Annotated in this window: 56 protein-coding genes and 3 tRNA genes (2 of these 59 running past the window's edge); 20 read left to right on the top strand and 39 right to left on the bottom strand. The window is 74.0% G+C overall.

The window, feature by feature from the left end; genetic code table 11:
• The 4 genes in view from BGO37_RS10045 to galE are tightly spaced (at most 19 nt apart) and all read left to right on the top strand, a layout consistent with a single transcriptional unit that may run on beyond the window.
• Positions 1 to 878, top strand: the 3' portion of a protein-coding gene (locus BGO37_RS10045) for an ABC transporter permease (RefSeq protein ID WP_291754571.1). 202 nt of this gene lie to the left of the window's left edge; the window shows 878 of its 1,080 coding nt (coding positions 203–1,080); its start codon lies off the left edge, out of view; the stop codon is at positions 876 to 878.
• Entirely contained in the window at positions 878 to 1,927 is a 1,050-nt protein-coding gene (locus tag BGO37_RS10040) for an ABC transporter permease (RefSeq protein ID WP_291754461.1), read from the top strand. Before BGO37_RS10045 ends, BGO37_RS10040 begins: the two co-directional genes overlap by 1 nt.
• Positions 1,924 to 3,624 carry an ABC transporter ATP-binding protein gene (locus BGO37_RS10035; protein WP_291754459.1) on the top strand — a complete coding sequence of 567 codons (1,701 nt, stop codon included), beginning with the start codon at positions 1,924 to 1,926 and terminating at the stop codon, positions 3,622 to 3,624. The genes BGO37_RS10040 and BGO37_RS10035 overlap by 4 nt, the downstream gene beginning before the upstream one ends.
• Before the next feature lie 19 nt (positions 3,625 to 3,643).
• Positions 3,644 to 4,603 (top strand): UDP-glucose 4-epimerase GalE, encoded by a 960-nt coding sequence (gene galE, locus BGO37_RS10030; RefSeq protein WP_291754458.1) that lies wholly within the window; start codon positions 3,644 to 3,646, stop codon positions 4,601 to 4,603.
• On the opposite strand, the gene BGO37_RS10025 is transcribed toward galE, so the two are convergent.
• The 3 genes from BGO37_RS10025 to BGO37_RS10015 all read right to left on the bottom strand — a co-directional run bounded on the left by BGO37_RS10025 (position 4,592) and on the right by BGO37_RS10015 (position 6,866).
• Positions 4,592 to 5,482, bottom strand: coding sequence for an LLM class flavin-dependent oxidoreductase (locus tag BGO37_RS10025; RefSeq protein WP_291754457.1), 891 nt, complete (start codon positions 5,480 to 5,482; stop codon positions 4,592 to 4,594). The two genes, galE and BGO37_RS10025, sit on opposite strands and share 12 nt — an antisense overlap.
• Positions 5,483 to 5,579: 97 nt before the next feature.
• A complete protein-coding gene (locus BGO37_RS10020; RefSeq protein WP_291754456.1) occupies positions 5,580 to 6,494 on the bottom strand; it encodes a cation diffusion facilitator family transporter in 915 nt (304 codons plus the stop codon).
• A gap of 27 nt (positions 6,495 to 6,521) precedes the next feature.
• Positions 6,522 to 6,866 (bottom strand): metallopeptidase family protein, encoded by a 345-nt coding sequence (locus BGO37_RS10015; RefSeq protein WP_291754455.1) that lies wholly within the window; start codon positions 6,864 to 6,866, stop codon positions 6,522 to 6,524.
• A 98-nt stretch (positions 6,867 to 6,964) separates the two neighbouring features.
• Between BGO37_RS10015 and BGO37_RS10010 the strand changes: the two genes are divergently transcribed.
• The 3 genes from BGO37_RS10010 (at position 6,965) to BGO37_RS10000 (ending at position 7,251) form a co-directional block, all read left to right on the top strand.
• A tRNA-Glu gene (locus tag BGO37_RS10010) sits at positions 6,965 to 7,037 on the top strand.
• Between the two features lie 28 nt (positions 7,038 to 7,065).
• A tRNA-Asp gene (locus BGO37_RS10005) sits at positions 7,066 to 7,139 on the top strand.
• 39 nt (positions 7,140 to 7,178) lie between these two features.
• Positions 7,179 to 7,251 (top strand) — tRNA-Phe (locus BGO37_RS10000).
• 39 nt (positions 7,252 to 7,290) lie between these two features.
• Here the strand turns inward: BGO37_RS10000 and BGO37_RS09995 are convergent.
• Together BGO37_RS09995 and fabI are read right to left on the bottom strand one after the other, a co-directional pair.
• Positions 7,291 to 8,757, bottom strand: coding sequence for a nitronate monooxygenase (locus tag BGO37_RS09995; protein ID WP_291754454.1), 1,467 nt, complete (start codon positions 8,755 to 8,757; stop codon positions 7,291 to 7,293).
• 111 nt (positions 8,758 to 8,868) lie between these two features.
• Entirely contained in the window at positions 8,869 to 9,633 is a 765-nt protein-coding gene (gene fabI, locus BGO37_RS09990; protein ID WP_291754452.1) for an enoyl-ACP reductase FabI, read from the bottom strand.
• Between the two features lie 525 nt (positions 9,634 to 10,158).
• On the opposite strand from fabI, the gene BGO37_RS09985 reads away from it, so the two are divergent.
• A complete protein-coding gene (locus BGO37_RS09985) occupies positions 10,159 to 10,569 on the top strand; it encodes a phage holin family protein (RefSeq protein WP_291754451.1) in 411 nt (136 codons plus the stop codon).
• On the top strand, positions 10,566 to 10,847 hold the full coding sequence (locus tag BGO37_RS09980; RefSeq protein WP_291754450.1) for a DUF3618 domain-containing protein: 282 nt from the start codon (positions 10,566 to 10,568) through the stop codon (positions 10,845 to 10,847). The genes BGO37_RS09985 and BGO37_RS09980 overlap by 4 nt, the downstream gene beginning before the upstream one ends.
• A 16-nt stretch (positions 10,848 to 10,863) precedes the next feature.
• Here the strand turns inward: BGO37_RS09980 and BGO37_RS09975 are convergent, their stop codons facing one another.
• Positions 10,864 to 11,070 carry a BldC family transcriptional regulator gene (locus tag BGO37_RS09975; protein ID WP_291754449.1) on the bottom strand — a complete coding sequence of 69 codons (207 nt, stop codon included), beginning with the start codon at positions 11,068 to 11,070 and terminating at the stop codon, positions 10,864 to 10,866.
• Positions 11,071 to 11,505: 435 nt separating this feature from the next.
• Between BGO37_RS09975 and BGO37_RS09970 the strand changes: the two genes are divergently transcribed.
• Positions 11,506 to 11,715, top strand: coding sequence for a DUF3073 domain-containing protein (locus tag BGO37_RS09970; RefSeq protein ID WP_291754448.1), 210 nt, complete (start codon positions 11,506 to 11,508; stop codon positions 11,713 to 11,715).
• Between the two features lie 3 nt (positions 11,716 to 11,718).
• Here the strand turns inward: BGO37_RS09970 and purM are convergent, their stop codons facing one another.
• From purM to BGO37_RS09945, 5 genes are all read right to left on the bottom strand, one after another.
• A complete protein-coding gene (gene purM, locus BGO37_RS09965) occupies positions 11,719 to 12,846 on the bottom strand; it encodes a phosphoribosylformylglycinamidine cyclo-ligase (protein ID WP_291754446.1) in 1,128 nt (375 codons plus the stop codon).
• On the bottom strand, positions 12,843 to 14,390 hold the full coding sequence (gene purF, locus BGO37_RS09960) for an amidophosphoribosyltransferase (protein WP_291754444.1): 1,548 nt from the start codon (positions 14,388 to 14,390) through the stop codon (positions 12,843 to 12,845). Before purF ends, purM begins: the two co-directional genes overlap by 4 nt.
• A gap of 102 nt (positions 14,391 to 14,492) precedes the next feature.
• Positions 14,493 to 16,154 carry an HNH endonuclease signature motif containing protein gene (locus BGO37_RS09955; RefSeq protein ID WP_291754441.1) on the bottom strand — a complete coding sequence of 554 codons (1,662 nt, stop codon included), beginning with the start codon at positions 16,152 to 16,154 and terminating at the stop codon, positions 14,493 to 14,495.
• A 335-nt stretch (positions 16,155 to 16,489) separates the two neighbouring features.
• Positions 16,490 to 17,362 carry an LLM class F420-dependent oxidoreductase gene (locus BGO37_RS09950; RefSeq protein WP_291754439.1) on the bottom strand — a complete coding sequence of 291 codons (873 nt, stop codon included), beginning with the start codon at positions 17,360 to 17,362 and terminating at the stop codon, positions 16,490 to 16,492.
• The gene (locus BGO37_RS09945; RefSeq protein WP_291754436.1) at positions 17,359 to 18,195 is read right to left on the bottom strand and encodes an SDR family oxidoreductase; all 837 of its coding nucleotides are present in this window, start codon (positions 18,193 to 18,195) and stop codon (positions 17,359 to 17,361) included. Before BGO37_RS09945 ends, BGO37_RS09950 begins: the two co-directional genes overlap by 4 nt.
• A 116-nt stretch (positions 18,196 to 18,311) precedes the next feature.
• Here BGO37_RS09945 and BGO37_RS09940 point away from each other — a divergent pair, with 116 nt between their 5' ends.
• Complete coding sequence (locus BGO37_RS09940; RefSeq protein WP_291754433.1) at positions 18,312 to 18,917, top strand: TetR/AcrR family transcriptional regulator; 606 nt, start codon at positions 18,312 to 18,314, stop codon at positions 18,915 to 18,917.
• Between the two features lie 105 nt (positions 18,918 to 19,022).
• On the opposite strand, the gene BGO37_RS09935 is transcribed toward BGO37_RS09940, so the two are convergent.
• Genes BGO37_RS09935 through BGO37_RS09925 form a run of 3 tightly spaced genes read right to left on the bottom strand, consistent with a single transcriptional unit; the run spans position 19,023 to position 20,862 of the window.
• Positions 19,023 to 19,619 (bottom strand): hypothetical protein, encoded by a 597-nt coding sequence (locus BGO37_RS09935; RefSeq protein ID WP_291754432.1) that lies wholly within the window; start codon positions 19,617 to 19,619, stop codon positions 19,023 to 19,025.
• Between the two features lie 20 nt (positions 19,620 to 19,639).
• Positions 19,640 to 20,017, bottom strand: coding sequence for a sterol carrier family protein (locus BGO37_RS09930; protein ID WP_291754430.1), 378 nt, complete (start codon positions 20,015 to 20,017; stop codon positions 19,640 to 19,642).
• Positions 20,018 to 20,037: 20 nt separating this feature from the next.
• Positions 20,038 to 20,862 (bottom strand): M15 family metallopeptidase, encoded by an 825-nt coding sequence (locus BGO37_RS09925; protein ID WP_291754428.1) that lies wholly within the window; start codon positions 20,860 to 20,862, stop codon positions 20,038 to 20,040.
• A 171-nt stretch (positions 20,863 to 21,033) separates the two neighbouring features.
• Between BGO37_RS09925 and BGO37_RS09920 the strand changes: the two genes are divergently transcribed.
• Positions 21,034 to 21,987 carry a PHB depolymerase family esterase gene (locus BGO37_RS09920; RefSeq protein ID WP_291754425.1) on the top strand — a complete coding sequence of 318 codons (954 nt, stop codon included), beginning with the start codon at positions 21,034 to 21,036 and terminating at the stop codon, positions 21,985 to 21,987.
• On the opposite strand, the gene BGO37_RS09915 is transcribed toward BGO37_RS09920, so the two are convergent.
• The 5 genes from BGO37_RS09915 to BGO37_RS09895 form a co-directional block, all read right to left on the bottom strand.
• Positions 21,978 to 23,501, bottom strand: coding sequence for an RNB domain-containing ribonuclease (locus BGO37_RS09915; protein ID WP_291754423.1), 1,524 nt, complete (start codon positions 23,499 to 23,501; stop codon positions 21,978 to 21,980). The genes BGO37_RS09920 and BGO37_RS09915 overlap by 10 nt on opposite strands.
• The gene (gene purL, locus BGO37_RS09910) at positions 23,501 to 25,822 is read right to left on the bottom strand and encodes a phosphoribosylformylglycinamidine synthase subunit PurL (protein WP_291754421.1); all 2,322 of its coding nucleotides are present in this window, start codon (positions 25,820 to 25,822) and stop codon (positions 23,501 to 23,503) included. The genes BGO37_RS09915 and purL overlap by 1 nt, the downstream gene beginning before the upstream one ends.
• 93 nt (positions 25,823 to 25,915) lie before the next feature.
• Positions 25,916 to 27,133, bottom strand: a complete 1,218-nt coding sequence (locus BGO37_RS09905; RefSeq protein WP_291754420.1) for an AGE family epimerase/isomerase — start codon at positions 27,131 to 27,133, stop codon at positions 25,916 to 25,918.
• Between the two features lie 9 nt (positions 27,134 to 27,142).
• A complete protein-coding gene (locus BGO37_RS09900; RefSeq protein WP_291754418.1) occupies positions 27,143 to 29,203 on the bottom strand; it encodes an acyl-CoA dehydrogenase in 2,061 nt (686 codons plus the stop codon).
• On the bottom strand, positions 29,200 to 29,874 hold the full coding sequence (locus tag BGO37_RS09895) for a TetR/AcrR family transcriptional regulator (protein ID WP_291754416.1): 675 nt from the start codon (positions 29,872 to 29,874) through the stop codon (positions 29,200 to 29,202). The genes BGO37_RS09900 and BGO37_RS09895 overlap by 4 nt, the downstream gene beginning before the upstream one ends.
• Positions 29,875 to 29,976: 102 nt before the next feature.
• Here BGO37_RS09895 and BGO37_RS09890 point away from each other — a divergent pair, with 102 nt between their 5' ends.
• From BGO37_RS09890 to BGO37_RS09880, 3 genes are read left to right on the top strand one after another with little or no spacing between them, the layout of a single operon-like run.
• Complete coding sequence (locus BGO37_RS09890) at positions 29,977 to 31,284, top strand: acetyl-CoA C-acetyltransferase (RefSeq protein WP_291754414.1); 1,308 nt, start codon at positions 29,977 to 29,979, stop codon at positions 31,282 to 31,284.
• Between the two features lie 2 nt (positions 31,285 to 31,286).
• On the top strand, positions 31,287 to 32,660 hold the full coding sequence (locus tag BGO37_RS09885) for a 3-oxoacyl-ACP reductase (protein WP_291754412.1): 1,374 nt from the start codon (positions 31,287 to 31,289) through the stop codon (positions 32,658 to 32,660).
• Positions 32,657 to 33,610: a MaoC/PaaZ C-terminal domain-containing protein gene (locus BGO37_RS09880; protein WP_291754410.1), complete on the top strand. Its 954-nt coding sequence runs from the start codon at positions 32,657 to 32,659 to the stop codon at positions 33,608 to 33,610. The genes BGO37_RS09885 and BGO37_RS09880 overlap by 4 nt, the downstream gene beginning before the upstream one ends.
• 53 nt (positions 33,611 to 33,663) lie before the next feature.
• Here the strand turns inward: BGO37_RS09880 and BGO37_RS09875 are convergent, their stop codons facing one another.
• The 5 genes from BGO37_RS09875 to BGO37_RS09855 form a co-directional block, all read right to left on the bottom strand.
• On the bottom strand, positions 33,664 to 34,497 hold the full coding sequence (locus BGO37_RS09875) for an ABC transporter permease (RefSeq protein ID WP_291754408.1): 834 nt from the start codon (positions 34,495 to 34,497) through the stop codon (positions 33,664 to 33,666).
• Entirely contained in the window at positions 34,494 to 35,351 is an 858-nt protein-coding gene (locus BGO37_RS09870; protein ID WP_291754407.1) for an ABC transporter permease, read from the bottom strand. The genes BGO37_RS09875 and BGO37_RS09870 overlap by 4 nt, the downstream gene beginning before the upstream one ends.
• Positions 35,348 to 36,277 carry an ABC transporter ATP-binding protein gene (locus BGO37_RS09865; protein ID WP_291754405.1) on the bottom strand — a complete coding sequence of 310 codons (930 nt, stop codon included), beginning with the start codon at positions 36,275 to 36,277 and terminating at the stop codon, positions 35,348 to 35,350. The genes BGO37_RS09870 and BGO37_RS09865 overlap by 4 nt, the downstream gene beginning before the upstream one ends.
• Before the next feature lie 62 nt (positions 36,278 to 36,339).
• Entirely contained in the window at positions 36,340 to 36,909 is a 570-nt protein-coding gene (locus tag BGO37_RS09860) for a GNAT family protein (RefSeq protein WP_291754403.1), read from the bottom strand.
• 60 nt (positions 36,910 to 36,969) lie between these two features.
• On the bottom strand, positions 36,970 to 37,275 hold the full coding sequence (locus tag BGO37_RS09855) for a DUF5808 domain-containing protein (protein WP_291754401.1): 306 nt from the start codon (positions 37,273 to 37,275) through the stop codon (positions 36,970 to 36,972).
• Between the two features lie 81 nt (positions 37,276 to 37,356).
• Here BGO37_RS09855 and BGO37_RS09850 point away from each other — a divergent pair, with 81 nt between their 5' ends.
• Positions 37,357 to 38,004: a DUF1345 domain-containing protein gene (locus tag BGO37_RS09850; protein WP_291754399.1), complete on the top strand. Its 648-nt coding sequence runs from the start codon at positions 37,357 to 37,359 to the stop codon at positions 38,002 to 38,004.
• 6 nt (positions 38,005 to 38,010) lie between these two features.
• On the opposite strand, the gene BGO37_RS09845 is transcribed toward BGO37_RS09850, so the two are convergent.
• The 9 genes from BGO37_RS09845 to BGO37_RS09805 form a co-directional block, all read right to left on the bottom strand.
• Complete coding sequence (locus BGO37_RS09845) at positions 38,011 to 39,042, bottom strand: GNAT family N-acetyltransferase (protein ID WP_291754397.1); 1,032 nt, start codon at positions 39,040 to 39,042, stop codon at positions 38,011 to 38,013.
• Complete coding sequence (purQ, locus tag BGO37_RS09840) at positions 39,039 to 39,734, bottom strand: phosphoribosylformylglycinamidine synthase subunit PurQ (protein WP_291754396.1); 696 nt, start codon at positions 39,732 to 39,734, stop codon at positions 39,039 to 39,041. The genes BGO37_RS09845 and purQ overlap by 4 nt, the downstream gene beginning before the upstream one ends.
• A complete protein-coding gene (gene purS / locus BGO37_RS09835; RefSeq protein WP_291754394.1) occupies positions 39,734 to 39,985 on the bottom strand; it encodes a phosphoribosylformylglycinamidine synthase subunit PurS in 252 nt (83 codons plus the stop codon). Before purS ends, purQ begins: the two co-directional genes overlap by 1 nt.
• A 63-nt stretch (positions 39,986 to 40,048) precedes the next feature.
• Entirely contained in the window at positions 40,049 to 41,188 is a 1,140-nt protein-coding gene (locus tag BGO37_RS09830) for a hypothetical protein (protein WP_291754392.1), read from the bottom strand.
• Positions 41,189 to 41,265: 77 nt separating this feature from the next.
• Entirely contained in the window at positions 41,266 to 41,589 is a 324-nt protein-coding gene (locus BGO37_RS09825) for a PadR family transcriptional regulator (protein WP_291754391.1), read from the bottom strand.
• 217 nt (positions 41,590 to 41,806) lie between these two features.
• Positions 41,807 to 42,715, bottom strand: coding sequence for a phosphoribosylaminoimidazolesuccinocarboxamide synthase (locus tag BGO37_RS09820; RefSeq protein ID WP_291754389.1), 909 nt, complete (start codon positions 42,713 to 42,715; stop codon positions 41,807 to 41,809).
• Between the two features lie 61 nt (positions 42,716 to 42,776).
• Complete coding sequence (locus tag BGO37_RS09815) at positions 42,777 to 43,352, bottom strand: hypothetical protein (RefSeq protein WP_291754387.1); 576 nt, start codon at positions 43,350 to 43,352, stop codon at positions 42,777 to 42,779.
• 284 nt (positions 43,353 to 43,636) lie between these two features.
• The gene (gene purD / locus BGO37_RS09810; RefSeq protein WP_291754385.1) at positions 43,637 to 44,920 is read right to left on the bottom strand and encodes a phosphoribosylamine--glycine ligase; all 1,284 of its coding nucleotides are present in this window, start codon (positions 44,918 to 44,920) and stop codon (positions 43,637 to 43,639) included.
• A 109-nt stretch (positions 44,921 to 45,029) separates the two neighbouring features.
• Positions 45,030 to 45,701 carry a helix-turn-helix domain-containing protein gene (locus BGO37_RS09805; RefSeq protein ID WP_291754383.1) on the bottom strand — a complete coding sequence of 224 codons (672 nt, stop codon included), beginning with the start codon at positions 45,699 to 45,701 and terminating at the stop codon, positions 45,030 to 45,032.
• Positions 45,702 to 45,905: 204 nt separating this feature from the next.
• Here BGO37_RS09805 and BGO37_RS09800 point away from each other — a divergent pair, with 204 nt between their 5' ends.
• Entirely contained in the window at positions 45,906 to 47,387 is a 1,482-nt protein-coding gene (locus tag BGO37_RS09800) for an MFS transporter (RefSeq protein ID WP_291754381.1), read from the top strand.
• Here the strand turns inward: BGO37_RS09800 and BGO37_RS09795 are convergent.
• Positions 47,365 to 48,651 carry an adenylosuccinate synthase gene (locus tag BGO37_RS09795; protein WP_291754380.1) on the bottom strand — a complete coding sequence of 429 codons (1,287 nt, stop codon included), beginning with the start codon at positions 48,649 to 48,651 and terminating at the stop codon, positions 47,365 to 47,367. The two genes, BGO37_RS09800 and BGO37_RS09795, sit on opposite strands and share 23 nt — an antisense overlap.
• Positions 48,652 to 48,800: 149 nt before the next feature.
• Between BGO37_RS09795 and BGO37_RS09790 the strand changes: the two genes are divergently transcribed.
• On the top strand, positions 48,801 to 49,214 hold the full coding sequence (locus BGO37_RS09790; protein ID WP_291754379.1) for an STAS domain-containing protein: 414 nt from the start codon (positions 48,801 to 48,803) through the stop codon (positions 49,212 to 49,214).
• A 23-nt stretch (positions 49,215 to 49,237) separates the two neighbouring features.
• On the opposite strand, the gene fbaA is transcribed toward BGO37_RS09790, so the two are convergent.
• The gene (fbaA, locus tag BGO37_RS09785) at positions 49,238 to 50,263 is read right to left on the bottom strand and encodes a class II fructose-bisphosphate aldolase (protein WP_291754376.1); all 1,026 of its coding nucleotides are present in this window, start codon (positions 50,261 to 50,263) and stop codon (positions 49,238 to 49,240) included.
• 103 nt (positions 50,264 to 50,366) lie between these two features.
• On the opposite strand from fbaA, the gene BGO37_RS09780 reads away from it, so the two are divergent.
• Both BGO37_RS09780 and BGO37_RS09775 read left to right on the top strand, forming a co-directional pair.
• Entirely contained in the window at positions 50,367 to 51,029 is a 663-nt protein-coding gene (locus BGO37_RS09780) for a VTT domain-containing protein (protein WP_291754374.1), read from the top strand.
• A gap of 50 nt (positions 51,030 to 51,079) precedes the next feature.
• Positions 51,080 to 52,096 carry an AAA family ATPase gene (locus BGO37_RS09775; protein ID WP_291754373.1) on the top strand — a complete coding sequence of 339 codons (1,017 nt, stop codon included), beginning with the start codon at positions 51,080 to 51,082 and terminating at the stop codon, positions 52,094 to 52,096.
• On the opposite strand, the gene BGO37_RS09770 is transcribed toward BGO37_RS09775, so the two are convergent.
• The 4 genes in view from BGO37_RS09770 to BGO37_RS09755 are tightly spaced (at most 54 nt apart) and all read right to left on the bottom strand, a layout consistent with a single transcriptional unit that may run on beyond the window.
• Positions 52,097 to 52,666 (bottom strand): LemA family protein, encoded by a 570-nt coding sequence (locus tag BGO37_RS09770; protein ID WP_291754371.1) that lies wholly within the window; start codon positions 52,664 to 52,666, stop codon positions 52,097 to 52,099.
• 54 nt (positions 52,667 to 52,720) lie between these two features.
• Positions 52,721 to 53,545 (bottom strand): hypothetical protein, encoded by an 825-nt coding sequence (locus BGO37_RS09765; RefSeq protein ID WP_291754369.1) that lies wholly within the window; start codon positions 53,543 to 53,545, stop codon positions 52,721 to 52,723.
• A 42-nt stretch (positions 53,546 to 53,587) separates the two neighbouring features.
• Positions 53,588 to 54,148 (bottom strand): orotate phosphoribosyltransferase, encoded by a 561-nt coding sequence (gene pyrE, locus BGO37_RS09760; RefSeq protein WP_291754368.1) that lies wholly within the window; start codon positions 54,146 to 54,148, stop codon positions 53,588 to 53,590.
• A 19-nt stretch (positions 54,149 to 54,167) separates the two neighbouring features.
• Positions 54,168 to 54,776, bottom strand: partial view of an SDR family oxidoreductase gene (locus BGO37_RS09755; RefSeq protein WP_291754367.1) — the 3' portion only. Its footprint extends 210 nt past the window's final position; 609 of the gene's 819 nt are visible here — the last part of the coding sequence; its start codon lies beyond the right edge, outside the window — the gene reads right to left on this strand; it ends in the stop codon at positions 54,168 to 54,170.

Raw genomic sequence — 54,776 nt, 5'->3', positions numbered from 1 at the left:
AGCTCCACGAACGGATCCACCAGGCCGGCTACGACCGGCCGATCCTCGTGCAGTACCTCGACTACCTCGGTCGCATCGTGCGCGGCGACTTCGGCACCACCCTGTCCGACCACCTGCCCGTGACGAAGGTGCTGACGACGTACGGCGCCGCCACGCTCGAGCTCGCCCTCTACGCGCTGGTCGTCGCCTTCCTCGTCGGCATCCCCCTCGGCCGCATCGCCGCGGCCCGCCGCGACCGGCTCCCCGACGCCGGGCTGCGGATCGCCGCGATCCTCGGCTACGCGACGCCGGTGTTCTTCGCCGGACTGTTGCTCAAGCTGATCTTCTCGGTGTGGCTCGGCTGGCTGCCGCCGAACGGTCGCGCGTCGACCCGCGACCTCATCACCATGAAGACCCACGGCGCACGGACCGGCATCTACCTCATCGACGCCATCAGCACCGGCAAGTGGTCGGTCGTCGCCGACGTGCTGCAGCACGCGGTGATGCCCGCGCTGGCCCTCGGCCTGCTGACCGCCGGCGTGTTCCTCCGCCTGGTGCGCACCAACATGATCAGCACGCTGCAGACCGGCTACGTCGAGGCGGCCCGCTCGCGCGGCGTCGCCGAGCGGCGGCTGGTGCGGGCCCATGCGTGGCGCCCGGCGCTGGTGCCGATCATCACCGTCATCGGCCTGCAGATCGCCATGCTGCTCGGCGGCGCGGTGCTGACCGAGACGACGTTCGAGTGGAAGGGCCTCGGCTTCCAGCTGGTGCAGTACCTCAACGCCCGAGACTTCGTGGCCGTGCAGGGCATGGTCGCGCTGCTCGCCGTCATCGTGGCCGTGACGAACTTCATCGTCGACGTCATCGCCGCGCTCGTCGACCCCAGGATCCGGTACTGATGACCGCCGACATCGCCCACGCCGCCACCCCGCCCTCGCCGGAGGAGCTGGAGCCGGTCGTCACGCCCGACCACGGGCCGCGCTGGCACCGGCTGCCGATCGTGCACCAGCTGCGCTCCAGCGTCGGCCTGCAGCGCGCCATGCTCGTCACCGGCCTGGTGCTCACCGGGCTCTTCGTCCTCGGCGCGACCTTCGCGCCCCTCGTCGCCCCGTACTCGTGGGCCCAGCTGCGCGACGGGCACGGCCTCTTCGGTGCACAGCTCCCGCCCTCGTCGACCCACCTGCTGGGCACCACGGTCGGTGGCTACGACGTGCTGTCCCGCGTCGTCTGGGGCAGCCGGACGGCGCTGCTGACGATCGTCACCGCCGTCGTCCTGTCCCTGTTCATCGGTGTCTTCCTCGGCCTCGTCTCCGGCTACTTCGGCGGCTGGCTCGACCGGGTGCTCGTCGTCGTCGCCGACGCGATCTACGCCTTCCCGTCCCTGCTGCTGGCCATCGTCGCCGCGATCGTCATCAGCGGCGGCCAGTCGTCGATGTGGAACGGCATCCTCGCCGCCGCGATCTCGATCACGGTGGTGTTCGTGCCGCAGTACTTCCGGGTGGTGAGGTCGGAGGTCGTCCGGGTCAAGTCGGAGGCCTTCGTCGAGTCCGCCCGGGTGATCGGCTCGTCGAGCGCGCGGATCATGACGCGGCACGTGCTGCGCAACTCCGTGCGCACGTTGCCCCTGATCATGACGCTCAACTGCTCCGAGGCGATCCTCACGCTCGCCGGCCTCGGCTTCCTCGGCTTCGGCATCGAGCCGTCGTCGGCCGCCGAGTGGGGCTACGACCTCAACAAGGCCCTGGCCGACGTCACGGCAGGGATCTGGTGGACGGCCGTGTTCCCCGGCATCGCGATCGTGCTGACGGTGCTGGGCATCACGCTCGTCGGCGAGTCCCTCAACGACCTGGCCGACCCGCGGCTGCGCATCCGCCGCGCGGCCGGTGGCAAGCGCGCCAAGGGCCGGGTGCCCGACGAGCCGACGAACCAGCCGGAGGAGGCCCGATGACCGCCGAGGACCCCGTCGTCGACGTCCGCGACCTGCACGTCACCTTCGCCACCGACGGTGGTGACGTCCGCGCGGTGCGGGGCGTCTCGCTGCGCGTCGAGCCGGGCGAGGTGCTGGCGATCGTCGGCGAGTCCGGCTCCGGCAAGACCGTGACCGCCCGCTCCATCATCGGCCTGCTCCCGGAGACCGCGACGACCACGGGCGCCGTGGTGCTGCGGCGCAACACCGACACCGGTGCCTCCGACGTGCTGGCACTCTCGCCGAGCGCGCTGCGCCAGGTGCGCGGCCGGGACGCCGCGATGGTGTTCCAGGAGCCGTCGACCGCGCTCAACCCGGTGTTCCCGGTGGGCTGGCAGATCGCCGAGGGCCTGCGCGCCCACACCGGCCTGTCGCGCGCGGAGGCCCACCAGGCCGCCGTCGACGTGCTGCGCCGCGTGGGCATCCCCGACCCCGAGGCACGCGCCAAGTACTACCCGCACCAGTTCTCGGGCGGGCAGAAGCAGCGCATCGTCATCGCGCAGGCCCTGGTCCTCGACCCCGGGCTGGTCATCGCCGACGAGCCGACGACCGCCCTCGACGTCACCGTCCAGGCCGAGATCCTCGAGCTCCTGCGCCGCCTGCCGAACGAGTTCGGCACGTCGGTGGTGCTCATCACGCACAACATGGGCGTCGTCGCGGACCTGGCCGACACCGTGGCCGTCATGTACGACGGCGAGATCGTCGAGCAGGCGGACGTCCGCACGCTGTTCTCGGCGCCGAAGCACCCCTACACGCGCGCCCTGCTCGACGCGGTGCCGCGCGTGGGCGCCTCCCGCCGGGCCGCCCTGGCCACCCCGCGGGCCGCCGCGCCCGACGCCGCCCCGGTGGTCGAGGCGAAGGGCCTGACGATCACGTACCCCGGGCGGCTGCGCACGGCCGGGTTCACTGCGGTGGACCACGTCGACTTCGCGATCGCGCCCGGCGAGGTGCTGGGCCTGGTCGGCGAGTCGGGCAGCGGCAAGACGACGATCGGCCGGGCGATCGCCGGGCTGACGCCCGTCACCGGCGGCTCGCTGTCGGTGCTCGGCACCCAGGTGCGCGGCATCTCCGAGCGGAGGAAGCGCCCGATCCGCCGCCGGATCGGCTTCGTCTTCCAGGACCCGGCGACGAGCTTCAACCCGCTCCTGACGATCGCCCAGTGCGTCGCCGAGCCGCTCGTCGTGCACGGCGTGGCCGGCGACGCTCGGGAGGCCCGCGGCAAGGTCGACGAGCTGCTCAAGGCGGTCCAGCTGGACCGCACCTACGGCGACCGGTTCCCGCACGAGCTCTCCGGCGGCCAGCGCCAGCGGGCCAGCCTCGCCCGCGCGCTCGCGCTGGACCCGGAGCTGCTCATCGCCGACGAGCCGACGAGCGCGCTCGACGTGTCCGTCCAGGCCAAGGTCCTCGAGCTCTTCGTGCGGATGCAGGAGGAGCTGGGCTTCGCCTGCCTGTTCATCAGCCACGACCTGGCGGTGGTGGACCTGGTGGCCGACCGGATCGCGGTGCTGCACCACGGCAAGCTCGTCGAGGAGGGCGACCCCGCCCAGGTGCTGGACTCGCCGCGCGACCCGTACACGCAGCGGCTGCTGGCGTCCCTGCCCGTGCCGGATCCCGACGAGCAGGCCGAGCGCCGCGAGGCCTGGCGCACGCTGACGGGCGTCTCCGCGAACGTCTCCTGAGAACCGGTAGGGTCCCGCCGTGACGTGGCTCGTGACAGGCGGGGCGGGGTACATCGGGTCGCACGTGGTGCGGGCGTTCCGGCAGGTGGGGCTCGGCGTCGCCGTGCTCGACGACCTGTCGAGCGGGCACCGGGAGTTCGTGCCGGACGGCGTGCCGTTCGTCGAGGGGTCCGTGCTGGACGTCGACCTGGTGCGCAGCGCGATCGCCGAGCACGGCGTCGACGGCGTGGTGCACCTGGCGGGCTTCAAGTACGCCGGCGTGTCCGTCAGCCGGCCGCTGCACACGTACGAGCAGAACGTCACGGGCACCGTCCACCTCCTGGCGGCGATGGCGGCCGAGGGCGTCGAGCGGATCGTGTTCTCGTCGTCCGCCGGGGTCTACGGCACGCCGGACGTCGAGCGGGTCACGGAGGCGACGCCGACCACGCCGGAGTCGCCCTACGGCGAGTCGAAGCTCATCGGCGAGTGGCTGCTGGCCGACCAGGGCCGCGCCACCGGGCTGCGCCACACCTCGCTGCGGTACTTCAACGTCGTCGGCTCGGGCACCCCGGAGCTCTACGACACCAGCCCCCACAACCTGTTCCCGCTGATCTTCGAGGCCCTGCTGGCCGGCCGCACGCCGCGCATCAACGGCGCCGACTACCCGACGCCGGACGGCACCTGCGTGCGCGACTACGTGCACGTCGCCGACCTCGCCGACGCCCACGTCGCGGCGGCGCAGGCGCTGGCGGTCGGCGCGCCGCTCGAGAAGGTCTACAACCTGGGCTCGGGCGACGGCGTCTCCGTGCGCCAGATCATGGACGCCGTCGCCCAGGTCACCGGCATCGCGTTCGCGCCCGAGGTGGGGCCCCGGCGCCCCGGCGACCCCGCGCGGATCGTCGCCTCCGGCGAGCTCGCCGCCCGCGACCTCGGCTGGGCGATGCGCCACTCGCTCGAGGACATGGTCGGCTCGGCCTGGGAGGCTCGCTCAGCCCACTGAGCGCAGCCCCGCGAGGCGCTCGCCCAGGGCCGCGTAGGCGTCCAGCGAGCCGGCGTAGATGCCGGCCGCGCGCGGGCGGTGCACGACGACCTCGTCGAAGCCCAGCGCCGCGGCCCGCTCGATCCCCTCGGTCGCGGTCTCGACCGAGACGAGCGAGAAGACCGGCGCGCCGTCCAGCGACAGCCACCTGGTGACGGGTCGGCCCTCGGCGATCTCGTCGAACCGCGCCACCATCTCGGCCAGCCCGACCCACCATCGCTCCTGGTCGGCGGCCGTGCCGGCGCCCTCGAGGTCCAGCGACGGCCCGTACGTCGCCCAGCCCTGGCCGTGGCGCGCCGCCAGCGCCATCGCCTTGGGCCCGTTGGCGGCGACGACGAAGGGCGGCCGGGGACGGGCGATGGTGCCGGGCACCATGCGGGCCTGGTGGGCCGTGTAGGCCTCGCCCGCGACGTCCGTCACGGGGTGCGTGAGGAGCTCGTCGAGCAGCGCGAGGAACTCGGCGAACCGCCGGTGCCGCTCGCCGCGCGTCGGGGGCGGGCCCATCACGGCGGCGTCCCAGCCCTCGCCGCCGGCGCCCACGCCGAGCACGAACCGCCCGCCGGAGACGTCGTCGAGCCCCATGACGTCCTTGGCGAACGGCACCGGGTGCCGGAAGTTCGGCGAGGCGACCCACGTGCCCAGGCGGACCCGGCTCGTCACCGCCGCCGCGGCGGCCAGCAGCGGCACCGTGGCGAACCAGGGCTCGTCGGCCAGCGAGCGCCACGCGAGGTGGTCGTAGGTCCACGCGTGGTCGAAGCCCATGTCCTCGGCCTCGAGCCACTGCTCGCGCTGCACCGCCCACCGCTCCTGCGGCAGGATCACCACCCCGACCCCGACCATGCGCTCCCCGCTGTGCTTGTTCGTCGGTCTTGTCTGCGCTCCGCTCCCGGCGGGTGCCGCGGCGGCCCTCACCGTACGCTGCGCTACGCCTGCGACCTCACAGGTGCGTCGCGGACTCGTGCGCCGCGTGCGCCGCGGGCTCGATCTGGAACGTGCAGTGCTCCACGTCGAAGTGGCCGGCGAGGCACTCGCCGAGCGCGTCCAGCACGCCGCCGGTGGCGCCGGAGGCCAGCACCTCGTCGCGCACGACGACGTGGGCGGACAGCACCGGCACGCCCGAGGTGATGGTCCACGCGTGGAGGTCGTGGACGTCGGCGACGCCCGGCAGGTCGGCGATGTGCGCCCGCACCACGGCCAGGTCGACGCCTTCCGGCGCGGCCTCCAGCAGCACCGCGCCGACCTGCCGCAGCAGCACCGCGGCGCGCGGCAGGATGACGAGCCCGACGAGCACCGAGGCGATGCCGTCAGCGCGGGTGAAGCCGGTGGCGAGCACGACGAGCGCGGCGACCACCACCGCCACCGACCCGAGGAGGTCGCCCAGCACCTCCAGGTACGCCCCACGGATGGTGATCGACTCGCCCTGGCCCCGGTGCAGCAGCCCGATCCCCGCGGCGTTCGCCGCCAGGCCGACGAGCGCGACGGCGAGCATCAGGCCGGCCTCGACGGGTCGCGGGTGCAGCGCCCGGTTCACGCCCTCGACGAGCACGACGAGCCCGACGCCGGCCACCACCATCCCGTTGACCATCGCGGCCAGCACCTCGGCCCGCTGCCACCCGAAGGTGCGCCGCAGCGTGGCCGGCCGGGCCGCCAGGCGCGTCGCCAGCAGCGCCAGCAGCAGGCCGGCGGCGTCGGTGAGCATGTGCCCGGCGTCGGCCAGCAGCGCGAACGACCCCGACACGAGGCCGCCGACCACCTGGGCGACGAGCACGACGCTGGTGATCCCCAGCACCCACGCCAGCCGTCCGCGGTGCGCCTGCGCGGCGGTCACGTGCTGGTGCTGTCCGGGCTCCATCCCCCGATCATCCCGTGCCGCGGCCGGTCAGTCCCAGCCCAGCTCCTCGAGCCGTGCGTCGTCGATCCCGAAGTGGTGCGCGATCTCGTGGATCACCGTCACCGCCACCTCGTCGACCACCTCGTCCCGGTCCGCGCACACCGCGAGCGTCGGGTTGCGGAAGATGGTGATGCGATCCGGCAGGGAGCCGGCTGCCCACCAGCTGGTCCGCTCGGTGAGCGGCGTCCCCTCGTACAGGCCCAGCAGCTCCGGGTCGTCCTCCGGCGCCTCGTCCTCGACGAGCACGACGACGTTGTCCATGAGCTCCGCGAGCTCCTCGGGGATCTCGTCGAGGGCGTCCCGGACCGCGTCCTCGAAGTCCTCCCGGCTCATGTCGACCACCTGGTCATCATCCCGCTTTGGAGGATCGCCGCCCCGCACCCTATGATCGTCACCGGTCTTCGGGACGCCTCGACGTTCAAGGGGCGCTCGCCCCCATCGTCTAGCGGCCTAGGACCCCGCCCTTTCACGGCGGTAGCACGGGTTCGAATCCCGTTGGGGGTACGAACCAGCAAGAAAGGCTTCATCACGAGGCCCCGTAGCGCAGTTGGTTAGCGCGCCGCCCTGTCACGGCGGAGGTCGCGGGTTCAAGTCCCGTCGGGGTCGCTCGAGGCGCCGGTCTTCGGACCGGCGTTGTCGTATCGAGGCTCTGTAGCTCAGTTGGTAGAGCGCACGACTGAAAATCGTGAGGTCACCGGATCGACGCCGGTCGGAGCCACCTCGAAGAACCCCCTGGTGATCAGGGGGTTCTTCCGTTTCAGAGGCCCGCCGCCGCGGCCGGCGCGAGCAGCCAGTCGAGCACCTGGTCGGCGGACCAGCCGTCGGGGTGGAGCTCGGCGAGCCGGCTCGCTCCCGCCAGGTCCGAGCCCAGGGTCACGAGGGCCTCCTCGGGGTCGCCGTCGGGCCTGATCTGGCCGAGCCCGGCGTCTGCCGTGAGCGAGTTGCAGAGGCACACCCGGCCGATGGTGTCGGCCGCCGAACCACCCTTGCGGACGAACATGTCCACCGGCTCGGCCGGGCAGCGGTACCCGATGCGCCCGTCGTCCTTGAGGAACGCCGAACGCAGGTAACCGAGGTCACACAGGCGCGGCCGGGCGGCGCGCACCGCAGGGTCGGACAACGAACCGTCGAGCTGCGCCACCTTGAAGGGGAAGCCGGTCGGCGAGGCGGCCGGGTCGGTGAGCACCTCGAGGGTGCCCGCGCGCAGCCGCTCGAGCAGCCGGTACCGCAGCGACGGGGCCAGGCCCGACTCGGCGGCCAGTGCGAAGACCGTCCCCACCTGGGCACCGGTCGCACCGGCGGCCACCGCCGCGCGCAACGCCTCCGGCGTACCCCGCCCGCCGGCGAGCCAGAACGGCAACCCCACGGCCGCGACCTTCTCGACGTCGGCGTCGTCGCGAGCGCCGAAGACCGGTTGGCCGCGCTCGTCGAGCACCGGCCGCCCCCGCGGCGGCGCGTTGTGGCCACCCGCATGCGGGCTCTCGACGACGAAGCCGTCCGGCCGGATCGCCGGGTTCCGCGCCAGGTGGGCGACGAGGACCTCGCTGGAGACGACGGCCAGGAACATCGGGCGGTGCAGCGGCGCCAGACCCGAACCGAGCAGCTCCGAGGGGTCGATGGCGACGGCGTGAGCGCCGCCCGGGTCGCCCGCGACGTCGACCGGCAGGCTGGTCGCCCGGTGCGCCGCCAGCTCGTCGAGCAGGTGCGGGACGTGGCGCGGGATGCCGGCACCGACCAGCACGGCGTCGACTCCGGCGAGCATCGCACCGTACGCGGCGGCCGGCATCGCCATCTGGATCTTCTCCAGGAAGTTGACACCGACGGGGCCGTCGTGACCCTCCTTGGCAAGCCACACCTCGACGAAGCAGGCAAGCAGTGTGAGCTCCTGCCCGGCGCGGCCCGGGCGCAGGCTCACCCGGGGCACCGGCGTGTAGGCCGCGCCGGCGGGCCGGCCGCCGAGACGCAGGTAGCGGGCCAGGACGCGCTCCACGACGCCCTGCACCGGGAAGGCGGCCATCGCACGGCGGGCCGACCCGTCGACGTCGCCGTCCTCCAGTCGCCTGGCGAGCACGAGGTCGAGCGCCGTGCCGGAGACCACCCCGAGCTGACCCCGGCGGGCGACGGCCGAGGCGAGGTGCCACGAGGAGATCGCCACGCCCATCCCGCCCTGGATGATCGCGGGCAACGCCCGCGCCAGGGGTCGCGGTGGGGAAGGCAGCGGCACAGCGGCTCCAAACCTACGGAAGCGTAAGTTACGCCACCGTAGGCTGGGGTCCTGCACCGACCCGGGACCAAGGGCCTGTGCCGAGCGGAGCCTTGCAGGTGGGAGGCGCTCCTACCCCATCGCGTGGACGCCGCCGTCCACGTGCACGATCTCCGCCGTGGTCGCGGGGAACCAGTCCGACAGCAGGGCGACGACCGCGCGCGCGGTCGGCTCGGCGTCTCGGACGTCCCATCCCAGCGGGGCCCGGGCGTCCCAGCCGCCCTCGATCACGTCGAAGCCGGGGATCGCCTTGGCCGCCGTGGTGCGGACCGGGCCGGCTGCGACCAGGTTCACCCGGACACCGGACGGCCCAAGGTCGCGCGCCAGATAGCGGGCCGTCGCCTCGAGGGCCGCCTTCGCGACCCCCATCCAGTCGTAGACCGGCCACGCGACAGTCGCGTCGAAGGTCAGACCGACCACCGAGCCACCCCGCACCAGCAGCGGCAGCGCGGCGGTCGCCAGCGCCTTCAGCGAGTAGGCGGAGACCTCCATCGCGGTCGCCACGTCCGGCCACCCACCGTCGAGGAAGTGCCCACCGAGCACGGACTGCGGCGCAAAGCCGATCGAGTGGACGACCCCGTCCAGTCGATCGGCGTGCTCACCGATTCGCTCCGCGAGCGCCGACAGGTCGTCGGCCGAGGTGACGTCCAGCTGGACCACGGGTGCCGGCGTCGGCAGCCGCCGGGCGATCACCTCGGTCAGCCGCCGCTGGCGGCCGAACGAGGTGAGCACCACGTGCGCGCCCTGCTCCTGGGCGAGCCGAGCCACGTGGAAGGCGATCGAACCCTCCGTGAGGACCCCGGTCACCAGCACCGTCTTGCCGTCCAGCAGCGTCATCGGCATTCCTTCGTCCGTGCCGACGCAGTCGCCGGGCACCGACGAGGCTAGCCACCGGACGGCCGCCGACGGGTGACAACCTCGCCCCAAGATCGCGCCGCCCGGCTGTCCATGCTCGACAACCGCGTGGGCGTCCGGACGGTGCGCCCCGCATCTCGTGAGGTCTTTCACGTTCTCGGGCCCATCGTCCTGCCGCAGGCTCAACCGCCGTCCTAGGCTGGTCGATGTGTCAGGAGGCACGCCTTGACACCGTCATCACCCGAGGGAAGCACAGCCGTGAGCGCCACCACCGCACAGGAATCGCCGAGCGGGCTCCTGCAGCGTCTGAGCGAGGAGTGCACCTTCATGCCCCTCGACCTGGACGACATGCCGCAGATCCCGATGCCGGTGCCCAACCACCCTGCCGGGGAGCTCGTCCACCCCTGGGAGGACTGAGCAGGGCCAACACACCGTGTGATGGTGCGCGGCAACGTCGCGACCACCACACTGGGTCCCACGTACGTCCGACGACGAAGGGCCCTCCTGATGGCCACCAACGGAGCGGTACCGGGCGACACCCGCTCGCTCGGCAAGCTGGTCAGCGACCTGTCCGAGCAGGCCTCTCGCCTGGTGCGCGCCGAGGTCGAGCTCGCCAAGCAGGAGCTGGCCGCCAAGGCGAAGCACGCGGGCATCGGCTCGGGGATGTTCCTGGCCGCGGCGGTGCTCGCCGCCTACACGGTGGCCGTCGGCATCGCGACGGTGATCATCGCCATCGCGGTGGCCCTGCCCGCGTGGCTGGCCTCGCTCATCGTCTTCGCCGCGATGCTCCTCGTCACGGTCCTGCTCGTGGTCGTCGGGCGCGCCCAGGTGAAGAAGAGCGCGCCGCCCAAGCCGGAGCGGGTCATCGAGAACCTGCGCGAGGACGTCGCGGCGGTCAAGGGAGGCCTGCACTCATGAGCGGCACGCAACCGACCGACAAGCTCACCCGGCTCGAGGACGACGTCAAGGCCGCGCGCAGCGAGCTGGCGGCCACCGTGGACGAGCTCGCGGGCTGGTTCGACCCGAAGACGAGACTGGCGGCCGCGAAGGATCGCGGTCGCCAGATGGTGCACGACGCGACCGACCCCGCGGCGGACCCCGCAGCGCGCAAGCGCGCCCGCATCGTGCTCGGTGTGACCGCGGCAGGAGCCGCCGCGGTCGTGGCCGGCGTCATCGGCCGGCTGGCCCGGCGCTGACGCGCCGGGGACGGATCTAGTCGACCTGACGCTGCTGGGGCAGGCCGTCAAGGAGCTCCCGAACCTCGGACTCCTTGTAGCGGCGGTGCCCACCGAGCGTGCGGATGGACGAGAGCTTGCCGGCCCTGGCCCACCGCGTGACGGTCTTCGGGTCGACCCGGAAGAGGGTCGCCACCTCGGACGGCGTCAGCAGGTTCTCCGGCTGGACGGGCGATGGGGACATTGACCAACCTCCACGGTTCCTTCGAGGTGCCCGGGCTGCTCCCCGCGCACAGGGTGGTCATCCTCCCCCGTGGACGAACCTTCCCGTCAGACTCGCACAAACCGCGCTTCGTCGACAAATCGGTCAGTTCGGCCCCAGGTCGGGCGACTTGCCCTACAACACTCTTTAACGGTACATCTCACCCCGAACGTGACCGATCTCACGGAAATCACCCAGCGCGTGTCGGGCCACGGATCGTGACACGACCGTCCACGTCGCGTGACCTGGGCCCGAGGTCCCGCCCCGGCGCGAGGGTGTCCACCCGGGCAAACCGCGGTGGTCGGAATGAGTTCGGACCATGTACCGTTGCCCTGCGAAGAGACGCACAACAGCACCCCGGGGCCGCACGTGTGAGCACGGAGCCGCCCCGCTTCCACGTCAGAGGGGGTCGATGCCATGGGGCGCGGCCGTCAGAAGGCAAAGCAGACGAAGGTCGCTCGCGAGCTCAAGTACATGAGCCCGACGACCGACTACCGGGCTCTCGAGGCAGAGCTCGCGTCGCGCAGCCACCACGATGTCGTCACCGACACCCCTCCCGATGAGGCCGACGACGAGCCCTGGAACTCCTGGGTCGACGAGGAAGCCGCGGACGAGGACGACGAGTAGGGCTCAGGCCTCCCGGTAGGCCCCCACCAGGTGCACGGCGCCGCCGTGCACCCCCTTCGTGCCACTGACGAGTCCGGCGGCCTCGTCGTCCACGGACACCGGCCGGACCCCGCCGAGCACCCACGCCGGGTACCCGAGGCCCGAGGCGTGCGCCAGCACCCCGTCCACGGCGTCGCGCGCGACGATGGCGACCATCCCCACCCCGAGGTTCAGCGTCGACTCCAGGTCCGCCCACGGCACGCCGCCCAGCCGCTGCACGAGCGGGAACACCGGCGGCAGCGCCCACGAGGCGCGGTCCACGTCGGCGACCAGCCCGGGCGGCAGCACCCGGGCCAGGTTGGCGGCGAGCCCGCCGCCGGTGACGTGGGTGAACGCGTGCACGCCGCCCGGGACGGCGGCGGCCAGGGCGAGGCAGTCGGCGGCGTAGACCCGCGTCGGCGTGAGCAGCTCCTCGCCGAGCGTGCGGCCCAGCTCCTCGACGTGCCGGTCCAGGGCCCAGCCGGACCGCGCGACGACGCTGCGCACCAGCGAGTAGCCGTTCGAGTGCAGCCCGCTCGAGGCCAGCGCGACCAGCACGTCGCCGTCACGGACGCGGTCCGGGCCCAGCAGATCGTCGGCCTCGACGACCCCGGTCACCGCACCGGCCACGTCGTACTCGTCGGGTCCGAGCAGGCCGGGGTGCTCGGCGGTCTCGCCGCCGACGAGCGCGCACCCGGCGACCGAGCACGCCGCCGCGATGCCGCGCACGATGTCCGCGATCCGCTCGGGGACCACCCGGCCGCACGCGATGTAGTCCGTCATGAACAGGGGCCTGGCGCCGACGACCGCGATGTCGTCGACCACCATGCCGACCAGGTCGAAGCCGATGGTGTCGTGCACGTCCATCGCCTGGGCGATCGCCACCTTGGTGCCGACGCCGTCGGTGGACGTCGCCAGCAGCGGCCGCCGGTAGGCGGTGAGGGCGGACGCGTCGAACATGCCGGCGAACCCGCCGACGCCGCCGAGCACCTGCGGGCCGTGCGTCGCGCGCACGGCGTCCTTCATCAGCTCGACGGCCCGGTCGCCCGCCTCGGTGTCCACACCGGCGGAGGCGTAGGTGAGGGGGGCCGCGCCCTCGTCGTGCCCGCTCACGGGCGGTCGAGCGCGGTCGAGCCGCCGGCGCCGGGCAGCAGGTTCAGCAGGCCGTCCTCCGGCGAGCCGAGCGCCAGCTGGCGCTGCTCGAGGAGATGCTTGCCGAGCCGGTCGTCGGGCGGCAGGTCGATGGGGTAGCTGCCGGTGAAGCACGCGGCGCACAGCTCGCCCGCGGGCTGCTCGGTCGCCTCGACGAGGCCCTCGATCGAGATGTAGCCGAGGGAGTCGGCGTCGAGCGAGGCGGCGATCTCGTCGACCGCCAGGCCGGTGGCGATGAGCTCGGCACGGCTGGCGAAGTCGATGCCGTAGAAGCACGGCCACTTCACCGGGGGCGACGAGATGCGCACGTGCACCTCGGCGGCGCCGGCCTCGCGCAACATCCGGATGAGGGCGCGTTGCGTGTTGCCGCGGACGATCGAGTCGTCGACCACGACGAGCCGCTTGCCGCGGATCTGCTCGCGCAACGGGTTGAGCTTGAGCCGGATGCCCAGCTGCCGCAGCGTCTGGGACGGCTGGATGAACGTGCGGCCGACGTAGGCGTTCTTCGTCAGGCCCTGGCCGAACGGGATGCCCGACTGCTGCGCGTAGCCGACCGCGGCCGGCGTGCCGGACTCCGGCACGGGGATGACGAGGTCGGCGTCGGCCGGGTGCTCGATCGCCAGCCGTCGGCCCATCGCGACGCGGCTGGCGTGCACCGAGCGGCCGGCGATCGTCGTGTCGGGGCGGGCGAGGTAGACGTACTCGAAGATGCAGCCGGCGCGCTTCGGCGTCGCGAACTTCGTCGAGCGCAGGCCGTTCTCGTCGATCGCGATGAGCTCGCCCGGCTCGACCTCGCGGACGAACGACGCGCCGACGATGTCGAGGGCCGGCGTCTCGGAGGCGACGACCCAGCCGCGCTCGAGCCGGCCGAGGACGAGCGGACGCACACCCTGCGGGTCGCGGGCGGCGTACAGCGTCGTCTCGTCCATGAAGACGAGCGAGAACGCGCCGCGCAGGCGGGGCAGCACCTCGAGCGCGGTGGCCTCGAGCGTGCGGTCGGGGTCACCGGCGAGGAGTGCCGTGATGACGGCGGTGTCCGTGGTGTTGCCGCGCGCCAGCTCGCCCCGGCGCTGCGCGCCGTAGCGCTCGGCGACCAGGTCGATGAGCTCGGCGGTGTTGGTGAGGTTGCCGTTGTGCCCGAGCGCCACCGTGCCGGCCGCTGTGGCGCCGAGGGTCGGCTGCGCGTTCTCCCAGGTGGAGCCGCCGGTCGTGGAGTAGCGCGTGTGGCCGATCGCGAGGTAGCCGGTGAGAGCGGCCAGCGACGTCTCGTCGAACACCTGCGAGACCAGGCCCATGTCCTTGAAGACGAGCAGGTGCGTGCCGTCGCTCGTCGCGATCCCCGCCGATTCCTGGCCGCGGTGCTGCAGCGCGTAGAGGCCGAAGTAGGCGAGCTTGGCCACCTCCTCACCCGGTGCCCACACCCCGAAGACCCCGCAGGCATCCTGCGGGCCCTTCTCGTGAGGGTTGAGGTCGTGGGTCAGACGTCCGTCAGGGCGGGGGGCCACGGCTCCATGGTCGCATACCCGGTCCAACCGCCCGGCGGCGGTCCGCCACCGATCGCGCCGGGCACGCGAGACGCGGCCGGCGCGACCGCGGGTGGGCGTGGCTCAGAAGGGCGGCTCGTCCGGGCAGCCCGTCGACGGTCCGACACTCTCCGGTATGGACGGCCGCCGCCGGCCGCGACGCCCGTCACGGTTCGGTGGGGATGTCCCCGCCGGCGGTGTCGTGCTCGGCGGGAGGTTTGTCGGTGGCCGAGGCCAGCGGCCGTCGGGTTCGGTGCGGTAGGTCCGGCCCAGGGCCGAGCGCCAGACCAGCACCCCGCCCGGCTCGCGGCTGACCTGCCAGTCCATCTCGTGCTTGAGGCGATGGTGCTTGCGACACAGGCAGGCGAGGTTGCACGCCTCCGTGGCGCCGCCGTCGGCCCAGGCCAGGGAGTGGTCCACGTCGCACCGGCTGGCCCGGCGGTTGCAGCCCGGGAACCGGCACGTGACATCACGGAGCTGCACCGTGCGGCGCAGGTCGGCGGGGATGCGGTAGCGGTCCCGGCCCACCGAGAGCACCGCGCCGGTCTCGGGGTGCGTCAGCACTCGGACGAACGACGGCGCGTTCGCGGCGAGCAGCGTCGCGGTCTCGATGTCGATCGGGCCGAAGCCCTCGAGCTCGGCCGGTTCGTCGGATCGCCCGAGCAGGGACAGCACCGGCACCGTGAGGAGCACCTCGGCCCTGATCGCCCGCACCCACCCGGGCACCGGCTCAGCATCCGAGCGGCAGTCGGTGGTCCCGCGCGGAGCAGCACCCGTGGAGGGCGTCTCCCCGGGCACATCCACGTCGCGCGACGCGGCCGGACGTCCGTTCGCGCCCGTGTCGACCGGCCTTGCGCCGGTCGGCGCGGCCAGCGGTCCAGAGTCGCCGGTCAGGTCTCTCGCAGATCCCGCTGCGACCGGCGTCCCGGCCGGGAACGCTGGCGAGGTCATCCCCGCCTCACGTGCTGACCCAGCCAAGGGCTCGCTCGGGCGCGCCGTCGACGCGTCGAGCAGCAGGTCGACGAATGCGTCGGCTCGGAGCTGGATCGCGCTTCTCGCATCGTCCGGCCCGCCGGCCGCGGCGGCGATGGCGTCCAGCCGCCGGTCGATCGCCACCGCCGCCGGGGCGGGGATCAGCGCCGACAGCCACATCAGGTCGTCGTCGGCCGGGGTCACCTCGACCCGCCGGTCGGCCAGGGCCGCGGTGCGCTGCTCGTCGGTGCGCGGCACGTGACGGGCGCGCCACCGCCGCGCGGCCGCCCGCAGCTGAGGCGCCGTGCCTCCGAGCGCCTTGCCGATCAGGGCGGCGTCGGCGCGCGCCAGCACGTCGCCGTCGGTGACGCCGGTGAACACGTCGAGCATCGCGTCGCAGTGCCAGGACGACACCCGGCCCGACTCCGCAGCATCCATCAGCTGCGGGAACGCCGCGAGCATGGTGGTCCGCGCCAGGCGCCGCGCCAGCGTCGTCTCCGGCAGCCGTAACCCGCAGGCGAGCTCGGCCAGCATCGAGCGCGCGCCCCAGGCTCGACGCTCCGCATCGCTGCCGTTCGCGCGGCAGGCCAGCTCCCCGGCTCCGCGCAGGTACGTCTCGGCCAGGTGGCGGTCGTAGCGAGCCGTCATCGCGGACAACCACCGGGCCTCGCCGACCCGCTCGTCGACGAGCACGACGAGCGGGTCGTGCTCCGGGTCGACATACAGGTCGCGATGGAGCCACAGCTCCGCGCCCATGGCACCGCGCTCAGGCATCGGCGCGATCTCCGGTAACGGCGCGCCCGCGGCATCCCACCGCGTCCCGACCGCCACCGTCTGCATGCCACGATCACATCACCGACCACTGACATCGCCGCACGTCAGAGCCAGATTCTGTCACTCGAAAGAGTGACGGGCGGACCCGCCCGAACAGGCGATCTTCGTTGGACTGCCGCCGGCACGTCGAGAGCCTCCGGCGCCGGCGGGCACCGCTTGGCTCGTCGGGCGCCGCCAAGGTTCGCCGGGCGCCCACCGGGTTCGTCGGCCACCGTGGCCCGTGGGCAGCGCCCGGCTCGCCGCCCGGCCGCGAAGCCGTGCGACGGGGGCAGGCCTCAGAGCTCGGCGAGCGGGGCCACCGCCGGTGCCACCACGTCGCGCACCCACGCGGCCAGCGGCATCGTCGTCGGGCGCAGGATGACGGTGTCGACCCCGAGGGCGGCGAAGGGCCGCATCTCGTCGACGAACCCCGCCACGTCGCCCCGGAACAGCGGGTCGCCGCCGTTGAGGACCGTCACCCGGATCTCCTTCGGGTCGCGGCCGACGTCCGCGCAGTGCCCGTGCAGCACCTCGAGCTTGTGCTCCAGCTCCTCGGGTGTCGACGAGAAGAGGTTGCACGCGTCGGCGTACTGGGCGACGAGCCGCAGCGTCTTCCGCTCGCCGCTGCCGCCGACCATGACCTCGGGCCGGCGCAGCGGGAGGGGCGAGCAGAGCGTCTCGGCGAGCTGGTAGTGGACGCCCTGGTAGGGGCCGTCGTTCTCCGGGTCCCACATCTGACGGCAGATCTGGAGCGTCTCCTCCAGCCGCTCGAACCGCTCCTTGAGCGGCGGGAAGGGGACGCCGAGCGCCTCGTGCTCGCGGTCGTACCACGCGGCACCCAGCCCCATCGTCGCCCGGCCGCCGGACAGCACGTCCAGCGTCGCGCCGATCTTGGCCAGCAGGCCCGGGTACCGGTAGGTGACGCCAGTGACAAGGGCGCCCAGCTGCACCGTCGAGGTGCGTCCCGCGAGGAAGCCGAGGGTCGTGTAGGCCTCGAGCATCGGGTCCTCGCGGGGGAACCCGGCGCGCTCCATCTGGAAGTAGTGGTCCATGACGGAGAGCCACGAGAGCCCGGCCGTCTCGGCCGCGTCGGCGGTCGCCGCGAGCTCGTCGCGCAGCCGCGCCGGGGTGACCGAGTCGAACCGCATGAGGTGCGCGCCGACCTTCATCGGGCCACCTCCGCCGTTCCGTGGGCCGCCACCGCGACGGGCTGCCACTGCCGCCACGAGGCGAGGCGTGAGGCGTAGTCCGCCTCGGCCAGCGCCAGCGGCGTCTCGCCCAGGAACAGCCGCAGCGGCGGGTTCTCGGCGTCGACCAGCGCGAGGATGGCGGCCGCGCTGGCTCCGGGGTCACCGGGCCGCGACATCTGCGCGGCGCGCTGGGCGGCGCGGGCGGCCCGCACCTCGTCGTACGCCGCGAGCGGTGCGGCGTGGCGGGCGGACGGCCCGCTCCAGTCGGTGGCGTACCCCGTCGGCTCGACGAGCGTCACGTGGATGCCGAACCCGGCGACCTCCTGCGCCAGGGCCTGGCTGAGGCCCTCGAGGGCCCACTTCGACGCGTGGTAGGCCCCGATGTTGGGGAAGGCAGTGATGCCGCCGATCGACGACACCTGGAGGATGTGCCCGCCGCCCTGGGCGCGCATGATCGGCAGCGCCGCCTGCGTCACCCAGAGGGCGCCGAAGAGGTTCGTCTCGAGCTGGGCGCGGGCCTCCGCCTCCGACAGCTCCTCGACCATGCCGAACTGGCCGTAGCCGGCGTTGTTGACGACGACGTCGAGGCGGCCGAGCCGCTCGTGCGCAGCCGCGACCGCGGCGAAGTCCGCCGCACGGTCGGTGACGTCGAGCTGCAGCGGGAGGATCGCGTCGCCGTAGGTGGCGACGAGGTCGTCGAGGGCGGTCAGGTCGCGCGCGGTGGCGGCGACGCGGTCGCCGCGCTCCAGCGCGGCGGCGGCCCACCGGTGGCCGAAGCCACGCGAGGCGCCGGTGATGAACCAGGTCTTCATGAGGTGCTCCTGACCCGGCCGGCGAAGGCCGGTAGGCTATAACCGGAGGGACGTCCGGTTGGCTGGTCCAACGTAACCGGAACAGCCTCCGGATCGCAACCGGAAGGAGGGGAACCGTGACCGACGACCAGACGACGGCGCCGTGCGACCGGCCCCTGCGCGCCGACGCGCGCCGCAACCGCGACGCGCTGCTCGCAGCCGCCGTCGAGGCGTTCGCGAAGAGCGGGGCAGACGTGCCGCTGGAGGCGATCGCCGCCAACGCCGGCGTCGGCGTGGGCACCCTGTACCGCAACTTCCCCGACCGCAACGCCCTCGTCGAGGCGGCCTACCGGCACGAGGTCGCGTCGCTGTGCGCCCGGGCCCCGCAGCTGCTCGCGGAGCGCTCGTCGGGCCTCGAAGCCCTGCGCGAGTGGACCGCTCGCTTCATCGGCTACGCCGCGGCCAAGGCGGGCATGAAGGAGGCCCTGCGCGCCGCGATCGGCGCCGAGGGCACGCTCTTCTCGGAGACGCGCGAGCTCATCATCACGGCGATCGGCGAGCTGCTCGCCGCCGGCGCCGCGGACGGCTCCATCCGCTCCGACGTCGACGCCGGGGACGTGTGGCGCGCGATGGGCGCCGTGTGGAACGTGCCGGCCGGCCCGCAGTGGGAGCGGCACGTCCGCACCCTGCTCGACCTGGTGCTCGACGGGTTGCGGTACGGGGCGGGCGCCGACCGGGCGTAGCGCCCGTAGCGAGCGCCCCGGTGCGGGGCCTGCCGACGTGCGCGCGCGGCGGTGCGGAGGGAGGCGGGCCTCGGCGACGGGGCCCGATCCCCCCTCCGGTCGACCTCAGTGAGCGCGGCGACGGGAGCGGGCGTCGGCCCACAGCGCCAGCAGGGCGCCGACGACGGCGCCGACCCCCGCCAGGCCGAAGCCCGTCACCAGCCGGGCGCCGTTGGACCCGCCGAGGAACGGCAGCACCCCGCCGCCCTCCCCCGCCGCGACCAGGTCACCCCGGTCCAGGGCGATGGCCAGGACCACGCCGAGGACGAACCCGAGCAGGGCGCCGTAGCCGATGAACGCGCCGTACTTCGGGGCGCGACGGACCAGCGTCGGTGTGGCGATGCGCGCCAGCGTCTCCTCGTCGGGCACGGCACCGTCGTCGGGCACGGCACCGTCGTCGCGAGTCGCGACCTCGCCGGGCACCGCGCCTTCGTCGCGCACCGCAGGCTCGTCGGGCACCGCAGGCTCGCCGGGCACCGCGCCCTCGTCGCGCACCGCAGGCTCGTCGGGCACCGCAGGCTCGTCGGGCACCGCGCCCTCGTCGCGCACCGCAGGCTCGTCGGGCACCGCAGCCTCGGGCACCGGCACCGGCACCGGACCACCGGTCAGCGGGAGCGCCGGGCCACCGGTCGGCTGGGGCTCGTCGGGCTGCTCGTCAGGCACCCGGGCATCCTAGGCGTGCGTCAGCGCGGGCGGGCGGCCTGGAGCGGCAGCCACTCGGACAGGTCGGCCCGCTCCCCCGACGCGTGCACCCGACCGGCCGCCATCGCGTCCGCCCACCTCAGCGAGCCGGTCGCGAGCGCGAGCCACGTCTGCGCGTCCGTCTCGACGACGTTGGGCGGCGTGCCGCGGGTATGGCGCGGGCCGGCGACGGCCTGCACCGCCCCGTCGGGTGGCACCCGCACCTCCACGGCGTTGCCGGGCGCGACGTCGGCCAGCTCCTCGAGCGTGAACCGCACGGCCGCGCGCCGGTCGGGCGTCGAGACATCGTCCGGCGCCGCACGCCAGGCCGCGAGCGCGGCGCGCCCCGCGGCGGGGTCGGTGCGGCGGCGCCGTGGCACCCGGCCATTGTCGTCGGCGGTCAGCCCGCCGCGTAGTCGGGCCCCCCGCTGATGCCGAACGCCTCCTCCAGCGATCCGACCCCGTTGGCGTGCATCCACGCCGCCAGCTCCGGTCCGACGTAGCGCAGGTGCCACGCCTCCGGCTGGTAGCCGGTCGTCGCCGTGTTCTCCGGCGTGTAGCGGACCACGAACCCGTGCTCCCAGGCGTGGGCGGCCACCCACACCGCCTCGGTGGTCCCGCTGAAGCACGGCGCCAGGTCGCACGACGGCTGGGAGGCGCTGTGGAGGTCGAACGCCAGGCCGGTCTGGTGCTCGGAGTAGCCGGGGCGCGCCGAGACCCCGTCCGCGTACGCGGCGCCGGCGCGGTTGACCACGTCGCCGTGGACGACGACCTGGTCCCGGTACGACCGGTACCCGTTGCGCAGCGAGAGCCGCACCCCGTCGGCCTTCGCCGCCGCGACCATGGCCCTCAGGTCCGGCGCGACGTCGCCCCGCACCATCCCGCCGTCCACCCACAGCAGGCCCGTCGGCGCGTAGTCGAGGGGATCGACCGCGTGCTGCTTGTTGACGACGACCCAGAGGCTCGCCGGGTCGGTGGTGGGGTAGCGGGCGAGGTCGATGCCGACCGCGGTGGGCTCCGGCGACGGCGGCTCCGTCGCCGCCAGCACCGCCGGGGCGGTGGACGGGTCCGCCGCCGGGCCCGGTGCGCCCACGTCGCCGACGGACGGGGTCGCCGACGACGCGGCCTGGCCACGCCCCCCGATGGCCTGCAGGTCGGCGTCGACCGCCCACGCCACGCCGGCACCGGCGAGCACCCCGGCGGCGACGACCGCGCCGGTCAGCATCCTCCGGCGCCTGCCGCGGCGCGGAGGACGGGCGGGGCTGCGCACGCACCGATGCTAGGGGCGCCGGGTGCTCCGGGACCTTCACACCCTCGCCGCCCCGTCCGTGAGCCACCACCATGGAGTGGCCGGCCGCGACGAGCGGCGGACGGCGGCGACGAGCGGAGGCGCACGATGGGGGCACGCCGGCACACGACCGCGACCCGTGGCGTCCGCGCCGTGCTCGCCCTTGTCGCCGCGTGCGTCGCCGCGTCGCTCACGACCGCGGCCTGCTCGGCCGCCCGCACCGCGGCGCCCACGCCGACGGGACCACCACCATCGGCGGCCGCGATCGCGCCCGGGACCACCGGCACCGTCGACCTGGACGGGCGCCCGTACCGGCTCCACGTCCCCGCCGGCTACGTCGCGACGACGCCGGCGCCCCTGGTGGTCGGGCTGCACGGGTTCACGTCGCGGTCGTCCCAGCTGGACTCCTACCTGGGGCTCACGGCGGCGGCCGACGAGCGGGGCTTCCTGCTCGCGCTCCCCGAGGGCACCACGGACCACGCCGGCAACCAGTTCTGGAACGCGGTCGAGGGCGGCTGCTGCGACCTGTACTCCTCGCGCGTCGACGACTCGGGATACCTGTCGCGGCTGGTGACGCAGGTGTCCGCGTCGTACGCCGTCGGGCGGGTGGCCGTGATCGGCCACTCCAACGGCGGCTACATGGCGCAGCGCTTCGCCTGCGACCACGCGGACCAGGTGGACGCGATCGCCTCGCTCGCGGGCCCGCTGGCCTCCGACACCTCGCTGTGCCGGGCGAGCCGGCCGGTGCGGGTGCTGGACATCCACGGCGACGCCGACGAGACCGTGCCCTACCTCGGCAGCGCCGCCGAGCGGTCGGCCTCGGCGATGGACACCGTCCGGCGCTGGGCGGTGCTCGACGGCTGCACGTCGGGGCCGGCCGAAGGTGCGCCGCTGGACCTGGAGGCCACCATCGCCGGTGCCGAGACGACGCCGACGGTCTGGTCCGGGTGCCGGGGCGGCACCGGGGTGCGGCTGTGGACCATCCACGGCGGCCGTCACGTGCCCACGCTCACCCCGGCGTTCACACCGGACGTGCTGGACGTCCTGCTCGCTCAGTCCTGACCGGTGAGCTCGAAGAGCACCGCACGGCGTGCGACCGACGCCTCGACCAGCCGAGCGGTGACGGCCTCGCCGAGCGGTAGAGCGCCGTCCGGTCCGGGCCGGACCTTGGCGAGGATCGCCGGGTCGCGCACCATGAGCTCGCCCCGCCGCTGGTCCGGCGGCAGCTCCGCGCCGTGGTTGCGCGGCCCCTCGACGACGACCGCGGGGTACGACGAGCCGACGCGGTCCTCGAGCAGCGCCGCCTCGACGAGGTCGAGCCCGCCCCGGGAGTAGGCGTTGGCGCGCCGGTCGGCGTCGGCCATCGTCGCCGGCAGGGACGGCAGGCCGGCGAGCACCCAGTCCGGGACCGGCCTGTCGGCGCAGGCCGCCAGGCAGGCCTCGGTGCCGTACCGGTCGACGAGGCGACGCAGCGGCGCGGTCACGTGGGCGTAGGGCGCCGCGATCGCCGCGTGGCGGGCGCCGTCGCCGGTCGGCGCCGGCGCGTGGTCCGCGCCGCCGAACGCGTGGTAGCCCGCGCCGCGGAACAGCGTCGTCGCGGTCTCGAGGAAGGCGGCGTGGGCCGGCGTGGACGCGTCGAGGCGGTCCAGCAGCTCGCCGTAGCTCTCCGTGGCCGGCCAGGGGATGTCCAGCGCGTGCGCGGTCCGCCGCAGCCGGGCGACGTCCCGGCCGTCGGCCGGCGGCATGGTGCGCAGCACGCCGACGCCCGCGCGCAGCATGATCGACGCGGCCGCGATCCCGGTGAGCAGGGACAGCTGCGCGTTCCAGCCCTCGACCGGCAGCGTCGTGCGGAACGTCAGCCGCCAGCCGCCGTCGTCGTCGCGCCAGGCCTGCTGCTCCGGGACGTTCAGCGACACCCCGCCGCGGTCCCGCTCGCGTGCCTGGCGGCGCCGGCCGACCTCGCGCAGCGCCCGCAGCACGGTGCCGACGCCGTCGGGGTCCGGGCCGCCGTCGAGCACGGCCTGGGCGCCCTCGTACGAGAGCTTGGCGCGGCTGCGGACGAGCGCCGGCTCGACGCGTGCGGCCGTGATCTCCGCGTCCTCGTCGACGTCGATGCGCCACAGCGCGGCGGGGCGCACCTGGTCCGGCAGGAGGCTGGCCGCACCCTCCGACAGCACGCGCGGGTGCAGCGGCACGTTGCCGTCCGGCCCGTAGCAGGTGGCCCCGCGCCGTTGCGTCTCGTCGTCCAGCGCACCGCCGGGCACGACGAAGGCAGGCAGGTCCGCGATGGCGTACGAGACGCGCCACCCGTGGCCCGACCACACGACGTGCAGCGCCTGGTCGAGGTCCAGCGACGAGGCGGGGTCGATGGTGACGAACGGGACGTCCGTCGCGTCGACGCGGGCGACGTCCCGGCCCGGGACGTCGGCAGGGCCGCGGGTGGCGGCCGCCTCGGCCTCGGCCTGCGCGGCCGCGCCGAAGTCCTCGGACAGCTTCAGCTCGGCACGCAGCCGCGCCAGCCCGTCGGCCAGCTCCCCGACGACCTCGGGCGCCAGCCGCAGCCGGGAGGCGGGCATCAGCCGAAGTACTGGGGGAGCGTCGCGGTCGACGCCGCGCGCAGCTCGGCCAGCGGCACCGTGAACAGCCCCGCGACCTCGAGGGCGGGCGACCCCTCGTCGTCCGGCCCGGTCTCAGACGTCTCCCCCAGGCGCAGCGCCGGCACCCCGCGCGCCGTGCAGAGGTCGACGAGCCGCTGCTCCTCGGACCGCGGCACCGCGACGACCGCCCGTGCGGTGGACTCCGAGAACAGGGCCGTGAACGGGGCGATCCCGTCACGCGCGCAGAGCGCCTGCAGGGACACCCGGGCGCCGATGCCGAACCGCAGCGCCGCCTCGACGAGCGCCTGCGCCAGGCCGCCCTCCGAGAGGTCGTGGGAGGCGTCGGCGATCTCGTCGCGCGCCGCCTGGACGAGCACCGCCGCCAGCCGCCGCTCCGCGGCGAGGTCGACCGCCGGCGGCAGCCCGCCGAGCTGGCCGAGCGCGACGTCAGCCCACGCCGAGCCGTCGAGCTCGTCCTTCGTCGTGCCCAGCAGCCAGATCGCCTCGCCGGGTGCGGTCCAGCCGGACGGCACCGCGCGGGCGACGTCGTCGAGCACCCCGAGCACGCCCGCGACGGGCGTCGGGTGGATGGCCGTGTCGCCCGTGGTGTTGTAGAGCGAGACGTTGCCGCCGGTCACGGGAACCTCGAGGGTCTGGCAGGCGTCGGCCATGCCCTCGATCACCCGGACCAGCTGCCACATCGAGTCCGTGCGCTCGGGGCTGCCGATGTTGAGGCAGTCGGTCACGGCCAGGGGGCGGGCGCCGGTCGCGGCGACGTTGCGGTAGGCCTCCGCGAGCGCGAGCTGTGCGCCGGCGTAGGGGTCGAGCTGCGCGTAGCGGCCGTTGGCGTCGGTCGCGAGCGCCACGCCGAGGCCGGTGGTCTCGTCGACGCGGACCACGCCGGCGTCGTCCGGCTGCGCCAGCGCGGTGTTGCCCTGCACGAAGCGGTCGTACTGGTCCGTCACCCAGGACTTGGAGGCCAGGTTGGGGCTGCCGACGAGGGCCAGCAGCGTCGCCCGCAGCTCGTCGCTCGTCGTCGGCCTCGGGTAGCGCGCCGCGCCGGCCGCACCGGAGACCGTGTCGGCGTTCAGCGCGTCGAGCCAGTCCGGGCGGGAGTACGGCCGGTCGTAGACCGGGCCGTCGACGGCGACCGTGGTCGGGTCGACGTCGACGATGCGGTGGCCGAAGTGGTCGATCGTCAGCCGGCCGTCGTCGGTGACCTCGCCGATGACGGCGGTCTCCACGTCCCACTTGCCCGTGATGGCGAGGAACGCGTCGATCCGGTCCGGCCGGACGACGGCCATCATCCGCTCCTGCGACTCGCTCATGAGGATCTCGCCGGCCGTCAGGGTCGGGTCGCGCAGCAGCACCTTCTCCAGGTCGACGTGCATGCCGCCGTCGCCGTTGGAGGCGAGCTCGCTCGTCGCGCAGCTGATGCCGGCGGCGCCGAGGTCCTGGATCGCCTCGACGACGCCTGCGGCGAACAGCTCGAGGCAGCACTCGATGAGCACCTTCTCCATGAAGGGGTCGCCCACCTGCACGCTCGGCCGCTTGCTCGGCTTGGAGTCGTCGAACGTCTCGCTCGCCAGGATCGAGGCGCCGCCGATGCCGTCGCCGCCGGTCCGGGCCCCGAAGAGGACGACGAGGTTGCCGACGCCGGTCGCGTTGGCCAGGTGCACGTCCTCGTGCCGCAGCACGCCGAGGCACAGCGCGTTGACCAGGGGGTTGCCCTGGTAGCTCGCGTCGAACACCGTCTCGCCACCGATGTTCGGCAGGCCCAGGCAGTTGCCGTAGCCGCCGACGCCGGACACGACCCCGTGCACCACGCGCGCGGTGTCGGGGTGGTCGATCGCACCGAAGCGGAGCTGGTCCATGACCGCCACCGGCCGCGCGCCCATCGAGATGATGTCGCGGACGATGCCGCCGACGCCCGTCGCGGCGCCCTGGTACGGCTCGACGAACGACGGGTGGTTGTGGCTCTCGACCTTGAAGGTCACGGCCCAGCCGTCGCCGATGTCGACGACGCCGGCGTTCTGCCCGATCCCGACGAGCAGGTGCTCGCGCATCGCCGGGGTCTGGCGCTCGCCGAAGAGGCGCAGGTGCTTCTTGCTCGACTTGTACGAGCAGTGCTCGGACCACATGACCGAGTACATGGCCAGCTCGGCCGCGGTCGGCCGGCGGCCGAGCAACCCGCGGATGCGGGCGTACTCGTCGGGCTTGAGGCCCAGCTCGGCGAACGGCTGCTCGACGTCCGGGGTGGCGGCGGCGTTCTCGACGGTGTCGACGGAGTCGGTGCTCATCGGGGCACAGCCTAACGGCGCGGATCGGGCCGTCCCCGGCCCGGTCTCACGGACGAGGACGCGGGCTCGCGGACGGCCGGGCCCGCCGCGGTGTCAGCGCAGCAGGCCGCGCGCGATGGCGGTGGTCAGCGACGGCGTCAGGGGCAGGCGCGGGATGAGGGTCGCCTGGTAGGCGTGGTAGATGTCGGCCTTGCCGGGCCACACCGTGTCGACCGGGACGTTCTCCGGGGACAGCTGGTGGTGCCACGAGCCGTGCTCGTGGTCGACCACGGAGCGCTCGACGTAGTCCCAGACCTTGGCGTACCAGTCGCCGTACTCCGGCTCCCCGGTGCGCTGCCCCAGCGCCGCGGCCGCGCCGATCGCCTCCGCGGCCACCCAGTGCATCCGGTCGCGCACCACGGGTGCCCCCGACCAGTCGGTGGTGTAGACGAAGCCGTCCGCGCCGTCCACCGCCCAGCCGTCGGTGGTCGCGCGGTCGAACAGGCCCTGCGCCGCCGCCAGCCAGTCCGCCCCCTCGGCCCCGGCCGCCTCCAGGTGCAGCAGCAGCCGCGCCCACTCCAGCCCGTGGCCCACCGTCGCGCCGTACGGCTTGAACTTGTCGTCCGGCCGGTCGGCGTTCAGCTCCGGCAGCGGGTTCCAGCCCTCGTCGAAGTGCTCCGGCAGCCGCCACCCGTTGCCGGCGGCGGCGTGCGCCGCGAACGCGCCGATCCGCGCCGCCCGCTCCAGCCACACCCGCTCACCGGTGACGTCCGCCGCCGCCAGGAACGCCTCGACGGTGTGCATGTTGGCGTTGATGCCGCGGTACGGGTCCAGCGTGGTGAACGTCGTGTCCCACGTGTCGACCGCCTTGCCGGCGTCCTCGTCCCAGAACCGCTTCTCGAACACCGCGAGCGCGTCGGCCAGCAGCCGGTCCGCGCCGGCCAGCCCGGCCGCGGTCGCCGACGAGGCGGCGAGCACGACGAACGCGTGCGCGTACGCCGTCTTGTCGGGCGCCGGCGTGCCGTCGGCCGCCACCGCCGGGTACCAGCCGCCGTGCTCCTCGTCGCGCAGCCGGCCGGTCAGCCCGGCGAGCGCCGCCTGCGCCACCGGACGGCACCCTGGCACGCCCAGCAGCGTGCCGATGGAGTACACGTGCGCGGTGCGCGCGGTGATCCAGGTCTCGACGCCGCGGTCCAGCCAGGGCGAGCCGTCGTCGGCCAACCACGCGGCGCCGCCGCCCGGGTACGGCGTCCGGCGGCCAAAAGCCAGCAGGCCCTCACCGTGCCGGGCCAGCCAGTCACGATGGGTGGGCAGCAGCGTCCACGAAGTCACCCGTGGAAACTACCGCAGGTGCTTCTCCGGAATCGCCGCGCCCCCCGCCGCACGCATGGCGCGCCCGTAGGCCCGGGCCTCGTCCTGGCGCTCGCGCTCCGCCCCCGAGGCGATCGGCGCGCCGAGCATCGCCGGCGTGAAGCCGAAGGCGTCGACCAGGTCCTGGGCGTACGGCCGCAGCCGGGCCAGGAGGCGGTCACGGTACGACGAGACCGTGCGCGCCCGTCCCGCGGACAGCCGGCCGTGGATGAGGTACCAGGCGAGGTGCCGTTCGACGAGGGTGAGCCCGAACAGGTCGCGCAGCCACGTCAGCACCTGCCGGGTGCCGCCGTCGGGCACGCTGGACAGCGCCCGCGTGAAGGCCTCCCACTGGACGCGCTCGGCGTGCGCCCGTGCCGCCTCGACCATCTCGTGCTGGTGCGCCTCGACCAGCGCCGCCGCCGGTCCCGCGGCCATCCGGCGGGCCGGCGCCAGGGCGGCGGCCAGGTCGGCGACCATCGTCTCGACCCGGTCGGTGAGGAGCTCGCGCTGGGTCTCCTCGTCGCGCAGCGAGTTGACCGAGCGACGCGCGTCACCGACGTCGGCGAGCGTCTGGGCGGCGCGGATCAGCGGCGTGCGGTGGAGCGCGGCGTCGGCCGCCCGGCCGGCGACGAGCCGCGCCAGCTCGCCGCGCCCGCCGGCCTTCACCGCGTGCGCGTAGTCCGAGAGCAGCCGCTTGGCGACGAGCTGGTAGAGCACGGTGTTGTCGCCCTCGAACGTCACGTACACGTCGAGGTCGGCCCGCAGCCCGGCGATCCGGTTGGCGGCGAGGAAGCCCTGGCCGCCGCAGGCCTCGCGGCAGGCCTGGAGCGTGGTGAGGGCGTGCCAGGTCGAGGTCGGCTTGAGGGTCGCCGCCAGCGTCTCGAGGTCCTCGCGCCGGCCAGGGGTGTCGCTCCGGCCGGAGAACACGTCGTCGAACGCCGCCAGCAGCTCCTCGTGCGCGTAGGCCGCGGCGTACGTCTCCGCGACCAGCGGCAGCAGCCGGTGCTGGTGCTCGCCGTGGTCCAGCAGCACCACCTCGTCGTCCCCGGTGGCCGCGAACTGGCGCCGCTGGTTGCCGTAGGTCACCGCGATGTCCAGGCCGATCTTGGCCGCGTTCACCGCGGCACCGTCGAGCGAGACGCGGCCCTGCACGAGCGTGCCGAGCATCGTGAAGAACCGGCGGCCCGGGCTGGCGATAGGGCTCGTGTAGGTGCCGTCCGGCGCGACGTCGCCGTACCGGTTGAGCAGGTCCGTGCGGGGCACGCGGACGTGGTCGAACCACAGCCGGCCGTTGTCGATGCCGTTGAGCCCGCCCTTGAGGCCGTCGTCCTCGCCGCCGACACCCGGCAGGAACTCGCCGGTGCGCGGGTCACGGATCGGCACGTAGAACGCGTGCACCCCGTGGTCGACCCGAGGACCGCCGGGCGCGGCCGTGACGAGGTGCGCGAACACGACCGCGGCCACCCCGTGCACGGCGGCGTTGCCCAGGTAGTCCTTCCACGCCCCTCGGAAGGGCGTGTGGATGACGAACTCTTGCGTCTGCGCGTCGTACTCGGCGGTCGTGGCGATCGCCGCCACGTCGGAGCCGTGCCCGGTCTCGGTCATCGCGAACGCACCGGGGACGGCCAGGCTCATCGCGCCCGGCAGCAGCCGTTCGTGGTGGTCCGCCGTGCCGAGGTGGAGGATCGCCGACGCGAACAGCCCCCACTGGACGCCCGCCTTGATCTGCAGCGACGGGTCCGCGGCGACGAGCTCCTCGAACCGCGCCAGGCTGCCGCCGTGGTCGTCGCGCCCGCCCAGCGCCGCCGGGAACGCCCGCAGCACGTCGTACCGCTCGACGAGCGCGCGCAGCTGCGCCAGCACGCGCTCGCGGTGCTCGTCCATCGCGAGCCCCTCGACCTTGCGGAACGCCGGGTCGGCGGCGGCGGCTCGCGCCGTGCGCCGCAGGGCGGCGTACCGGCCGAGCAGGTGCTCCTCGAGGACGGGCACCTCGACGCGCGGCTGGACGTGGTGGACGGCCGGCCGTCGGTGGTCGGTGATCGCGGTCATTGCTCCTCCTTCTGCTGCTGCCGGCCGCGGGCGAGCAGCCCGACCGGCCCGGCCCACAACCAGCTCGTCACCTGTGCGGCGAGGGCCTCGCGGTCCGGCCGCCCCTGCGGATGGTTGAGCCACCACTCGCCGGCGCCCCGGACGAACCCCACGGCGCCCGCGGCCCACGCGGCGGCGGCCTCGGCGGCGCCCGGGGCGGCGCCCGCGTCGCCGGCCAGCTCCCGGGCGAACGGCGCCGCGACCAGCTCCGTCACGGAGCCCAGGAAGTGCTCGACGACGCCGTCGCGCGTGACGAACGCGTACACGTTCGGCGAGTGCTCGACCATGCCGAGGTAGACGTCGACCATGGCGCGCAGCCCCTCGCGCGGCGTCGGCTGGGCGGCCAGGGCCGCGGCGAGCGCGTCGCCGATCTCGCCGACGACCAGGCGGGCGACCTCGACCTGGAGCGCGGTCTTGTCCGCGAAGTAGCGGTAGACCAGCGACTTGGACGTCCCCGCGTCGGCGGCGATGTCCTCCATCGAGGCGTCCGGGCCGAGGCGGTGGACGGTGCGGCGCGCCTGCGCGACGAGGTCGTCGTGCCGCGCCTGGCGGTGGCCGGCCCAGCGCGTGACGCGACCGTCGACGACCTCACCGGGGGTCGTCGTCGACCCGGTTTGACGAGCGGGACTCACGGGACCGACGGTATCAAGTACCATGCGTCCTGCACAGTGTTTGTAGGACCTTGGTCCCTGGCCAATGCCGCCACGTGCGGCTCGACATCGACGGTGATGCGCATGAGCAGTCCTCGACCCGCCTACGTGCTCGGTGGCAACCGGATCCCCTTCGCACGCGCCGGCGGCGCCTACGCCCACGCCAGCAACCTCGACATGCTGACCGCGGCGCTCGACGGCCTCGTCGCACGGTTCGGGCTCCAGGGCGAGGTGATCGGGCAGGTGGCGGCCGGGGCCGTGCTCAAGCACAGCCGCGACTTCAACCTCACGCGGCAGGCGGTGCTGGCGTCCCCGCTCTCGGCCCGGACCCCGGCGACCGACGCGCAGGAGGCCTGCGCCACGGGCGTCGAGACCGTCGTGGCGCTGGCGAACAAGATCGCGCTCGGGCAGCTGGAGTCGGGCGTCGCGGGTGGGGTGGACTCCGCGTCGGACGCGCCGATCGTCGTCGGCGACCGGCTGCGGCGCACGCTGCTGGACGCCAACCGCGCGAAGACCGCGCCGCAGCGCCTGGCCACGCTCGCCCGCATCCGGCCCAAGGACCTGGCCCCCGTGGCGCCGCGCACCGACGAGCCCAGCACCGGCCTGTCGATGGGTGAGCACCAGGCCATCACCACCGCCAGGTGGGGCATCTCGCGGGAGGCCCAGGACGAGGTGGCGCTCGCCTCGCACCGCCACCTCGCCGCCGCGTGGGACGCCGGCTTCTTCGACGACCTGGCCACGGCCTACCAAGGGGTGGTGCGCGACGGGAACCTGCGCCCCGACACGTCCCTGGAGAAGCTCGCCGCGCTGCCGCCGGTGTTCGGCAAGCGGCTGGACACCCCGGCGACGATGACCGCCGGCAACTCCACGCCGCTGACCGACGGCGCGTCGACGGTGCTGCTCGGCTCCGCCGAGTGGGCCGCGGCCCACGACCTGACGCCGCTGGCCGCGGTCCTCGACGCCGAGGTGGCCGCCGTCGACTTCGTCCACGGCGAGGAGGGGCTGCTGATGGCCCCGGCGTACGCGGTGCCGCGGCTGCTCGCGCGCCGCGGGCTCACGTTCGAGGACTTCGCGCTGATCGAGATCCACGAGGCGTTCGCGTCGACCGTGCTGACCACGCTCGCCGCGTGGGAGTCCGACGACTTCGGGCGCACCCGGCTCGCCCTCCCCGGTGCCTTCGGGGTCGTGCCCCGCGACCGGCTCAACGTCCACGGCTCGTCCCTGGCGGCCGGCCACCCCTTCGCGGCGACCGGCGGGCGCATCGTCGCCATGCTCGCAAAGGCGTTGCACCAGCTCAAGGCGCAGCGCGCCTCCGACGAGCCCGTGCGCGGCCTCGTCTCCGTGTGCGCCGCCGGCGGGCTCGGCATCGCGGCGATCCTCGAGGCGGCCTGACCATGGGCGACGCCTACCTCGACCTGGTGAACAGCGGCGCCGGCGCCGCGCTCGCCAAGCGACTCGGGCTACCGCGTCCGGCGCCGCTGCTCCGCCACCATCCGGGCGACCCCCTCGTCGACGGCCCGGTGCTGGTGCTGGGCGGTGGGCCCGACGCCGACGCGGTAGCCCGACTCCTCTCCGGGCCGCCCGGCGGGTCCGACGGCGTCCCGGACGGCTGGGACCTGGACGTCCACCGCCACGCGGCGCCCGACGAGCGGTACGCCGCCGTCGTCGTCGTGCTCACCGCGGTGACGCACCCCGACCAGCTGGCCGCCCCGGTCCTGGAAGCCGCCTCCACGCTGCGCGGGCTGCGCCGCGGCGGGCGGGTGATCACGGTCTCGCGCCCGGCGCTGGCGACCGACGCGCCGGCCGTCGCCGCGGCGCGCCAGGGCGTCGACGGGCTGCTCCGGTCCCTGGCCAAGGAGCTGCGCGGCGGGGCGACGGGCAACGGCGTCGTCGTGGCCGCCGGCGTCCCGGTCACCGCGCCGGCCGCCGTCGCGGCGCTGCGGTTCCTCCTCTCGCGGCGCTCGGCCTTCGTCGACGGCCAGCTCCTCGACGTGGACTCCGACGCCGGCGAGCTGCCGGCCGACTGGGACCGGCCGCTGGCGGGCCGGGTCGCGGTCGTCACGGGTGCCGCGCGCGGCATCGGCGCGGTCGTGGCGGACGTGCTCGCCCGCGACGGCGCGACGGTGGTGTGCGTCGACGTGCCGGCCGCCGGTGAGGGCCTCACGGCGGTCGCCAACCGGGTCAACGGCACGGCGCTCCAGCTCGACATCACGGCCCCCGACGCCGGCGCCCGCATCCTCGAGCACGCCACCTCGCGCCACGGGGGCCTGCACGTCGTGGTCCACAACGCCGGCATCACGCGCGACAAGCTGCTCGCCAACATGACCGCCGAGAAGTGGGAGTCCGTGCTCGCGGTCAACGTCGCGGCGCAGCTGGCGATCAACGAGGCGCTGCTGGCCAGCGGCGAGCTCGTCGACGCCCCGCGCATCGTGGCGATGGCTTCCACCAGCGGCATCGCCGGCAACCGCGGCCAGACGAACTACGCCGCCTCCAAGGGCGGGATCATCGGCGCGGTGCGGGCCACGGCGCCGCTGCTGGCGCCGTTCGGTGGCACCGCCAACGCCGTGGCGCCGGGCTTCATCGAGACCGACATGACGGCCCGGATGCCCGCGCTGACCAGGCAGGTCGCGCGGCGGCTCAACTCGCTGCAGCAGGGCGGGCAGCCCGTGGACGTCGCCGAGGCGGTGGCGTTCCTCGCCTCGCCGCCCGCCGGCGGCATCGTCGGGCGCACGCTGCGGGTGTGCGGGCAGAACATGGTCGGGCGATGACCGACGAGGTGGAGCTGGCGACCCTTCCCTCGCTGGGGCGCCTGTACGCGCGCGCCGTGGTGGCGGGCCCGCGGCTGGCGGCGGCGCGCCGCACCGGCCACGCCCCGACGTCGCTGCCCGACGTCACCTGCACCGTGCGCGACGTGCCGGTGGACACCACGCGCCTGACCGCCTACCAGGCGCTCATGGGGCTGCGCGCCGCCGACCGGCTGCCGGCGGGCTTCGTCCACACCATGGCGTTCCCGCTGCACGTCGCGCTCATGGTGCGCGACGACTTCCCGACCGCGCCGGCCGGGATGGTCCACGTCGCGAACCGCGTCACGCAGCACCGGCCGCTGTTCCGCGACGACCTCCTCGAGATCGCGGTGCATGCCGCGGACCTGCGGCCGCACCGCTCGGGCACGCAGCTGGACCTCGTCGCGCAGGTCCGCCGCGCGGGCTCGTCGGACCTCGCCTGGGAGGGGGTCTCCACGTACCTCGCCCGGGGCGTGCAGCTCGCGGCGGGTGCTCCGCCGGCCGCGGCGGGTGCTCCGTCGGACGCGGCGGGTGAGCCGTCGGACGCGGCGGGCGAGCCGGGCGAGGAGGGGCGGTCCGAGTGGCACGCCCCGGTGCCGACGGCCTCGTGGCGGCTGGCCGCCGACACCGGGCGGCGCTACGCGGCGGTCTCCGGCGACCGGAACCCCGTGCACCTGTCGACGCCGACGGCCCGGATGTTCGGCTTCCGCAGGGCGATCGCGCACGGCATGTACACCGCGGGGCGCGCCCTCGCCGACGTCGGGCCCGCGGCCGGGCACACGTTCGTGTGGACCGCGGAGTTCAGCAAGCCGCTGCTGCTGCCGGCGACCGTCGCGGTGCGGGTGGCCCCGGACGGCGACGGCTTCGGGTACACCGTGTGGACGCCCGGCGCGGGGCGGCCCTACCTCACGGGCCAGGTGCGGCCGCTCGACTGACGGCCCGCTCGGCCGAGCTCACCGGCCCGGTCGAGCCGCCGGCGCGAGCGCCGCTACCTGAGGAACATGGTCCGCAGGCGGCGGGTCGTGAAGGTCACGCCGAGCGCGATCATCACGACGTAGTACGCCACGTGCCCCCACAGGGCGCCGGTCATCGCGCCCGTGGTCAGGCCGCGGATCAGCTCCACCCCGTGCCAGAGCGGCAGCGCCTTGACCAGCCCCTGGACCGGCCCCGGGTACACCGTCACCGGGTAGAAGGTGGCCGAGAACAGGAACATCGGCAGCATGACGAAGTTGATCCAGTCCATCTGCTGGAAGGTCTTCATGTAGCTGGTGATCGCCATGCCGAGGCTCGCGAAGCCGAAGGCCACCAGCACCGCGGCCGGCAGCGCCAGCAGCGCCGCCCACGAGGTCGTCAGCCCCATCGCCGCCATGACGGTGAGGAAGCCGCCGGCGTACAGCGCGCCGCGCAGCAGGGCGTACGAGATCTCCCCGAGCGCGACGTCCAGCGGGCCGAGCGAGGTGGCCAGCATGGCGTCGTACAGCTTGCCGAAGTGCATCTTGAAGAAGACGTTCCACGTCGAGTCGTAGACGGCGCCGTTCATCGCCGAGACCGCGAGCAGCGCCGGCGCGATGAACGCGGCGTACGACACCGTGGCGCCGGTGCTCGTGTGGACGTCCCCGATGAACCGGCCGAGCCCGATCCCCATCGCCAGCAGGTAGAACACGGGCTCGAAGAACCCGGTGACGACGATCACCCACGTCGTCGACCGCGCGGAGCGCAGGTTGCGCCCGAGCACGGCGCCCGCGTTCCCGGACCACAGTCCGCCCAGCTCGGCGGCCCACGGCCCGCGCGCGCGCCGGGTCGGCGACGTCGTCGCCGTCATGACGTCATCCGCTTCACGAAGGACCGCCACGCCACCGCGGCGCCGCCGGTGGTCATCACGAGGAGCACCAGCAGATGGGTCCACCACGGCCAGCCGCCGGCGGACGAGCCGAACGAGAGCGCGCGCCCCAGCTCAGAGGCGTGCCAGACCGGGCTGATCCAGCCGATCCACTGCAGCCACAGCGGCAGGCTCGCCAGGGGGTAGAAGGTGCCGGAGAACAGGAACAGCGGCGTGAAGATGAACCGCTGGATGATGCTGAACTGGCCGGTGTCCTCCTTCATCTGCGCGGCGTACGCCATGACCGGCAGCCCGAAGGCCAGCCCTCCGAGGACGCCGACGAGCGGCATCGCCAGCCCGACGACCGGCCGGGTGATGGCGCCGAAGGCGACGGCGATCCCGTAGTACGCGGTCCCGGTGACGAGCATCCGGGCCGCCACCGCCAGCACCAGGCCGTTGCACGCCTGCCGGGGCGTCACCGGGCTGGCGTTGATCGCCCAGAAGGTCTTCCGCCAGCGGAAGCCCTCCATGACGGCGTACGTGAACTCCTCCATCGCCACGCCGACCACGGCGCTGGCCAGCAGCGCGGGCGCGACGAACGCGACGTAGCCGACCGACCCGGACGGCCCGGCCGCGATGGGCGTCCGGATGAACGCGGCCAGCCCGACGCCGAGCCCGAGGAGGTAGAGCAGCGGCTGGCCCACCGCGCCGATGACGATGGTCCAGCCGTACGCCCGCATTGCGCGGAGGCGGTACTCGGCGACGTACAGCGAGCCCCGGCGCCGGGTCCGGGCGACGGACGCGCGGGCCTCGTCGCGCCACGCGGCGACGTCCTCGTGGGTGGCGACAGCGGTCACTCGATGAGGCTCCGCCCGGTGAGCCGGAGGAACACGTCCTCCAGCGAGGAGCGGCGCACCAGGCTCGTCGCCGGCTCGAGGCCGAGCGCCGCGACGCGCTCCAGCAGGTCCTCGCCGTCGTCGGTGTAGCAGAGCACGCGGTCCGGGAGCACCTCGACCCGGTCGGCGAGCGGGTCGAGCAGCGGCTCGACCTCGGCGTTGCGGCCCGAGCCGAACCGCAGCTCGAGGACCTCGCGCGACGAGTACTGCCGGATGAGCTCGGCCGGGCTGCCCTCGGCCATGATCCGGCCGTGGTCGACGACGACGAGCCGGTCGCACAGCTGCTCGGCCTCGTCCATGTAGTGCGTGGTGAGGACGAGCGTGGTGCCCCGCTCCTTGAGCCGGAACAGCCGGTCCCAGAGCACGTGCCGGGCCTGCGGGTCCAGGCCCGTGGTCGGCTCGTCGAGCATGAGCACGCGCGGCTCGTTGACCAGGGCGCGGGCGATCGTCAACCGGCGCTTCATGCCGCCCGACAGGTCGTCGGTCTTCGTCCTCGCCTTCTCCTCGAGCTGCGCGAAGGCCAGCAGCTCGTCGGCCCGCCGGTGGCACTCGGCGCGCGAGATGCCGAAGTAGCGGCCGTACACCACGAGGTTCTCCCGGACCGAGAGCTCCATGTCGAGGTTGTCCTCCTGGGGCACCACGCCGAGCCGCGCCCGGATCGCGGGCCCCTCGGTGTCGGGGTTGAGGCCGAGCACCTGCAGCTCGCCCGAGGTGCGCTGCGACACCGCGCCGATCATCCGCATGGTGGTCGACTTGCCGGCGCCGTTGGGCCCGAGCAGGCCGAACGCCTCACCGGGCGCCACCTCGAAGTCGATGCCGTCGACGGCGACGAGGTCGCCGAACCGCTTGGTGAGCGCGCGGGCCTCGATGACGGGAGCGGAGGTCACGGTCCTCGAGCCTAGGGGGCGCCGCCGACACGCGTCGCGGCGATATCGGCGCGCGGTGCGGCCTACGGCTCCAGCCGCGCCAGCAGGCCCGCGCGCACCGCCGGCCACTCGTCGGCGAGCACCGAGAAGTACGCCGTGTCGCCGCGCGTGCCGTCGGGACGCACCCGGTGGCTGCGCAGCACACCCTCGGGCACGGCCCCGAGCCGCGTCATCGCGCCGATGGACCGGCCGTTCGTCGCGTCCGCCCGCAGCGCCACCCGGGCGCAGCGCCACTCGTCGAAGGCCTGCGTGAAGAGGGCGAGCTTGCAGGCGGGGTTGACGCGCGAGCCCCACACGCGCCGCGCGTAGTACGTGAACCCGATCTCGACCCGCGCCATCGCCGGCACGTGGTCGTAGAGGGAGGTCGAGCCGATCACCTCGCCACCGTCGGCGAGGACGGCGAACGCGGTGCGGCCCGGCTCGTCGTGCGCGGCGCGGACCAGGGCGTCCATGTCGTCGACCGATCGCGGCACCGGGCTCGTCATGCCCGCCCACAGGTCGTCGTCGATGAGCGCGAGCAGCGGCCGCGAGTGCGCCGCCTCGAGCGGGACGAGCAGCACACCGGGCGCGGTGAGGACGAGGTCGTGGCGCATCCCGCGATTCTCACGCAGGGGTGCGACGCCGGGCGACCGCGCCCGCCGGCGCGCGGCCGATCAGTGCGCGGCGCGCTTCTCCTGCACGAGCGCCCAGATCTTGCCGACGTTCACCGTCCAGCCCACGCCGAAGACGCGCGGGCCCACGAAGCTCGACGCCTCCGGGTTCCACAGCCGCTCCTTCGCCCGCTCGAGGGTGGGCATGCGGAAGTCGTAGGGCACCACGGCGGCCACCGTGCCGTTCCAGGTGCGCTCGTCGGCCGGCTTGCGCAGCTCCTTGACGACCGCCGCGATCCCCAGCGCGATCGTGACCAGCGTGACGAGGTTCCTGAACCCGCCGCGCTTCTTCGACGTCTTCCCGGACATGGCGCCCCTCCCTGCGCTCGTCGTCGTGCCCATCGTGGCGCATCCCGCCTCCGGACGGCACCCGGGAGTTCACTTGGCAGCGTGACGACGAGCCAACGGATCTCCCGGACCCTCGACACGCCGGTGTGGGTGCGCCTCGCGGCCGCGCTGGTCGTCGGGCTGCTCGTCGGCGCCCTGCTCACGTGGTCGTCGTACGCCGCGGCCGCACTCGGTGGGTGGGCCGCGGCCGGGCTGCTCTACGTCGTCTGGATGCTGCTCGTCGTGGTGCCGATGGGCCCGGAGGAGACCTCCCGCCACGCGCTGCGCGAGGAGCCCGCGCGGGTGGCCGGCCACACGATCGTGCTGGCCGCCGGCCTGGCGAGCCTCGGCGCCGTGGTCGTGGTGCTGCTGGGTGGTGGGCTCAAGGGGTCGCCGGTGACGAGTGCCGCCGTGCTGTCGGCGATCGTCGCCTCCTGGGCGACGACCCACATGGTCTTCGCCACCCGGTATGCCCGCATGTACTACACGGCCCCGGTCGGCGGCATCGACTTCCACCAGCACGAGCGGCCCCGGTACACCGACTTCACGTACATCGCGTTCACGGTGGGGATGAGCTTCGCGATCTCGGACACCGACCTGTCGTCGTCCCGGTTCCGCCGGGTGGCGCAGGTGCACGCGCTGCTGTCGTACCTGTTCGGGACGGTGATCGTGGCGCTGCTCGTCAACCTCGTCGCGGGCCTGGCCGCCTGAGCCGGGCTACAGGGGCTTGGCGAACCAGTACAGGCGTCCCTGCCGGGGCCACGCGTCGCCGGTGGGCGCGACGATCCGGTAGCCCGACGAGAGGTACAGCTGCATCGCCGGCAGCTGCCGGTAGCCGGTGCTGAGCGTGAGCGTCGACAGCCCGCGCGCGCGGGCCTCGGCCTCTGCCTCCTGCAGCAGCAGCCGCGCGACGCCCCGCCCCCGGGCGGCGGGCAGCACGAGCAGCCGCTCCAGCTCGCCCCAGTCGGCGGGCCGGCCCTCCGGCGCCGCGGACAGGCTCAGCGTGCCCAGGGTCTGCTCGCCGTCGCGGACGACGAGCACGACGAGCGATCGGCCGGCCTCGGCCCGGTCGGCGGCGGCCAGCGTCTCGTCGTTCGCGAAGTAGCCCACCGGCCCGTAGAAGCCGCGCAACGTCTCGGCCATCAGGCGGCGCAGCTCGACGGCCTCGTCGTCCATCCAGGCGAGGCGGTCGACCACGAGCCCGGCGACGCCGTCGGCGCGGGCCTCGTCAACAGCGTCGGTGCGTGCCGAGCCCGGCGCGACCGCCTGCCGTGCTCGGGCCGTGCCGCCGTGCTCGGGCAGGTCCTTGGCCAGGCAGCGGGACGTCGTCTCGTCCTCGTAGGGCGGGAAACGGTCGATCGGCACGTAGCCGGCCGCGAGGTAGAGGCCGATCGCGGCGGCCTGCAGCGCGCCCGTCTCGAGCACCAGGCGCCGCAGCCCGTGCGCCGGCGCGGCGGCCTCGAGCTCGTCGAGCACCCGGCGCGCCAGGCCCTGCCCGCGGTACGACGGCACGACGTACATCCGCTTGAGCTCGCCGGTGCCCGCGCCGAGCTCGGGGGCGGCCCGCAGGGCGCCGCACGCGACCGCGACGTCGCCGTCCCGCAGCACGACCATCGCGACGATGCCGTCGCCCGTCATCTCGTGGCCGATGTCGTCGTCCCCGTAGAGGGCCCGCAGCTCGGCCTGCTGCGCGGTGCGCAGCGCCGCGACGCCGGGGTCGTCCCAGGTGGCGAGGTGACCGGTGATCAAGAGACGAGCGCGTGCAGCACCGACGTGAAGAACCGCAGCCCGTCGGTGCCGGAGCGCGGACCGTTCGCGCCGTCGGGTCCGAACCCGGGCTCGGTGGCGTGCTCCGGGTGCGGCATGAGGCCGACGACGTTGCCCTTCTCGTTGCAGACGCCGGCGATGTCCCGGCGCGAGCCGTTGGGGTTCCAGCCGGCGTAGCGGAACACGACGCGGCCCTCGCCCTCGAGCTCGTCGAGGGTGCGCTCGTCGCACACGTACTGCCCGTCCTGGTTCTTCAGCGGCACGGTGATGTGCTGGCCGCGGGCGTACTCGCGGGTCCAGGCGGTCTCGTTGTTCTCCACCACGAGCTCCTGCTCGCGGCAGACGAAGTGCAGGTGGTCGTTCTTGATCATGGAGCCCGGCAGCAGGTGCGCCTCGGTGAGCACCTGGAACCCGTTGCAGATCCCGAGCACCGGCAGGCCGCGGCCGGCGGCCTCGACGATCTCGCCCATCACCGGGGCGAACCGGCTGATGGCGCCGGCGCGCAGGTAGTCGCCGTAGGAGAAGCCACCGGGCAGGACCACGGCGTCGACCCCCTTGAGGTCGGCGTCGGCGTGCCACAGGCTGACTGCCTCGCCACCGGCCAGGCGCACCGCGCGGGCGGCGTCCCGGTCGTCGAGCGTGCCGGGGAAGGTGACGACGCCGATCTTCCCCATCAGGCCTCCCCGTCGGCGACGTTGACGACGTCCTCGATCACCGGGTTGGAGAGCACCTGGACCGCGGCCTCCCGGGCGGCGGCGAGGACCTCGTCGGTCACCGGCCCGGCGACGCTCAGCTCGAACCGCTTGCCCTGCCGCACCGCGGTGAACTGCCCGAAGCCGAGCCGCGGCAGGGCGCCGGCGACGGCCTTGCCCTGCGGGTCGAGGATCTCGGGCTTCGGCATGACGTCGACGACGACCAGTCCCACAGCAGTCTCCCGGGGCGCGGCGGTGGATTCGGGGGTCATCCTAACGGCGGCGCGCGGGCGGTCTCAGGCGAGGCCCGGTGTCGGTGGCAGCAGCGGAGGTCCGCCGGGGAGCGGAACAGGACCAGGTTCCGGCGGGGGCTCCCAGGCAGGCACGACGCCGCGCTGCAGCGCATCGACCGGGAGCGGGCCGGTGTCGACCAGCAGGCGCCACACGTCCATCATCGCGAGGTCGTCCGGCCCGCGGCGGGCTAGGAGCCACCCGACGACGAGCGAGGGCAGGACGAGTGCGGTCGGGACGAGGAGGATCGACGCCCGGCCCGGCGGCGCCACGAGGCCGGCGAGGGGCCACGACGAGGGCGATCCCAGGGCGACCGCTCCCCAGCACCACGCCGACAGCCGCCACGACCGGCCCGCGGCCAGCAGCCGGCGTGCCGGTTGCGGAGGGCGCGCCGGCACGCGCCGCCGCCACCGCGTGGCCAGCCTGACGGCCCCCGCCGCGCCCAGCACGGCAGACGCGGCGAGCGCCGCGAGAGGCCCAGTCCCCAGGATGACGGCCGAGGCGACGCCGCCGAGGGCAACGGTGCCCGCGACGAGAGTCAGGGTCGGCAGCAGGGAGCGTCCCGTGACGCGGTCGCGAAGGACCCACGCCGCGCGCAGGTCCCACGGTGTCGGCGGCTCGCCAGGGCGCCCGACTAGGTGGCGGGCGGCCTCCGCGCGCCGGACGGCGTCGCGGGGGGTGACCCAGCAGGTGAGGGCCAGCAGACCTGCCCAGGCCAGGTCAACCGGGGTCGCGCCACCGTCGTGACCCCGGAGCACCGCGAACACGAAGAAGAAGGACGCCAGACCGAGCAGCGGACCTCGGTTGAACAGCGGACTCGCGATCCGGTCGGCCATCCAGCCGCGATACTGCCAGGGCAGCGGAGCGTTGACCAGGGCGTAGCGCGCCACGTGGCGCAGCGGCGGCCGCATGCGCCGGCGCGTCCTCAGGCCGTGGATCACGAGCCCGAGCCCCGACCGTAGGTTGAGCCTCGTCGCGCCGGGCCCGGCCAGGTCCGCCAGCGTGCCGACGACCTCGTCGGCACGCGCCCACCGCCACCGACGGGGGTACGCCCACAGCCACCGCCGGACGGACCGCTCGAAGCTCGGCTCGATGCCCGCGCGATCCGCGGTCGCCTCTTCCGGCCCGCGACCAGGCGCGCCCACCGGCTCGGCCCCTCCGCGACCCGCCGTCGGCCGTCCCATCCCACCCGCAGGATCGGTCCCCCTGCGCCGCGGGAGCATCAGGTGCCGCCCAGCGCCGGCCGGGCCGCGAGGGCACGCTTCGCGCGCGCGGCGAGCGCAGCCAGCTCGCGGGTGTGAGCCGCGGCTGCCGCGCCACCCTCGTCGGTCAGCTCGTAGTAGCGGCGGAGCCGTCCGTCGACGACCTCCTCGCCGCAGACCCGGGCGTAGCCCGCCTCGACCAGCCGGTCGAGGACGCCGTAGAGCGTGCCGGCGCCGAGGCGCACCCGCCCGTCCGACAGCGTCACCACCGCCTGCACCACGCCGTAGCCATGGCGCGGACCGTCCGCCAAGGCAAGCAGCACGAGGTAGGCCTGCTCGGTCATCCGGAACGCCATGGTCGATATATATCGCACGACGATCCATCGCGCAGCCGATTCGGCCGCCGGTCGGCCCCAGGACCTCCGACGCGACGCCCGACCCATGCGGGCTTGCCGCGAGGGCGTCCTCACGCGCTCCTCGCGGCACTTGACCGCGCGGGACGGCGCCCTCGCGACCGTCGTGGCCGGGAGGGCGCCATCTGGAGCGGTTCGGCGCCGGGGGTCAGGCCGGGAGCGTCAGCTCCTGGCCTGTGATGCGGCGGTACGCCTCCAGGTAGCGGGCCTGCGTGAGCCGCACCACCTCGTCGGGCAGCGCCGGCGGCTGGGTGTTCGACGAGCGGTCCCAGCCCGAGTCGGGCGACGTGAGCCAGTCGCGGACGTACTGCTTGTCGAAGCTCGGCTGCGCGTGACCCGGCTCCCACTCGTCGGCCGGCCAGAAGCGCGACGAGTCGGGCGTCAGGATCTCGTCGGCCAGCGTGATGGTGCCGGCCTCGTCGGCCCCGAACTCGAACTTGGTGTCGGCGAGGATGACGCCGCGTTCGCGCGCGATCTCCTCCGCCCGGCCGTACACGGCGAGCGTCAGGTCGCGCAGCTGAGCGGCGACCTCCGGCCCGACGAGCTTCACGACGCCCTCGAACGGCACGTTCTCGTCGTGCTCGCCCTGCTCGGCCTTCGTCGACGGCGTGAAGATCGTCTCGGGCAGCCGGGAGCCGTCGACGAGACCCTCCGGCAGCGGGATGCCGGTGACCTCGCCGGTCTTCTTGTACTCGGCCAGGCCGGAGCCCGTGAGGTAGCCGCGCGCGATGCACTCGACGGGGTACATCTCCAGGCGGCGGCAGATCATCGCCCGGCCCGCGACGGCCTCGGGCACGTCGGTGGAGACCAGGTGGTTGGGGACGAGGTCGGCCAGCTGGCCGAACCACCACAGCGTCAGCTGCGTGAGGACGACGCCCTTGCCGGGGATGCCGGGGCTCAGGACGAAGTCGTAGGCGGAGATGCGGTCGCTGGCGACGACCAGCACCACGTCGCCATGACGGTCGACGATCGCGCGGCCTTCCGGCGTCTCGTCGGGCACGTAGAGCTCGCGGACCTTGCCGCTGTAGGTGTGGGTCCAGCCGGGGAGTTGGGTCACGCGGACAGTGTCGCAAGGGCCGGCCGGTCCCGCCCGCCGCGCCCAGAGATCGGGCATCCCGTCACGGGAGCACCAGGTCGTGGACGTCCGTCAGGCCCGGGAGCGGCGGGATGCCGAGCGGTCGCTTGTAGTAGACCCACCAGCCCCACCGGCCGATCCGCTGCCAGTCCCCGCCGTCGCGCAGCGGTCCGGTGCCGACGTAGGCGCGGTGGTGCTCCCACTGCTCGTCGGACTGCTCGACGAGGAAGTACATCGGGCCGAAGGCGACGCCGTGCCAGCCGTACCGCCCGGCACGTTCGAGGACGCGCATCTCGTTGAAGGCCGTCAGCGGGGCGAGCGTGGCGCGGCGGGCCGAGCCCTGCGGGGACGCGGCGGGCTCGTCGGGCACGGCGTAGCGCTGCTGGGCCGCCTGCTTCGTCATGCCGAGGACGCCGCCGACCTGCTCCCACGTGCAGCCGGCCCGACGAGCGGACACGACGGCGGCGCGCAGCAGCTCACCGGTCTCGGAGTGGGCGTCGCGCGCGAGCGTGACGAGCTCGAGGTAGGCCGCGGGGTCGTCCTGCAGCCGGGGGGCGAGGTCGGGCCGCGCCTGGTCGAGGGCCGCCGCGAGGACGTCACGGAGGGTCGGTTCGCTCATGCGTCAATGATTGCTTGACGCTGCACGCCACGTCAAGCAACGGTTGACACCTAATCGGGTGACGCCACGCGGAACTCGTTGCCCTCGACGTGCCCGAGCACGACGAAGCTCGCGTCTGCCGGCTGCCCCTCCTGCTCCCCTCCTCGCCGAGCGCCGCCCTTGTTCACCGAGTGCCGCCGACGTTTCGGTAGCGCTCGGCGTACGACGACGGCACTCGGCGGGCGGCGTACGACGACGGCACTCGGCGGGCGGCGCGCCACGGCGGGCCGGCGGGCGCAGGCCTGTCAGGAGAGGGGTGCGCCTGCCGCCTCGGCCGCGGCGGCGCGGCGGGCGATGTCCGTGCGGTGGTGCGAACCCGGCAGCATGATGCGCTCGACGCCTGCGTACGCCGTGGCGCGCGCGGCGGTGAGGTCGGCGCCCGTACCGACGACGGACAGCACACGGCCGCCGGCCGAGACGAGGACACCATCGCGCAGGGCGGTCCCGGCGTGCAGCACGTGGACGTCCGGAACCTGCACGGCGTCGGCGATGCCGGTGATCGGGTCGTCGGAGCGGACGCTCACCGGGTACCCGTGCGCCGCGACGACGACGGTGACCGCGGCCTCGTCGCGCCACTGCAGCGGCGCCAGCTGCGCCAGGCCGCCGGTCGCGGCCGCCATGAGCACGCCCGCCAGAGGCGTGGCGAGGCGCGGCAGGACCACCTGCGTCTCCGGGTCGCCGAACCGGGCGTTGAACTCCACGACCCGCACGCCGCGCGAGGTCAGCGCCAGGCCGCAGTAGAGGACGCCGGCGAAGGGCGTCCCTCGGCGCGCCATCTCGGCGATGGTCGGCGCCGCGACGGTCGCGACGACCTCGTCGACCAGCCCGGGCGGGGCCCACGGCAGGGGCGAGTACGCGCCCATGCCGCCCGTGTTGGGGCCGGCATCGTCGTCGTCCACACGCTTGAAGTCCTGCGCCGGCTGGAGCGGCACCACGTCCGAGCCGTCCGAGAGCACGAACAGCGACACCTCCGGCCCGTCGAGGTACTCCTCGACAACGACCTGCCCACCGGGCTTGGCGAGGCATGCCGCGGCGTGCGCCAGGGCAGTCTCGCGGTCGGACGTGACGACGACACCCTTGCCGGCCGCCAGGCCGTCCTCCTTGACGACGTGCGGCGCGCCGAACGCGTCGAGCGCCGCCGCCACCTGCTCGACGGTCGTCGCCACCCGTGCCGCCGCGGTCGGCACGCCGGCGGCGGCCATGACCTCCTTGGCGAACGCCTTGGACCCCTCGAGCCGGGCACCCGCGGCGCTCGGCCCGAACACCGGGACACCGGCCGCCCGCACCGCGTCCGCCACCCCGGCGACCAGGGGCGCCTCGGGGCCCACGACGACGAGGTCGACGTTCAGCTCTCCGGCAAGCGCCGCGACCGCGGCGCCGTCGAGCGGGTCGATCGCGTGCAGCTCCGCCAGCTCACCGATGCCCGGGTTGCCGGGCGCCGCATGCAGGGCCGTCACGGCGGGATCGAGGGACAGCGCGCGGACCAGGGCGTGCTCGCGGGCACCGCCACCGACGACCAGGATCTCCACGGGCGCCGAGCCTACCGAGCGGCCTCGTCGCGGCGAGCGCCGGTCCGCCTGCGCGCAGCGGACTCCGGTGAAGCAGGGACCGTCACGCGCGGTCCAGAGCGCACGGAAGTCAGGAGGGCGAGGCGGCCGAGGGCGAGGCGACAGCAGGCCCGACGACGTCACCCGTGGCCTCGTCGATGAGCGGGACGACGTCGAAGAACACCCGCATCCGACGACGCCCCTCGACGTCGCCGGCGGCCGCGCGGGCCTTGGCACGGTCGGTGTGCTCGTTGAGGAGCAGCTGGACCTCCTCGAGCATCGCCTTGGCCTCGGCCTTGGTCATGAGGGCGGTCATGGTGTCGGTGCCGGCGGACTCGTCGTCGTCGGCAACCTCGGCCATCACCGCCTCGAAGAACTGCCGCAGCACGCGGACCCGGTCGGCGATGACCAGGTCGAACATCGCCCGAACGGCCGGCGCCTGCGCCGGGTCGGCGATCATCACCGGGTCCGCGACGCTGAACGACCGCGGCCGCCACCAGCGTTCCCGCCCGCCGGTGTGCTCGGGGTCGTCCTCCACGAAGCCGTGCCGCTCGAGCTGTCGCAGGTGGTAGCTCGTCTGGCCGCTGCTCTCGCCGAGGCGCCGCGCGAGCTGCGTCGCAGTCGCCGGGCCGTAGTCGCGCAGCGCGCTGTACATCGCCATCCGCAACGGGTGGGTGAATGCCTTGAGCTCCTCGCCGCCGATGGCGCGCGCGCGCAGCGGCCGGTCGCCGGCGTCAGCGGGACCGGCGTCGGGCGCGGCCACCGCTGCTGGCGTGGCGGGTGCCGGCGCGGCCCGGCCCGGCGCCGCCGCCGGCGCCCGAGCTCCGGTCGCCGGACCTCCCGCGCTCGCGCGGCCGGCTCCGGCCGAACCCTTGCGATCCACCATGTGCAGAGTTACCTTTGCAGAAGTTTCTTTGCAAAGACTTCCTTGCAAAGCCTGGGTCCAGACTAGCGACGTGGGGTACCGATGAGAACGCAGCAGCACGAGGGCGCGGCGCACGGGTCGTCGGGCGCCTTCGGGGGTGTCCCAGCCGACGACGACCGGGCGCGCCCCGACGACGCGGCCGACGAGCGTGGCACGCCGGACGTGCGTGAGGGCACCGCCGACGCGGCGGCTGTGCCCGCCAGGCCCGCCGGCCTCGGCCGCCGCTTCACCGCGCTCCTGTCCTCGACCGCACTGGCCAACCTGGGCGACGGGGTGGTCCAGACCGGCGCTCCCCTCATCGCCATCACGCTCACCCGCTCCCCCGCGCAGGTGTCGCTGCTCGCCGCCGCCGCTTGGCTCCCGTGGCTGCTCCTCGGGATCGCCGGCGGCCTGCTCGTCGACCGCGTCGATCGCCGGCACGCCCAGATGACGGCCCTGCTCGCCCGTGCCGTGCTGCTCACCGGCGGCGCCGTGACGGCCGCCACCGGCCACCTGACGATGCCGGTGCTCGTCGGGCTCGTGCTGCTCTACGGCACCACCGCCGTGGTCGCGGAGCTGGGCGAGGCCGCGATCGTCCCTGACCTGGTCAAGCGGGACCGGCTGGCGGCGGCGAACGGTCGCGTGCTCGCCACGCAGCAGGTCGCGAACTCCTTCTTCGGCATGCCCGTCGCCGGCTTCCTGGTGACGTTGGGCTCCGGCTACGTGTTCGGGATCCCGGCGGCGCTCGGCGTCGGCGCCGCGCTGTTCCTCCTCGTCGGCGTCCGCGGGCGGTACCGCCACGCCTCGTCGGCCGACGGTCAGCGACGCAACGCCTACGCCGAGGTGCGCGAGGGCCTGGCGTTCCTGCTGCGCCACCCGGTGATGCGCCCCATGCTCATCGCGGGCAGCGTCTTCAACATGGGCAGCACGGCCTACACCGCGGTGCTCGTCCTCTGGATGGTGGGCCCCGGCTCGCGCATGGGCCTGCAGCCGGAGCACTTCACGCTCCTCGTCACCCTCATGGGCGTCGGGGCGGTGCTCGGCTCGATCGTCGCCGAGCGGCTGATCCACCGCGTGGGCGAGGTGCGGATGCTCGTCGTGACCTTCCTCGCCGACGCGCTGCTGCTGCTCGTCCCCCTGCTCGCGCCGTCCCCCGCCCCGGTCGCCGCCGCCCTGCTCGTCATGGGCGCCACCGGCAACGTCGGGAACGTCATCACGCAGTCGGTCCGCCAGCGGATGACGCCGAAGCACATGCTGGGCCGCATCACCGGCGCCAGCAGGACGGTCTCCTTCGGCCTCATGCCGCTCGGCGCGATCCTCGGCGGCGCCATCGGGCAGGCGTTCGGCCTGCCGGCGGCCCTCCTGGGGGGCACCGTGCTCTGCGTGCTGGCGTTCGCGGTCATCGCCCTGACGGTCCGCCAGCGCGAGGTTGACGCCCACGAGCTGCCCGACGAGGACGACGTGGACGCGGTGGGCGACGTGGACGCCGCGCACGACGCGGACGAGGCGGACGAGGCGGACCTCAGTCCAGCAGCTGGTGCCTGACGATCGTCGCCTCACGCCCCGGGCCGACGCCGATCGACGACACGCGGACGCCGCTGACCTCCTCGAGCCGCAGCAGGTAGCGCTGCGCGGCGGCCGGCAGGTCCTCGAAGTCACGCGCCTGCGAGATGTCCTCGGTCCAGCCGTCGAGGTACTCGTAGACCGGCTTGGCGTGGTGGAAGTCGGACTGGTCGTACGGCATCTCGTCGAACCGGGTGCCGTCCACGTCGTAGGCGACGCAGACCGGGATCTTCTCCCAGCCGGTGAGCACGTCCAGCTTGGTGACCACGAGGTCGGTCAGCCCGTTGACGCGCGCCGCGTAGCGCACGACGACGGCGTCGTACCAGCCGGTGCGCCGCGGCCGCCCGGTCGTCGTGCCGTACTCGCCGCCGGACTCGCGCAGGCGGTCGCCGTCGGCGTCGAGCAGCTCGGTGGGGAACGGGCCTTCGCCCACGCGCGTGGTGTACGCCTTGGCGACGGCGACGACGCGGTCGATACGCGTCGGCCCGACCCCGGACCCGGTGCAGGCCCCGCCGGCGGTCGCCGACGACGACGTGACGAAGGGATACGTCCCATGGTCGACGTCGAGCATCGTCGCCTGGCCGGCCTCGAACACGATCGTCTTGCCCTCGTCGAGCGCCTGGTTGAGCACCAGCGGCGTGTCCGCGACGTGCGGGCGCAGCCGCTCGGCGAAGCGCAGCAGCTCGTCCACGGTCTCCTCGACCGTCACCGCGCGCCGGTTGTAGATCTTGACGAGCATCTGGTTCTTCGTCGCCAGCGCGCCCTCGACCTTCTGGCGCAGGATCGACTCGTCGAACAGGTCCTGGATGCGGATCCCGATCCGGTTGATCTTGTCGGCGTAGGTGGGGCCGATGCCCCGGCCGGTGGTCCCGATGCGGCGCGAGCCGAGGAACCGCTCGGTCACCTTGTCGATCGTCCGGTTGTACGGCGCGATGACGTGGGCGGCCGACGAGACGAGCAGGCCGGAGGTGTCGACGCCGCGGGCCTCCAGCGCGTCGATCTCCTCGAACAGCACCTCGATGTCGACGACGACGCCGTTGCCGATGACCGGCACGACACCGGGGGTGAGGATGCCCGACGGGATGAGGTGCAGCGCGTACTTCTCACCCGCCACGACGACCGTGTGACCTGCGTTGTTGCCGCCGTTGAACTTCACGACGTAGTCGGTGCGGTCACCGAGCTGGTCGGTCGCCTTGCCCTTGCCCTCGTCGCCCCACTGGGCTCCGAGCACCACGACGGCGGGCATGTCAGTCCCCACTTCCCTCGGCTGTCGCGCCGGCCTGGCCGCTCCGGTGCACGGACGAGGCTAGCCCAGCGCCGCTCGGGTGAAGGTGTTGACCAGCGCCGTCGCGGCTCTCTAGCGTTCACCCGTCCGGCAACCGCGGAGGGGGGTCCGTGATCGACGACACCAGCTCCCAGATGCCCGTGGGCGACGATGCCTCGGCGGGTCTGCCGACGATGCCGAGCGAGCCGGGGGCGGTCCAGGTGCTCGTCGGCGAGGACCGGGTGCGGATCGTCCTGTCCGGCGACGTCGACTCCGACCTGGGCGACGACCTGGTCGAGGCGGCCACCGAGGCCGACCGTCACGACCTCCCGATCGAGGTCGACGCCCACCACGTGACGTTCATGGACTCCGCGGGAGTCGCGTTCCTCGCGCGCCTGTCGATCCACAGCAAGCACCGCGTCCGGCTGCTGCGCGTGCCGCCGACGGTGAAGTTCCTCCTCGAGGTCACCCGCATCGGCGAGCTCGTCGACGTCGCCGGGGACGACGAAGCCGCCCCCTTCCGACCGCTGGCGGACCAGCAGTAGGACGAGGGCGGCCTCGGGTCGGGCTACTTGCCGATCGTGTGGCCGGCCGAGCCGAGCTGCTGCGCGGCCTCCACGATGCGGGCGGCCATGCCGGCCTCCGCGGCCTTGCCCCAGGCGCGCGGGTCGTAGGCCTTCTTGTTGCCGACCTCGCCGTCCACCTTGAGCACGCCGTCGTAGTTGGTGAACATGTGCGAGACCACCGGGCGCGTGAACGCGTACTGGGTGTCGGTGTCGATGTTCATCTTGATGACGCCGTTCGCGACCGCCTCGGCGATCTCGTCGGCCGTCGAGCCGGAACCGCCGTGGAAGACGAGGTCGAACGGGAAGTCCTTGCCGACCTTCTCGCCGACGGCCTTCTGGATGTCCAGCAGGATCGACGGGCGCAGCTTGACGGCACCGGGCTTGTAGACGCCGTGCACGTTGCCGAACGTCAGGGCCGTCAGGTAGCGGCCCTTCTCGCCCGTGCCGAGCGCGGCGACGGTCTTCAGGCCGTCCTCGGGGGTCGTGTACAGCTTGTCGTTGATCTCGGCGGAGTGGCCGTCCTCCTCGCCGCCGACGACGCCGATCTCGATCTCGAGGATCGTGTGGGCCGCCTGCGACAGCTCGAGGAGCTCGGCCGCGATGACGAGGTTCTCGGCCAGCGGGACCGTCGAGCCGTCGAACATGTGCGACTGGAACGTCGGGTCCTCGCCGCGCTTGACCTGCTCCACCTCGAGCGCGAGCAGCGGGCGGACCCAGCTGTCGAGGTTCTGCTTGGTGCAGTGGTCGGTGTGCAGGGCGACGGTCACCGAGTAGTTCTTCGCGACCTCGCGCGCGTAGGCGGCGAGGGCGAGCGATCCGGTGACGCGGTCCTTGATGGTCGAGCCGGAGGCGTACTCGGCGCCGCCGACCGACACCTGGAGGATGCCGTCGCTCCCGGCCTCGGCGAAGCCCTGGAGGGCGGCCGTGATGGTCTGGGACGAGGTCACGTTGACGGCGGGATACGCGAACTTGCCGGCCTTGGCCCGGTCGATCAGCTCGGCGTACACCTCGGGCGTTGCGATGGGCATCGCAGCTTCTCCTGTGGTGGTCGGGGGATGTCCCCCCGATCCTTCCACGCTTCTCTCACCCGGAGCCCGGGACGTCAGGGCAACGTCGCCTAGTCTGTTCGGCGTGCTCCTAGCCGCCGCGGCCGTCCACGCCAGCATCCTCGACCCCGAGCCGATCATCCGCCACGTCGGCACGTGGGGGCTCCTCCTCATCATGGCGATGGTGTTCGTCGAGGTCGGGCTGCTGTTCCCGTTCCTGCCCGGTGACTCGCTGATGTTCACCGCCGGGGCGATCGCGGCGCAGCCCGGGTCGCACCTGCCCGTGATCGGCTGGCTGTCGGTGATCCTCATCCTCACTGCGTTCGCCGGCACGCAGTGCGGCTACTTCCTGGGACGCGTCATCGGCAAACGGCTGTTCGACCGGCCCGACGGCCGCATCTTCAAGCGGCGGTACATCGACGAGACGCAGGCCTACTTCGACCGCTACGGCGGCCGCACCCTCGTCGTCGCGCAGTTCATCCCCTTCGTCCGCACGTACGCCGCCGCGGTGGCCGGCGTCGTCCGGATGCCGTACCGCCACTTCGTGACCTACAACGCGATCGGCGTCGTCCTGTGGGCCGGTGGCGTCACCTGGCTCGGCTACGCGCTGGGTGGGCTGCCGTTCGTCAAGAGCAACATCGAGGTCCTCCTCGTGCTCGTCGTCCTGGTCTCGGTCTCGCCGATGATCGTCGAGGCCCTCCGGCGGCGGCACAAGGCTCGGCGGGCCGCCGCAGCCCTGGACGCCTGACCAGGTCCGAGGTCCCTCCTCGTGACAAACGTCACGAGTCATGCTGAGCCATGCGTCCGAGCGAGCTGGCTCAGGTGCTGCGCGCGGCGAACCCCTGGTGGTCACGACACCATCGGGTGACCTGGGTCTCCGACGACCCCGAGCTCGCACAGCGTGAGCGACACGAGTGGGTCCCCGCGACGCGGGCCGGCCGCGACGCGCTCGCGGAGATCGGCACCGCGCCCCGCGCCGGTGTCGCGACCGTGCTCGTCGGCCCGCGCGGGGTGGGCAAGACGACCGCCGCCAAGGACCTCGTGCTGCGGGTGCTGTCGGACCTGGCTGTCGACCCGCGCGCCATCCTCTGGGTGCCGGTCGAGCCGGGGCCGGAGCAGCCGGAGCGCGACCCGCTCGAGCCGGCCGACCTCGACAACGCGCTGCGCCGCCCGACGAGGGTGGGCGCCCCCGCCTGCGACGGCCCGCGCCTCGTCGTGCTCGACGAGGCCTCCGTCTCCGAGGACTGGATCGACGTCGTCGCCGGCGGGGCGCCGAACGCCCAGCTCCTCGTGACGGCCTCGATCGCCGGAGCGGTCGTCGAGGACCTGCCGGCCCGTTACCCGGGCCAGATGTCCGTGCGCTACCTGCGGCCCTCCACGCTCGCCGAGCTGCTCGTCGCGCGCCCCGGCTCGGACCCCGAGGCCGCCCGGAAGGCCTTCATCCAGCACGGCGGGTACCCGCGCGCTCTCGCCGAGCACCGTGACCTCGGGCGCGTCAGCCACGAGTTCGTCGAGCTGCTCGAGGAGGGGCTCTTCAAGGACATCGGCGTCTTCGCGCTGCACCCGGTCCAGCTCGACGAGGTGATCACCGCGATGTGCACCACGGCCGGGCGGTTCATCGAGCCGGCGCCGCTCGCCGCGGCGCTCGGGATGTCGACCGCGGAGGTCGCCTACCTGCTCGAGCGCATGGCGGACGCCGGCATCATCGACCCCCGGCGCGGCCTCGTCGACCCGCTGCTCCACCAGCTGCCCGCGCTGCACGACCCGGCGGCGCGGCCGCCGACCGAGCAGCACGTCGCCGCGTTCACCTTCTGATCAGAACTGCACCGTCGGCGCCTGGCGCACCTGCGGGTCCTCGGCCTCGAAGTACTCGGCCCGCGTGAAGCCGAACATGCCGGCCACGACGTTGGACGGGAAGCTCTCCACCTTGATGTTGAGCGCGCGCACGTTCGCGTTGTAGAAGCGGCGGCCGGCGGCGATGCGGTCCTCGGTGTTGGACAGCTCGGCCTGCAGCTGCTGGAAGTTCTCGCTGGCGCGCAGCACCGGGTAGTTCTCGGCGACCGCGAAGAGGCGTCCGAGCGCCTGGGTCAGCACGTTCTCCTGCTGGGCCTGCTGCGCCGGGCCGACGCCGGGCTGGGCGGCCGCGGCGCGGGCCGCGGTCACCTCGTCGAACACCCCGCGCTCGTGGGCGGCGTAGCCCTTGACCGTCTCGACGAGGTTGGGGATGAGGTCGTGCCGGCGCTGCAGCTCGGTGTCGATCTGGCGCCAGGCCTCCTGGACGAGGTTCCGGAGCCGGACCAGGCCGTTGTACTGCGCCACCGCCCACAGCAGGAGGAGCACGACGATGACGGCGATGACGATCAGGGCGAGGGTGCCACCGGACACGGGTCGAGCCTTCCTTCGGTCGGGACGGTCACCGCATGGTAGCGAAGGCGCTGCTCAGAGGGTGGCTGTGGGAGGTGCTGTCGGGTCCCAGCCGGCCGTGTCGATGCCGTACTGCTGGAACACGTGCGGACGGATCGACGCGGCGACCGCCGACAGCACGCCGAGCCGGCGCAGCAGCGAGTCGAGGTCGGTGCTCCCCAGCTGCCACGACACCACCCAGGTGCCGTCGGTGCGCCACGCCACCGAGCGCGCGTCGTCGCGCAGCAGCCGCTCCATGAGCACCGGCTGGATCAGGGCGTACGCCGCCCGCTCGTCGCGCGCCTGGACGCGGTAGGCGCGGTTGAACTGGTCCGACTCGAACTGCAGGTCCTGCGCGCCGACGGCCTTCCCGACCTTGACCGAGAAGGTCTCCGGGACCAGGTCGACCATGGGCAGCCACATCGGAAGCCGGACCGCGACGATGTGGAACCGCACCGGCTGCTCGTCGCGCCGGGACCCGAACGTGCTGCCGCCGAACCCGGCGAGCTGCGTGACGAGCTCCGTGGTGTCCTGCGCCCCGATGGTCGTGACGAACGAGACGGCCTCCCGGCCGCCGAAGCTGCCGCGCATCGCCTCCGAGACCTTCTGCGGCCCGACGAAGGGGTCGTGGTGGCACACCTGCGCGAGCGACTGGTCGTCGTCGCCCCACCACGCCCAGCCCGTCGTCCGCGCCCAGACCCGCAGCCGGTCGGCGCGCGCGTGCGCGCGCCACGCCACCAGGGCACCCCCGACGACGACCGCCGCCAGGACCCACATCTCGACCCGGAACGGCGCGAACCGCATCGCGAAGGCCGCGACGGCCAGCGCCCCGGTGATCGAGCCCACGTGCCAGCCCCTCATGCTCCCCCCATCGGCAGCCGGACGCCGGGCGTTGAACGAGCCTCAGCCGAGGCCGAGGTCGGCCAGCCCGAAGAGGTAGTGGTACGGCAGGCCGAGCGCCTCGACCTTCTCGCGGGCGCCGGTGTCCCGGTCGACCAGCGCAGCGACCGCCAGCACGTTCCCGCCGGCCTCGCGCACCGCGTCGACGGCGGTCAGCGCCGAGCCGCCGGTGGTCGACGTGTCCTCGACGACCACCACGCGCCGGCCCGCCACGTCCGGCCCCTCGATGCGCCGCTGCAGCCCGTGGGCCTTGGCCTCCTTGCGCACGACGAACGCGTCGAGGTCCAGCCCACGGGACGCCGCCGCGTGCATGAGCGCCGCGGCGACCGGGTCGGCGCCGAGGGTCAGGCCGCCGACGGCGTCCACCTCGCCCGGGCCGAGGCCGACCTCCTCCAGCCGGTCGAGGAGCACGTGCCCGACGAGCGGGGCCGCCTCGTGGTGCAGCGTGATGCGCCGCAGGTCGATGTAGTAGTCGGCCTCCCGCCCGGAAGACAGGGTGATGCGGCCGCGCACCACGGCCAGCTCGGTGATGAGGTCGCGCAGCCGTTCACGGGTGTCGGTCACGGCCGCAGGCTACCGGGACTCAGGCCGTGCGCTCGTCGTGCGCCCGCTCGGTGTCGCTCGGCTCGCGGTGCGTGTCCTGCAGCTCGCGCCGGTACCGGCCGACCGCCCGGATCGCCCACCGGGGGGCGACCCGCGCCGACCCGGCGACCAGCTTGTAGCGCAGCGACGGCGTGGAGATGACGGCGCCGCGGCGCACGTCCGCGAGCGCCGACGCCACGACGTCCTCGGGGTTGAGGAACGACAGCGACGGGAACGCCTCGGTGTCGATGCCGCCACGCTGGTGGAACTCGGTGTGCACCAGCCCCGGGCACAGCGCGGTCGCGGTGACACCGGTGCCCCGCAGCTCGACGGCGAGCCCCTCGGTGAAGGCCCGCACCCACGCCTTGTGCGCCGAGTAGGTCCCGGACGCCAGCAGCGACGCGATCGACGCGACGTTGAGGATCGCGCCGCGCCCGCGCTCGACCATCACCCCCGCCGCGGCGTGCGACAGCACGAGGACCGCCCGGACCATGACGTCGAGGGCGACCTCCTCGCGGGCCAGGTCGCCGCCGATGAACGGCTGCGCGATGCCGAACCCCGCGTTGTTGACGAGGAGGCCGACCGGCCGGATCGGGTGCCGCAGCCGCTC

Origin of the sequence: Cellulomonas sp. 73-92 (genome assembly GCF_001898175.1) — a bacterium.
Classification (GTDB): Bacteria; Actinomycetota; Actinomycetes; order Actinomycetales; family Cellulomonadaceae; genus Cellulomonas.
The sequence above is the reverse complement of the archived record's forward strand: the minus strand, read 5'-3'. Positions and strand labels throughout refer to the sequence as shown.

What these genes read in the sequence shown, in the direction of transcription:
- BGO37_RS10040 (WP_291754461.1), top strand. Translation starts at nt 878, where the DNA reads ATGACCGCCGACATCGCCCACGCCGCCACCCCGCCCTCGCCGGAGGAG.
- BGO37_RS10035 (WP_291754459.1), top strand. Translation starts at nt 1,924, where the DNA reads ATGACCGCCGAGGACCCCGTCGTCGACGTCCGCGACCTGCACGTCACC.
- BGO37_RS10025 (WP_291754457.1), bottom strand. Translation starts at nt 5,482, where the DNA reads ATGGTCGGGGTCGGGGTGGTGATCCTGCCGCAGGAGCGGTGGGCGGTG.
- BGO37_RS10020 (WP_291754456.1), bottom strand. Translation starts at nt 6,494, where the DNA reads ATGGAGCCCGGACAGCACCAGCACGTGACCGCCGCGCAGGCGCACCGC.
- BGO37_RS10015 (WP_291754455.1), bottom strand. Translation starts at nt 6,866, where the DNA reads ATGAGCCGGGAGGACTTCGAGGACGCGGTCCGGGACGCCCTCGACGAG.
- fabI (WP_291754452.1), bottom strand. Translation starts at nt 9,633, where the DNA reads ATGACGCTGCTGGACGGCAAGACGGTGCTGGTGACCGGGGTCCTCACG.
- BGO37_RS09985 (WP_291754451.1), top strand. Translation starts at nt 10,159, where the DNA reads ATGGCCACCAACGGAGCGGTACCGGGCGACACCCGCTCGCTCGGCAAG.
- BGO37_RS09980 (WP_291754450.1), top strand. Translation starts at nt 10,566, where the DNA reads ATGAGCGGCACGCAACCGACCGACAAGCTCACCCGGCTCGAGGACGAC.
- BGO37_RS09975 (WP_291754449.1), bottom strand. Translation starts at nt 11,070, where the DNA reads ATGTCCCCATCGCCCGTCCAGCCGGAGAACCTGCTGACGCCGTCCGAG.
- BGO37_RS09970 (WP_291754448.1), top strand. Translation starts at nt 11,506, where the DNA reads ATGGGGCGCGGCCGTCAGAAGGCAAAGCAGACGAAGGTCGCTCGCGAG.
- BGO37_RS09955 (WP_291754441.1), bottom strand. Translation starts at nt 16,154, where the DNA reads ATGCCTGAGCGCGGTGCCATGGGCGCGGAGCTGTGGCTCCATCGCGAC.
- BGO37_RS09950 (WP_291754439.1), bottom strand. Translation starts at nt 17,362, where the DNA reads ATGAAGGTCGGCGCGCACCTCATGCGGTTCGACTCGGTCACCCCGGCG.
- BGO37_RS09945 (WP_291754436.1), bottom strand. Translation starts at nt 18,195, where the DNA reads ATGAAGACCTGGTTCATCACCGGCGCCTCGCGTGGCTTCGGCCACCGG.
- BGO37_RS09925 (WP_291754428.1), bottom strand. Translation starts at nt 20,862, where the DNA reads ATGCTGACCGGCGCGGTCGTCGCCGCCGGGGTGCTCGCCGGTGCCGGC.
- BGO37_RS09920 (WP_291754425.1), top strand. Translation starts at nt 21,034, where the DNA reads ATGGGGGCACGCCGGCACACGACCGCGACCCGTGGCGTCCGCGCCGTG.
- BGO37_RS09915 (WP_291754423.1), bottom strand. Translation starts at nt 23,501, where the DNA reads ATGCCCGCCTCCCGGCTGCGGCTGGCGCCCGAGGTCGTCGGGGAGCTG.
- purL (WP_291754421.1), bottom strand. Translation starts at nt 25,822, where the DNA reads ATGAGCACCGACTCCGTCGACACCGTCGAGAACGCCGCCGCCACCCCG.
- BGO37_RS09900 (WP_291754418.1), bottom strand. Translation starts at nt 29,203, where the DNA reads ATGACCGCGATCACCGACCACCGACGGCCGGCCGTCCACCACGTCCAG.
- BGO37_RS09890 (WP_291754414.1), top strand. Translation starts at nt 29,977, where the DNA reads ATGAGCAGTCCTCGACCCGCCTACGTGCTCGGTGGCAACCGGATCCCC.
- BGO37_RS09885 (WP_291754412.1), top strand. Translation starts at nt 31,287, where the DNA reads ATGGGCGACGCCTACCTCGACCTGGTGAACAGCGGCGCCGGCGCCGCG.
- BGO37_RS09880 (WP_291754410.1), top strand. Translation starts at nt 32,657, where the DNA reads ATGACCGACGAGGTGGAGCTGGCGACCCTTCCCTCGCTGGGGCGCCTG.
- BGO37_RS09875 (WP_291754408.1), bottom strand. Translation starts at nt 34,497, where the DNA reads ATGACGGCGACGACGTCGCCGACCCGGCGCGCGCGCGGGCCGTGGGCC.
- BGO37_RS09860 (WP_291754403.1), bottom strand. Translation starts at nt 36,909, where the DNA reads ATGCGCCACGACCTCGTCCTCACCGCGCCCGGTGTGCTGCTCGTCCCG.
- BGO37_RS09855 (WP_291754401.1), bottom strand. Translation starts at nt 37,275, where the DNA reads ATGTCCGGGAAGACGTCGAAGAAGCGCGGCGGGTTCAGGAACCTCGTC.
- purQ (WP_291754396.1), bottom strand. Translation starts at nt 39,734, where the DNA reads ATGGGGAAGATCGGCGTCGTCACCTTCCCCGGCACGCTCGACGACCGG.
- BGO37_RS09825 (WP_291754391.1), bottom strand. Translation starts at nt 41,589, where the DNA reads ATGACCGAGCAGGCCTACCTCGTGCTGCTTGCCTTGGCGGACGGTCCG.
- BGO37_RS09815 (WP_291754387.1), bottom strand. Translation starts at nt 43,352, where the DNA reads ATGAGCGAACCGACCCTCCGTGACGTCCTCGCGGCGGCCCTCGACCAG.
- BGO37_RS09800 (WP_291754381.1), top strand. Translation starts at nt 45,906, where the DNA reads ATGAGAACGCAGCAGCACGAGGGCGCGGCGCACGGGTCGTCGGGCGCC.
- BGO37_RS09795 (WP_291754380.1), bottom strand. Translation starts at nt 48,651, where the DNA reads ATGCCCGCCGTCGTGGTGCTCGGAGCCCAGTGGGGCGACGAGGGCAAG.
- fbaA (WP_291754376.1), bottom strand. Translation starts at nt 50,263, where the DNA reads ATGCCCATCGCAACGCCCGAGGTGTACGCCGAGCTGATCGACCGGGCC.
- BGO37_RS09775 (WP_291754373.1), top strand. Translation starts at nt 51,080, where the DNA reads ATGCGTCCGAGCGAGCTGGCTCAGGTGCTGCGCGCGGCGAACCCCTGG.
- BGO37_RS09765 (WP_291754369.1), bottom strand. Translation starts at nt 53,545, where the DNA reads ATGAGGGGCTGGCACGTGGGCTCGATCACCGGGGCGCTGGCCGTCGCG.